Origin of the sequence: Streptomyces sp. NPDC101227 (genome assembly GCF_044767545.1) — a bacterium.
Taxonomy (GTDB): Bacteria; Actinomycetota; Actinomycetes; order Streptomycetales; family Streptomycetaceae; genus Streptomyces.
In genome coordinates this window covers 1-57,372 of sequence record NZ_JBIWOD010000017.1, presented here as the reverse complement: position 1 = coordinate 57,372, position 57,372 = coordinate 1, and the positions used below count along the sequence as shown (strand labels likewise).

Here is a 57,372-nt window from a genome sequence, read left to right as displayed (position 1 = left end):
GGTGGCGGAGTCGGGGGCCATCAGGAGGTGCAGGGTGTCGCCGTCGCGCAGGACGGTAGCGAGGGTGGCGAGGCGGCCGTTGACCCGGGCGCCGAGACAGCAGTGCGCCGCCTCGCCGTGCCGGGCGTAGGCGGCGTCCACACAGCTCGCGCCGGCGGGCAGGCGGAGGGAGCCGTCCGCGGGGCCGTTGGCCGGGCCGCCCGCGCAGAAGACCGTGATCTCCAGATCCTGTGCCAGGTCGTCGCGCAGCGAGCTCCAGAACGTGTCCGGGTCGGGTGTGGTGCGCTGCCACTCCAAGAGGCGCGAGAGCCACCCGGGGCGGGTGGGGTCGGCCCGCTCGCCGTCCGGGGCGTCCGGGCCGTCGGTCGCGGCGTACGGATTGCCCAGTGCGATCACCCCGGCCTCGGCGACCCGGTGCATCTGGTGCGTACGGATCAGCGTCTCGGCGATCTCCCCCGATTCGCCGGTGACGGCGGTGTGCAGCGACTGGTAGAGGTTGAACTTCGGCGCGGCGATGAAGTCCTGGAACTCGGAGACGACCGGGGTGAAGCAGGTGTGCAGCTCGCCGAGGACCGCGTAGCAGTCGGCGTCCTCGGCGACCAGGACCAGCAGCCGCCCCAGGTCCGCGCCGGTCATCTCGCCGCGGGCCATCCGGACGCGGTGCACGGAGACGAAGTGCCGCGGCCGCACCAGGACTTCGGCCTGGATCTTGGCCTCGTCCAGGGTCGTACGGACCCGCGCGGCGAGGACGGCGAGCGGGTCGGGGCGGCCGGCGTGTTCGCTGACCAGGCTGCGGGTGGCGGCGTACTCCTCCGGGTGCAGGATGGCGAAGACCAGGTCCTCCAGCTCGGTCTTCAGCGCCTGGACGCCGAGGCGTTCGGCGAGCGGGATCAGGACGTCGCGGGTGACCTTGGCGATCCGGGCCTGCTTCTCGGGGCGCATCACGCCGAGGGTGCGCATGTTGTGCAGCCGGTCGGCGAGCTTGATCGACATCACCCGGACGTCGTTGCCGGTGGCGACCAGCATCTTGCGGAAGGTCTCCGGCTCGGCGGCCGCGCCGTAGTCGACCTTTTCCAGCTTCGTCACCCCGTCGACCAGGTAGCAGACCTCGTCGCCGAACTGCGCCCGCACCTGATCGAGGGTCACCTCCGTGTCCTCGACGGTGTCGTGGAGGAGGGAGGCGGTCAGGGTCGTGGTCTCCGCGCCGAGCTCGGCGAGGATGAGGGTGACCGCCAGGGGGTGGGTGATGTACGGCTCGCCGCTCTTGCGCATCTGGCCGCGGTGCGAGGACTCGGCCAGCACATATGCCTTGCTCAGGATGTCCAGGCCGGCATCGGGGTGGTGGCGGCGGTGCACCTTGGCGACGTGTTCCAGGGCGTCGGGGAGGCCGTCGCGAGGGGCCGCGCCGAGCAGCGCGGCGCGCCCGATCCGCCGCAGTCCCTGGACATCGAGCCGGGGGCGGCCGCGCCTGCGGCCCACTGCCTCAGCGTTACCAGGGTTAGTGGCCTCTGCGCTCATGGGCACCTCCGGCAGCGTCGACCGGCAGTGGGCGCCCTTCCTCTGATCACTCGGATCACTCGGCACGCCCGGGCCGGTGCTTGATGCTACCGAGCCCATCACGCACCGCAGTCCGTCTCTCGCTCAGCGTGAAACGGACCACCCATTCGAGCGAATCCGGGGACGAAAGCGTGCCCGTCAGGCAAGCGCCGTGGTCAGCCAGGCCGGGTCGAAGGTGCCCTCGGCGACGATCACGGCCGGTCCGGTCATCTCGACGGTGCCGTCGGGCAGCTCGGTGATCGAGAGGCTGCCGCCGAGGACGTCGACGGTGTAGGTGACGGGCAGTCCGGTCTCGGCGGGGTCGGTGCCGTCCCGGCGGGCGGTGGCGACCGCGACCGCGCAGGCGCCGGTGCCGCAGGAGCGGGTCTCGCCCGAGCCGCGCTCGTGCACCCGCATCGCCACATGCCGCGGCCCGCGGTCGGCGACGAACTCGATGTTCACGCCGTCGGGATAAACCGCCGCTGGGCTGAACGGCGGTACGGCCCGCAGGTCCCCGGCATGCGCCAGGTCCTCGACGAAGGCGACCGCGTGCGGATTGCCCATGTTCACGTTACGGGCCGGCCAGCTGCGGCCGTCCAGGGTGACCGTGACGCTCTCCTCGGGGAGTTCGGCACGGCCCATGGAGGCCGTGACATCGCCGCTCTTGGCGACGTGGACGCGGCGCACTCCGGCGCGGGTGGCGATGGCGAGATCGCCCGCCTCGACGAGGCCGGCGTGCAGCAGATAGCGCGCGAAGACGCGCACGCCGTTGCCGCACATCTCGGCGATGGAGCCGTCGCCGTTGCGGTAGTCCATGAACCACTCGGCCTCGTCCGCCTGGTCGCGCGCCTCGGGGTGCGCGGCGGAGCGTACGACATGCAGCACGCCGTCGCCGCCGAGTCCGGCCCGCCGGTCGCAGATCCGGGCGACCGCGGTCGCGGACAGGTCGAGGCGGCCCTCGGGGTCGGGAACGATCACGAAGTCGTTCTCGGTGCCGTGGCCCTTGAGGAAGGCGATGCGCTGCGTGGTCACCCTTGAATCGTACGGGCGGACGGGGCGGGCGACGCGTACGGGGTGCGGACCGGGTGCCGGCGGGTCAGCGCAGCCGGGCCACTCGCCAGATGGCGAGCGCGGCCAGGACGGCCACCACCGCGGCGTAGCCGAGGACGACGTGCCAGCGGGCCCAGCGGCCCGATCCGCGCGGCGGCAGTCCCGGCCAGGTGTGACCGGCGCGGCGGGCGGCCATCATGCCCCAGCCCGCGGCGCAGCAGCACAGCAGCAGGCCGAGCATCGCTATCACCGCGCCACCGTCGCCGCCGAACTCGAAGGCGAGCGGGAAGCCGAACATCAGGGAGCCGACGGAGGCGAGCACCACGATCGGCGCGAGCTGCCACAGGCGCAGCCGGCGGGGCGGGCGCAGCTCCCGGAAGGACTCGCCGCCCTCGGCGGGAGCGTCGGTGCCGGCGTCCGGGCCGTCCGAGTCGTCCAGGGCGCCCGAGTCGTCCAGGGCGCCGGGCTCGGCGAGCCGGGCGTCAGCGGCGGCGGCGGCCAGGATGTCGTGCGCGTCCGGCCCGTCCTGGGCCAGCGGCAGGGTGTCGGGCGTCGCGTCGGCGTCGCCGTGGTCCGTTTCCTGGGCTCTGTTGCGAGGGCCGGCCTCCATTGCCACGCGCCCTCCCCACTGCAGACTGCACGCCTCGATCGAAGGTCGATGATGACACGCCCTCAAGGGCCCGGATGACGGCCGGAGCGTCCCGATGCCATGACGTGATCAGGCTGTGACCGGTCGTTCGAGCAAGGCCAGGGCGAGCCGCGGCAGCTCCGCGCGGCGGTCGGCGGCGCCGCTGAGCCAGTGGACCCGCGGGTCCCGGCGGAACCAGGAATCCTGACGGCGCGCGAAGCGCTTGGTGGCGCGCACCGTTTCCTCGCGCGCCTCCTGCTCGGTGCACTCCCCCGCCAGCTGGGCGAGCACCTGCTGATAGCCGAGCGCCCGGGAGGCCGTACGGCCCTCGCGCAGCCCCTCGCGCTCCAGGCCGCGCACCTCGTCCACCAGGCCGGCGTCCCACATCCGGTCGACCCGGCGCGCGATCCGCTCGTCGAGTTCGGGACGCTCGACGTCGACGCCGATCTGGAGGGTGTCGTAGACCGCTTCGTGGCCGGGGAGGTTGGCGGTGAAGGGGCGGCCGGTGATCTCGATGACCTCCAGGGCGCGCACGATGCGGCGGCCGTTGCTCGCCAGGATGGCGCGGCCGGCCTCCGGGTCGGCGGCGGCGAGCCGGGTGTGCAGGGCGCCGCTGCCGTGTTCGGCGAGCTCGGCCTCCAGGCGGGCGCGCACCTCGGGGTCCGTACCGGGGAAGTCCAGGGCGTCGATGGCGCCGCGTACGTACAGGCCGGAGCCGCCGACGAGCACCGGCGTGCGCCCCTCGGCGAGCAGCCGGTCGATCTCGGCGCGGGCCAGCCGCTGGTACTCGGCGACGCTGGCCGCGCGGGTGACGTCCCAGATGTCCAGGAGGCGGTGCGGGACGCCCTGCTGCTCCTCGGGCGTGAGTTTGGCGGTGCCGATGTCCATGCCGCGGTAGAGCTGCATGGAGTCGGCGTTGATGACCTCGCCGCCCAGGTGGCGGGCGAGCGCGACGCCCAGATCGGACTTTCCGGCCGCGGTGGGACCGACGACGGCGATGACCCGCGGAGCGGGAACGGCGGTGTTCACCCCGTCAGTCTCGCAAACATCACGCCCCGGTCCCGAATGAGCGACGTGACGGGTCACGCATGGCTTCGTTGCCTGTTCGAGGTCCCGAGAGCCGGCGCACAACCGGCGGTCGCGGGCGGCGCAACAGGGCGCTCCGAGCGAGGAGGGATTTCACCCATATGAGTACGGCATTGGCATGGTAGGAGCGGTTATGAGCCTGTTTTCGCGGTTTCGTCGGCGTCAAGGATCCTCGGAGCCCGAGGCGGCGGGATCGGCGGCCCCCTCCGTGGAGCGGGCGGAACCGGCCGCGGAGGCGGAGGTGAGCCAGGCGGCGGAGACCGGCACCGAGCGGGCGCCGGAGGAGCAGCCGGCCGGGTCGCCGGCCGACATCGCGGACGGCGCGCGGGCCCCGCAGGGGGATTCCGGCGCGGAAGCCGCCGAGGGCCCCGGGATCCCGCGTCAGCAGTCCACGGACGCGGCGGTCGACAGCGACGCCGCGGACGGTGCCCGCAAGTAGCGCGGCAGTCGGCGGCGGCGCAGGGGCCGGCCGGGCCGCCGAGCCGTGACACGGCGACGGCCGCGGGGCGGACACCCCGCGGCCGTCGCTCGCTGCGGTCGGGCTAGGACCAGCTCGCCACGAAGTAGCCGACGCCGTACGGCGCTTCCTCGCGGAGGAGTTCGCCCTGCAGGCCCGCGCCCTGGGCGGCGCCCGCCAGCACCTGCCAGCAGGCGCGGCCGGACGCCTGGAGGTCGAAGGCGAGCTCCTCGTCGAACTCGGTGAGCGCGGCGGTGTCGGCGGCGCCCAGGGCGCGGGCCGCAGCGGCGTCGAACGCCTCGGCCCGCTCGTCGAAGTACCCCGGCGCCTTCACCGTGCGGCGGGCGCTGCCGTCGCCCATCACCAGGAGGGCGACCCGGGGGGCGGAGGCGGCGATCTCGCGGCCCACCGGCAGGCAGCGGTCGCGGGTCAGCGGTTCTCCTATGCCCAGGCCTTCGACGGGGGCGTCGTCCCAGTCCGCGCGCGAGAGCAGCCAGGCGCCGACGGCCAGCGACGGCGGGAGTTCCCGGTCGACGGCGCCCTCGGCCGCGCCCAGCGGCACCTGGAAGTCCACCCCGAAGCCGCGGAACGAGCCGATGGCGCCCTGCGGGTGCGGGCCGCGCCCCGCCTGCTCGGCCGGGCCGAGGACGACCAGCCGGTCGGGGCGCGCGGCGGCCAGCACGCCGACCGCGTCGAGGCAGGCGGCCCGCAGCGCGTCCAGCTCGGGCGCGGCGCCGGCGGCGACCTCCGGTACGAGGAGCGGCGGGCAGGGGCAGATGGCGGCGGCTACGAGCATGCCACGCAGCGTAACGCCCCGGGTCCGGGGCGCCGCGCCGTGGCTGCCGATTCGGCGGGCCGCTCCGGAACCGCGGCTCAGTCGCAGCCGCAGCCCGCCGACGGAGCCGGTGCGGGCGCCGGGGCGCCGATCGTGGGCAGGCCGAGGAGAACGCCCTTGGGCTTCTCGGCCGGGGCGGCGTTGCGCTTCTCCCAGGCGTCGCCGGCGCGGGTGCGCCGTACCGTCCGGGTCGGCCCCTCGGCGAGGAGGTGGTGCGGGGCGGCGTAGGTGATGTCCACGGTCGCCATGTCGCCGGGGCGCAGAACGGGCCCGCCGTCGAGCGCGGTGCCGGGGCGGAGCGATTCGTCGGGGCGGGTGAAGTGGACCAGGCGGTTGTCGGGGGCGCGGCCGGAGAGCCGGTGCGTCGCGTCGTCCTTACGGCCCTCGCCCTCGGCGACCATCACCTCGAGCGTGCGCCCGACCTGCTTCTTGTTCTCCTCCCAGGAGATCTCTTCCTGGAGGGCGACCAGCCGCTCGTAGCGCTCCTGGACGACCGCCTTGGGGATCTGGTCCGCCATGTCGGCCGCGGGGGTGCCGGGGCGCTTGGAGTACTGGAAGGTGAAGGCCTGGGCGAAACGGGACTCGCGGACGGTGTGCAGGGTCTGCTCGAAGTCCTCCTCGGTCTCGCCGGGGAAGCCGACGATGATGTCCGTGGAGATCGCGGCGTCCGGCATCGCGGCGCGCACCTTCTCGATGATGCCGAGGAAGCGGTCCTGGCGGTACGAGCGGCGCATGGCCTTCAGGACGCGGTCGGAGCCGGACTGCAGCGGCATGTGCAGCTGCGGCATGACGTTGGGCGTCTCGGCCATGGCGGCGATGACGTCGTCGGTGAAGTCGCGCGGGTGCGGGGACGTGAACCGGACGCGCTCCAGCCCGTCGACCTTGCCGCAGGCCCGCAGCAGCTTGCTGAACGCCTCGCGGTCGCCGATGTCCGAGCCGTACGCGTTGACGTTCTGGCCGAGCAGGGTGATCTCGCTGACGCCCTCGGCGACCAGCGCCTCGACCTCGGCGAGGATGTCGCCCGGCCGGCGGTCCTTCTCCTTGCCGCGCAGCGCGGGCACGATGCAGAAGGTGCAGGTGTTGTTGCAGCCGACGGAGATCGAGACCCACGCGGCATACGCGCTCTCGCGGCGGGTCGGCAGCGTCGAGGGGAACGCCTCCAGCGACTCGGCGATCTCGACCTGCGCCTCCTCCTGGATACGGGCGCGCTCCAGGAGGACCGGCAGCTTGCCGATGTTGTGCGTGCCGAAGACCACATCGACCCAGGGGGCCTTCTTGACGATGGTGTCCCGGTCCTTCTGGGCCAGACACCCGCCGACCGCGATCTGCATGCCGGGGCGGGCGGCCTTCTGGGGAGCGAGCTGCCCCAGGTTGCCGTAGAGCCGGTTGTCGGCGTTCTCGCGCACCGCGCAGGTGTTGAAGACGACCACGTCGGCGCCGTCGGCGTCCTTGGGCGCCCGGACGTATCCGGCGCCCTCCAGGAGGCCGGACAACCGCTCGGAGTCATGGACGTTCATCTGGCACCCGTAGGTGCGGATCGAGTAGGTCTTGGGAGAACGCACGTCATGGCTCCGGTCGCTGCTGCTGGTCATCCCTCAAGGTTAAAGGGCCGCCGGGGAAGCACTCATCCCCCGGCGGCCGGGGCCCGGCCGCCGGGCCGGGCGATGCCCGCTGTGGGTCGTCCGGTCGTGGACGACCGCCCGCGTGCGCAACGTGCAGCCCCGGCGCAACTACTTCAGCGCGGTCCGCCGGCGAGCAGCGGGGTGAGGGCGCGTATGAGGTCATCGGCCGGGTGGTCGGACCGGGTGGCCGTCCGCCAGGCGACGAACTGATCGGGGCGCACCAGCAGTGCGCCGTCCTCGGTGAGGCCGGCGATCTCCGGCCAGCGTCCCTCCGGATCGGTCACGCCGGCCTCAGGAGCGATCTTGTGCGCGATGAGTTCCACTCCGAGGCGGCCCGCCGTCTCCCGTGCCGCCTCGATCCACGGGTCGCCACCGGAGCCGGTCAGGAGCGTGAACCGGGAGCGGATCAGGTCGAGCGTGGAGACCCTCCCTCCGCTACCGCTGGGAGGGGGCGTCCCCGGGCCGTTCTGCTCGACCCACAGGTGCGGGAGGCGGGAGCCGGGGGCCGTTGCGCCTGGAGCTCGGCCAGCTCCTGGGTGACCGTGCCGAAGACGTACGCCATGACCGTGTCGACGACGCCCAAGGCCAGGGTGATGTCCGGGGTGAGTGCGGCGGCCGCGGAGAGCGCGATGTCGTGCCGGCGCAGGGAGTTCGCGCCGAGCGCCGGACGGGCCGGGGTGGGTCCCTACATACGCGAGGTGGTCGAGAGCGGCCGGTACCCGCAGTTCGCCCGCCGGGTGGTCGAGGCCGAGGACCCCACCCCGGAGGAGCGGTTCGAGTTCGGCCTGGCATGCGCACTCGACGGGGTCGCCGCCAGATGCCTACCGGACCGGACGGCCGCTCACCGCACCGACGCCGCCGGCGGGCGTTCGCGTACGGCGCCATAGGCGAGGAAGTACGCCGGCACCCGGTTCAGCCATCGCGAGGTGGTGAGCCGTTCGGCCATCCGCTGCGCCCGCCGGGGGTGGCCGAAGGGGGCCTCGCCCGCCAGGACGGGTGCGATGACCTGGGCATGGGCGAACCGCTGCAATGCCTGGGTCAGGGCCGCGGTCGGCCACCGGCGGCGCTGGATGCCGCGGACGTCCCGCAGGCCGACGGCGCCCGTGCGCAGCGGCCCTACCAGATGCCGGGCGGCGGCCACCGCGTCCTCGACGGCGAGGTTGATGCCGATGCCGAAGACCGGCGACATCGCGTGTGCCGCGTCGCCGATGCACAGCAGCCCCGGCCGGTGCCAGCGCCGGAGGCGGTCGAGGCGTACGTCGAGCAGCTTGACCTCGTCCCAGGAGTGGAGGGCGTGCACCCGGTCACCGAGCCAGGGGGCGGCGGCCTGGACGTTGGCCCTGAACGGTTCGAGGCCGGCGGCGCGGCGCTCGGGGTCGGTGCCCTTGGGGATCAGCGCGGCGCACTGCCAGTAGTCGCCGCGGTCGATCATGGCGGCGAGGAGCCGGTCCCCGGCGCCTCCCACGAGCCCGCGCGGGTCGCCGTCGCGCCGCGGCAGCCGGAACCACCAGGCGTCCATCGGGCAGGTGAAGCTGCGCAGTCCGAGTTCGGGCAGCGACCTGGCGAGCGAGCCCCGGCCGTCGCAGGCCACCGTGAGGGTGGCCCGCAGTTCACCGCTACGGCCGTCGGCGGTGCGGTAGCGCACTCCCGTGACCCTCCCCGGAGCCCTCGGCTTTGCTCGGCCAGAGGGGACCCCCGTGCGCTCCACCAGGAAGGAGGTCGCCTCGGTGCTCATCCGCAGGGAGAAGGACGGCTCCCGCCGGGCCTCGTCCACCAGGAGGTCGAGGAGGTCCCACTGCGGCACCATCGCGATGTAGTTGAACGTGCCGCGCAGCGCGGCGATGTCCCCGACGGTGACCAGCGTCCCGTCCCTGCCGAGCGGCAGCTGGACGGCCGTCACCCGCCGCTGGGGCAGCCGGGCGAACCGCTCGGTCAGCCCCAGCTCGTCCAGCAGCGCCAGGGTGGAGGGGTGCACGGTGTCGCCGCGGAAATCGCGGAGGAAGTCCTTGTGCTTCTCCAGGACCGTGACCGCCACGCCCGCACGGGCCAGCAGCAGGGCGAGCACCATCCCGGCGGGCCCGCCGCCCACCACACAGCATGTGGTCCGCTCCATCGCAACCGCTCCCTTCGGCGACCTCCCGGGCCCTAGGTCGTGTCCGCATCCCGGTGAGCGGGACGCGGGGACCGGGAGCGAGGTGACGATGAGAGACGTTCCGCGGAAGCGGGGAGAAGAAACGGGGAGCGGAAGCGGGGCCGTCAGACGGCGACGAACCGGTCGCTGTGCTCGCCCCGCAGGCGGCCCGGTGGCAGCTTGCGGCCGAAGGTGACCAGCACCAGGTCCTGGGCGGTGCCGTGGACGGGTGTGCCGCTGCCGAAGGACCAGTCGAGGTCGTCCGCGTGCAGGGCGATGCCGGTGAGGTCGGCGCCGAAGAACTTGGCGGAGCGGGGGCCGGTCGCGTCCAGGACGGTGCGCAGGCGGTCGTCGGGGACGCGGCGGTCCAGGCCCAGGGCGACCGCGATGTCCAGGCCGTGGACCACGTCGTGCCCCAGCGCCGAGGTGAGGCCGCCGACCGGCGGCGTCCAGGGGTGGTGCGCGTTGTCGCGGAGGAAGGCGGCGAGCTCCGGTGGCGCGGCGGCGGCCGCGTCCTTGCGGGCGAGACGGTCGGTCATGCGGTTGAGGTTGCCGCGCGCCTTGAGCAGTTCGCGGGCCTGCCGGCCGAACGAGTGGCGAAAGCCCATCGACATATGGGCGGCGACCTCCCGTACCCGCCACCCGGCGCACAGCGTCGGCGCGTCCCAGGCGTCGGACGGCAGGGCGTCCAGCATGTCCGCCAGTTCCCGGCGTTCGGCCGCTATGGCGGCCTTGATGTCCATGGCGATGGCCATTGATCGATCTCCTCCCCGGGCCGTGGCCGGGCCCGGGATCACGGGTGTGACCGGGGCCTTGACCTGGCCGTCCTACCAGGCTGTCGGCAGGACGGCGACAAGTCCAAGAGATGGATCTGCTCGTCCCTAGAATTCGTGGTTATGGAGCTCCGCCAGTTGCAGTACTTCATCGCCGTCGTGGAAGAGGCACATTTCACCCGTGCCGCCGCGCGTCTGCATCTGGCGCAGCCCGGGGTGAGCGCGCAGATCCGGCAGCTGGAGCGGGAGCTGGGGCAGCCGCTGCTGGACCGGTCCGGCGGATCGGTGACGCCGACGGAGGTGGGCGCGGCCGTGCTGCCGTATGCGCGGGCGGCGCTGGCCGCGGTCGAGGGTGTGCGGGCGACGGTGGACGAGTTCACGGGGCTGCTGCGCGGCCGGGTCACGATCGGGATGGTCTCCGGGGCGGCCTCCGACAGGTTCGAGGTGGCCTCCCTGCTGGCCGATTTCCATGACGCCCACCCCGGTGTCGAGATGGCCCTCACCGAGGACAACTCGGAACGGATGCTGACGGCGCTGCGCGACGGTGAGCTGGACATCGCGCTGATCGGGCTGGCCGACGAGCCGCCGCCGGGCATCTCGGCGCAGGTCGTGCTCGACGTCCCTCTGGTCGCCGCCGTCGCGCCGGGCGACCCGCTGCTGGCGCACGCGGACCGTACGGGGATCGCGCCGGCCGCGCTCCGCGACCGCCCGCTGATCAGCCTGCCGCGCGGCACCGGTCTGCGCGGGGTGCTCGAACGTACCTGCGCGGCGGCCGGCTTCCGGCCCCGTATCGCCTTCGAGGCCGCCTCGCCGCATCTGCTGGCGCAGCTCGCCGCCCGGGGTCTGGGGGTGGCGGTGGTGCCCGCGCTGCCGGCCGAGGCGGCACGGACGTACGGGCTGCGGACGCTGCCGATCAATGGGCGGCCGGCGCCACGTGGCCGGATCGCGCTGGTCTGGCGGACGGACGGGCCCGCCACCCCCGCCGCCAGGGCCCTGCTGGAACGGCTGCGCGAGGCCCTGCAATAGCACGGTTGGGTATCTGCCCTCCCCTTGGCGGCCCGGTGCTGGCAGGATCCCGCCCATGGTCACAGCACTTCCCCGAATAAGCGGCCGCCGGGCACTCCAGGTGGCGACCGCCGCGCTGATCGCGCTCGCGCTGGTGGCGTGGGGGCTGCTGTCGATGCGCGGCGAGCGCGCGCCGGCCGGGCGGGTGACGCTGGCCACGGGGGTGCCGACGGGGGTGTATGCGCGCTACGGGGAGCTGCTGAAGCAGGATCTGGCGAACGACATGCCGGATGTGGATCTGCGGCTGTCGCGCAGCGAGGGGTCCATCGACAATCTGCGTCAGCTGGTCAGCGGGCGCGCGGAGTTCACCATCGCGACGGCGGACGCGGTCTCGACGTACCAGACCCGGGGCGAGGCGGGTGCGGACCGGCTGCGGGCCTGTGCGCGGCTGTACGACGACTACATGCAGCTGGTGGTGCCGAAGAAGTCCGCCGTCCGCTCCGCCAAGGGGCTGCGGCGGCTGCGGGTGGGGGTCGGGTCGGACAACTCCGGCGTCCAGCTGATCACCCGCCGGCTGCTGAAGGCGGCGGGGCTGGATTTCGACCGGGACATCGAGCCGGTACGGGTGGGCATCGACCGGATGCCGGGGCTGCTGGAGCGGGGGAAGCTGGATGCGTTCTTCTGGTCGGGCGGGCTGCCGACCACCGCGGTGCAGCACCTGGCGCAGCGGTTCCCGGTACGGCTGGTGCAGCTCGGTGACCTGAGCGAGGCGCTGCATGCGCAGGGCGAGCCCACTCGCTACTACCGGGCGGCGGTGATGCCCGCCGATGCGTATCCCAAGGTGCAGAACGGCCAGGCGGTGAGGACGATCGCGGTGGCGAATCTGCTGGTGACGACGGACCGGGAGGATCCTGCGCTGACGTTCGACATGACCCGGACCGTCATCAACAGCCGGGACCGCATCGGACGCCAGGTGCATGCCGCGCAGCGGGTGGACCTGCGGACGGCGGTGTTCACCGATCCGCTGGCCCTGCACCAGGGCGCCCGACGCTATTACCTGTCGGTCAAGCCCTAGGGGCGGTCACCCCCAGGTCACCCCTAGGTCCCCCCTCGGTCAGCCCCTGGGGGCGCCGGCGGTGCGGCGGGCGGGGCGTGCGCGGCGGGGGCGCCGGCGCCGGGCGCCGCCGCCGGGGGAAGCGGCCGCGGGGGCCGGGGTGGGCGCGGCGAGCGCCACCGCGACGCCGGAGGGGGTCCGGGCGCCGGTGATCCTTATCAGGTCGGCGTGGCCGGGGCGGACCGTGGCGGCGGACGGGGTGATCTTCGCCTGGCGCATCAGCCGGGTCATGTCGCGGCGCTGGGCGGGCGTGACGAGGGTGACGACGGTGCCGGACTCGCCGGCACGGGCGGTCCGGCCGCCGCGGTGCAGGTAGTCCTTGGCCTCGGTGGGCGGGTCGACGTTGACGACGAGGTCGAGGCCGTCGATGTGGATACCGCGGGCGGCGACATTGGTGGCGATCAGCGCCGAGGCGTGGCCGGTGCGGAACTGCTCGAGGGTGCGGGTGCGCTGCGGCTGGGACTTGCCGCCGTGCAGCGCCGCGGCGCGCACGCCCTGGGCGAGCAGGTGCTTGGTGAGCCGGTCGGCGCCGCGCTTGGTGTCCACGAACATGATCACCCGGCCGTCGCGGGCGGCGATCTCGGTGGCGGTGGCGCGCTTGTCGGCGTCGTCCACGTACAGGACGTGGTGGTCCATGGTGGTGACGGTCGCGGCCGAGGGGTCCACGGAGTGGGTGACCGGATCGGTCAGGAAACGGCGGACCAGCTTGTCGACATTGCGGTCGAGGGTGGCGGAGAACAGCATCCGCTGACCGTTCGCGTCGACCTTCTCCATCAGCCGGGTGACCTGCGGAAGGAAGCCCATGTCGGTCATCTGGTCGGCCTCGTCGAGGACGGTGATGGCGACATCGCCGAGGGCGCAGGCGCCGCGGTCCAGCAGATCGGCGAGACGGCCGGGGGTGGCGACGAGGACTTCGGCGCCGCGGCGCAGCGTGTCGACCTGGCGGTTGATCGAGGTGCCGCCGACGACGGTGGCGGTACGCAGGCCCAGGGCCTTGGCGTACGGCGCGAGCGCGTCGGTGACCTGCCCGGCGAGTTCGCGGGTGGGGACGAGCACCAGCGCCAGCGGGCGCTTGCTCACGGCCCGCTTCCCGGCCGTACGGCTGAGCAGCGCGAGGCCGAAGGCGAGGGTCTTGCCGGAGCCGGTGCGGCCGCGGCCGAGCACATCGCGGCCGGCGAGGGTCTCGGGCAGGGTCGCTGCCTGGATGGGGAACGGCGTGGTGACACCTTGCGCGCGCAGCGCGGTGAGGAGAGCCGGTGCCAGCGGCAGCTCGTCGAAGGAGCCGGCGGGCGGGGTGGAAGACGCCGCGGTGGACGGCTTCGGGGCGGCGCTCTGTCGCGGTGCGGACGCTCGGGTCACGGAATGCCCTTCAGGTGGAGGGGGGTGGGGATACCCGTAAGGGACAGTGGCTCCCGTACGGAAACGGGACGGGGCCCGCACCGGGGATGCCGGTGCGGGCCCTGTCCGCGCGACGCGAGGGCGTCAGGCGGCGACGATGTTCTCCGCCTGCGGGCCCTTGGGGCCCTGGGTCACGTCGAAGGTGACCTTCTGGCCCTCGAGGAGCTCACGGAAGCCCTGGGACTGGATGTTCGAGTAGTGGGCGAAGACGTCGGGGCCGCCGCCGTCCTGCTCGATGAAGCCGAAGCCCTTTTCCGAGTTGAACCACTTCACGGTGCCGGAAGCCATTTTTTTTCTCCTTCATGGGGCAAACCGGAGACCACACTGCGCGGCCTCCTTGTCGCCGAGATGATCGCCCCACACCGGAACACGTCCGGAAAAACAAGGAACGCCCGGGGCTACCAGCCACCGGGCGCGCACAAAGTTCATGGGTACCACAACTGCAACGTCGGAAAGACTAGCACAGACGTGCAGGCGGCCAGGTCACGGTGCGGTCCTCGGCACGGTGACGGTGACCTTCAGGCCGTGCGGCGGGTGCGGGCCGTAGGCGATGGCGGCGCCGCCCGCGGCCAGCAGCGCGCGGGTGATCGACAGTCCCAGGCCGGAGCCGGAGACGTTCTGGTGGCGGCCGCTGCGCCAGAAGCGGTCACCGATCCGGGCAAGTTCGTCGTCGGTCAGGCCGGGGCCGCGGTCGGCGACGGTGATCGTCACGCATTCGCCGTCGGCCGCGACGGCCACGGTGACCGGCTCGTCGGGCGGGGTGAACTTCAGGGCGTTGTCGACGACGGCGTCCAGGGCGCTGGAGAGCGCGATGGGGTCCGCCCAGCCGGTGACCGCGCTGTGGCCCTCGTAGGAGAGCCGAACGCCCCGGTCGTCGGCCAGCGGGCGCCAGGAGTCGACGCGTTCGGCGGCCAGCGCCGCGATGTCGGTGAGCTGGAGGTCGGCGGCGGTGTGCTCGGCCAGGGCGAGGTCCAGGAGGTCGTCCAGTACCCGGGCCAGCCGCTTGCCCTCGGTGCGGACCGAGGCGATCTCCTCGTTGCCGTCGGGCAGTTCGAGGGCCAGCAGCTCGATCCGCAGGAGCAGGGCGGACAGTGGGTTGCGCAGCTGGTGGGAGGCGTCGGCGACAAAGGCGCGCTGCTGCTCGAGGACGTCCTCGACATGGTCGGCCATCTCGTTGAACGAGCGGGCCAGCCGCCGTAGTTCGGGTGGCCCGGCGGTGGCGGCGACGCGGGCCTTCATCCGGCCGGTGGCGATGTCGTGGCTTGCCGTGTCCAGCACCCGGACGGGCCGCAGCACCCAGCCGGTGAGCCGGATGGCCGCGCCGACGGCGACGAGCATCGCCACGCATTCCCCCGCCGCGATCACCAGCCAGCCGCGCAGGGTGCGCGAACGCATCTGCCCGGTGGGCGAGTCGGTGAGGACGACGGCGACCACATCGCCGTCGCGGATGACCGGTGAGGCGACCGAGATCCGGCCGCTGTCGTCCCACGGCCAGATCTGCCGGGGGTCATGGCTGCGGCGCCCGGCCAGCGCCTCGCTGAAGGCCCGGGCGCCCTCGCCGTCGCCGGGCGCCCGCAGGTCTTTGGGGGCGGCGGCCATCGGGGTGTGGTCACGGTAGTAGACGCCGGCGCGGATGCCGTAGAGGTCGTAGTAGCGGGCCAGTTCGCTGCGGAGGGTGGCGCGCCGCTCGTCCTCCTCGGGGCTCTTGGTGCCATCGCCGGCGTCCGGGCGGGCGGTGACGAACTGGGCGAGTGCGGCGAACCGCGCGGCGTCGTCGATCCGGTCGACGACCACCTTCTGCTGCTCCACGCCCGCGGTGATCACGGCGAGCGGCACGCCGAGCGCGAGCAGCACACCGGCCATGAGGACGATGAGGAGCGGGAGGAGTCGGGTGCGCACGTGACCGGGGCGGCCTTCAGGACGCCGGAGAAGCGGGGGCCGCGGCCGGCGCCCCGGACGCGGGGACCACCAGCCGGTAGCCCACCCCCCGTACGGTCTCGATCAGCGCGGGCATCCGGAGCTTGGCGCGCAGCGAGGCGATGTGCACCTCCAGGGTCCGGCCGGTCCCCTCCCAGCTCGTGCGCCACACCTCGCTGATGATCTGCTCCCGGCGGAAGACCACCCCGGGGCGCTGGGCGAGCAGCGCCAGCAGATCGAACTCCTTGCGGGTGAGCGGCACCGCGGCGCCGTGCACCGACACCTGGCGGGTGGGGAGTTCGACGGTGACCGCGCCCAGGTGCAGCGCGTCCTCGGCGGTGGATTCCTCGGCCTGCGGCTCGCCGGTCCCGGTGGTGGTGCGCCGGCTCACCGCGTGGATACGGGCGAGCAGTTCGCCGGTGTCGTAGGGCTTGACGACATAGTCGTCGGCGCCGAGGTTGAGGCCGTGGATGCGCGAGCGGACGTCGGAGCGCGCGGTGACCATGATCACCGGGGTGGTGCTGATCTTGCGGATCCGGCCGCACACCTCGAAGCCGTCCTGATCCGGCAGCCCGAGGTCGAGCAGCACCACAGCGAAGGGCTCGGCGTCATCGGGCAGCAGGGCCTGGAGCGCCTCCTCGCCGCTGCGGGCGTGCCTGACCTCGAGGCCGTGCCGGGCCAGCACCGCGGACAGGGCCGCGGCTACATGATCGTCGTCCTCGACGAGCAGCAGTCTCATCCGGCCTCCTCCTTCGGTGCGTGCGGGCGTTCCGTACCTGCGGTCGTTCTCTGCACGGGGTGGTTCTGTACGTGCGGGCGGGCGCTGCCTGCGGACAGGCCACAGGGCATCTACGGCGATAGGAGGCATGCGCGTCAAGAGGAGGCCGCCCGTGCGCCACCATCCGTTACCCAGCCGGTACGCCCCGGGCCTCGCCGCCACCACGTCCCGTTCACGCGGAGTGTCCCAATGCGGCCGGATCGTTATGCTCAATTCTCCCTCAGATGTAATGACGCTGGTCGCGGGCCGTCATTACTGTCCTCCCAACCGAGGAGGACGGAGCTGTACGCCGATGAGCGAAGTATCGGTGACCAAGAACGCCGAGGGGCCCGCCCCGACGGGTGACCCGCTGGTCGTGCTGGACAACGTCAACAAGCACTTCGGCGCGCTGCACGTGCTCCAGGACATCGACCTGACGATCCACCGCGGCGAGGTCGTCGTGGTGATCGGACCCTCCGGGTCCGGCAAGTCGACGCTCTGCCGCACCATCAACCGCCTGGAGACCGTCGACACCGGCGGCATCACCATCGACGGCAAGCCGCTGCCGCAGGAGGGGCGGGAGCTTGCGCGGCTGCGCGCCGACGTGGGCATGGTCTTCCAGTCCTTCAACCTCTTCGCGCACAAGACGGTGCTCGAGAACGTGATGCTGGGCCAGGTCAAGGTCCGCAAGAAGGACAAGGACACCGCCGCCAAGAAGGCCCGCGAACTGCTCGACCGGGTCGGCGTGGGCACCCAGGCGGACAAGTACCCCGCACAGCTGTCCGGCGGTCAGCAGCAGCGCGTGGCGATCGCCCGTGCGCTGGCGATGGACCCGAAGGTCATGCTGTTCGACGAGCCGACCTCCGCGCTGGACCCGGAGATGATCAACGAGGTGCTGGAGGTCATGCAGCAGCTCGCCCGGGACGGCATGACGATGGTCGTGGTCACGCACGAAATGGGCTTCGCGCGCTCCGCGGCGAACCGCGTGGTCTTCATGGCGGACGGCCGGATCATCGAAGAGGCCGAGCCGAACCAGTTCTTCAACAACCCGCGCAGCGACCGCGCGAAGGACTTCCTGTCGAAGATCCTTCACCACTGAGGCCGCAGTTGGGCCACGATGATTGCCAACATTTGCTGAAACTGAGGAAGTTCACCATGAGGATGCGTAAGACGGCTGCGGTGGGTGTGGCGGTGCTCGCGCTGGCGGCGACGGCTACGGCGTGCGGCGGTAAGTCGGGCTCGGCGGGCGACAAGTCGGCCGCCACCGAGGTCTACAGCCACGACTACACCCCCGCCAAGGGCGTGAAGCTCAACTCGCAGGTCCTGAAGGACGCCCAGAAACGCGGGAAGATCACCATCGGCGTCAAGGCCGACCAGCCGTTCCTCGGCTTCCAGGACGTCTCGACCAAGAAGTACTCCGGTTTCGACATCGAGATCGCCAAGATGGTCGCGGCCGACCTGGGCTTCTCCACGAAGCAGATCGACTTCAAGACGGTCGACTCCAGTTCGCGTGAGGCCTTCATCAGCGATCACAAGGTCGACCTCTACGTCGGTACGTACACGATCAACAACGAGCGCAAGAAGCAGGTCGGCTTCGCGGGCCCTTACTACACGGCCGGCGCGGACCTCCTGGTGCGCAAGGGCGACAAGTCCATCACCGGCCCCGAGTCGCTCCAGGGCAAGACCGTCTGCTCGATCAAGGGCTCGACCCCGCTGCAGGAGATCAAGCGGCCGAAGTACGGCGCCAAGACCCTCGAGCTGCTGAAGTACTCGGACTGCGTGGAGAAGGTCCTCGACCGCACGGCCGACGCCCTCACCACCGACGACGCCATCCTCAAGGGTTACGCCGCCGAGCGTCCCGGCAAGCTCCGCCTGGTGAACAAGCCGTTCACCAAGGAGCCCTACGGCGTCGGCCTGGACAAGAACGACAAGGTCCTGCGCGAGGCGATCACCAAGGCGCTGGAGAACCACATCAAGAACGGCGACTACGAGAAGGCCTACAACGGCACGCTCGGCAAGTCGGGTTCGAAGTACGTCGCCCCGCAGCTGCCGCTGCCGACGTACTGAGGCACCCGCACTCCCTGACCGTGCCGCCCCGTACGCCCGCCGCGGCGGGCGTACGGGGCGCACCGTCTTCCGGCCACCGCGTCCCCGCACCCTCCCTTTCCGACGCCGACCCGACCGCTCCGCGGAGACTCCATGAACGTAGTCCTCGAATATCTGCCTGAACTCCGTGACGGGTTCCTGGGAACCCTGGCGATCACCGGGGCCAGCGCGGTGATCGCCTTGGTCCTCGGCGTCCTCATAGCCGGCTGCCGGGTCTCCCCGGTCCCGCCGTTGCGCGCCTTCGGGACGGCCTGGGTGACGCTGCTGCGCAACACGCCCCTGACACTGCTCTTCCTGATCGCGTTCTTCGTCCTGCCGAAGCTCCTGCTCGAGGGGGCCAGCCCGTTCGTGCTGGGCATGCTGGCACTGGGCTGCTACACCTCGGCGTTCATCTGCGAGGCGGTGCGCTCCGGCATCTCCACCGTGCCGATCGGCCAGGCCGAGGCGGCCCGCAGCCTGGGGCTGACGTTCACCCAGACGCTGCGCATGATCGTGCTGCCGCAGGCCACCCGCACGGTGCTGCCGCCGCTGAGCAGCATCCTGATCGCGCTGACCAAGAACTCAGCCATCGCGGGTGCGTTCAGCGTCACCGAGCTGTTCGGCTTCGCCAAGTTGCTGAGCGACCAGGGGTACGCCATCACCCTGATCTTCGCGGTCGTCGCGATCGCCTACCTCATCATCACCTTCGCCATCAGCGGCGTCTTCCGCGTGCTGGAGCGCCGCATGGGGGTCGCCCGATGAGCGGTTACGGCGAGACCAAGAGCAGGACGTCGGTGCCGCGCGCACGCGGGGCGGAATTCAGCGAGGTGTGGGCATGAGTGGCGCGAGCGTTCTGTACGACGTACCGGGGCCCAGAGCGAAGTCACGCAACCGCGTCTACACCGTCATCGGTGCGCTCGCGGTGCTGGGGCTGATCGCGTTCGTGGTGCTGCGGCTGAATGCCGAGGGCGAGTTCGACCCGGCGAAGTGGGACATCTTCAACTACTCGGGTATCCGTACCCGTCTCCGCGACGGCATTTTGGCCACGCTCCAGGTATTCGCGTTCGCCGCGGTGTTCTCCCTGGTCCTGGGCGTGCTGCTCGCGGTGGCGCGACTGTCGGACCACCGACCCGTCCGCTGGGTGGCGACAGGGTTCATCGAGCTCTTCCGCGCCGTCCCGCTGCTGATCACCATCTTCGCGATCTTCATTTTCTTCATCAGGAGCCGTGAGACCTTCGGCTTCAGCGATGACCAGCCGCAGTTCTGGGCGCTGGTCGTGGGCCTGACGCTCTACAACGGAACGGTGCAGGCCGAGGTCCTGCGGGCCGGCATCAACGCCGTACCGAAGGGGCAGAGCGAGGCGGCGTACGCCCTGGGGCTCACCAAGACGCAGGTCATGACGACCGTGCTGATCCCGCAGGCCGTCCGGGCGATGCTGCCCACGATCATCAGCCAGCTGGTGGTGACCCTCAAGGACACCTCCCTGGGCTACATCATCACGTACGAGGAGCTGCTCTACACGGCCCGCCTGATGAGCACCAACATCAAGGTGAACGGCGACGCCACCTACGTTCAGGTCATCGCGGTCAGCGGCGTCATCTATCTCGCGATGTGCCTGGCGCTCACCGCACTCGCCACCTGGATCGAGCGGCGCGGCGGCCGGCCGAAGAAGGCCGCCGGCAGCGCCGAGACCAGCGCGGCGGCGACGGCCCTGGTGGCGGCGACCCCCGGGGAAGCCGCCGCCGACAACGCGGACCGGCCGGTGAACTGACGCCCCGGCAGGCGTGATGAGGACGTCCTCGGGCGGCGGCACCCGTGCCGCCGCCTTCGTCACTTGACGCGGGCCCTCGCAATGGGTTGCATACGCTGTGTGATCACGCACCGGGCTCCCACCGCCAGTTCCCCTACACCCCGTCAGCACCGCAAGGCCCAGGGAGCCACGCCGTGGACCCGGTGATCGTCGTCGGGGCCGGCCCGGTGGGCCTCTGCCTCGCCCTCTCGCTCGCCCGCCGTGGCGTCCCCTCCGTCGTCCTGGACGAGACCGCCGGGCAGGACGACACCCGCCCGGCCCGCACGGCCGTGCTCCGTCAGGACACCGCGGCCTTCGTGGCCCGGCTCGGCTGTGCCGACACCCTCGAAAGTGAGGGCACCCGATGGACGGCCTGGCGCACGGTGCGCCGCCGGCGGCTGGTCGAGCGGGTCACCTTCGCCCCCCGGATCCCGGACGAGGCGGCGCCCGCCGCCCTCGCCTCCCCCGTCCATCTGCCCCAGCACGCCCTCACCCGCGCGCTGCGCGCCGCGCTCGCCCGGGAACATCTCGCGCAGATCGTCACCGGCAGCCGGCTGGCCGAGCTGGAGCAGGACGAGCGCGGCATCGGTGCGCAGACCAGAGGCGCCAACGGCACCTGGTGGCGCGGGAGTTACCTGGTCGGCTGCGACGGACCGCGCTCGACCGTCCGCAAGCTGCTGGAGATCCGCTTCCCGGGCCGTACGGCCGTCGAGCGGCATGCCGTCGCCGCGCTGCGCACCGAGCTGCCCTGGCCCGGCGAAGGGCTGCTGCACCGCTCGCCGGGCCGGCAGGGCGGCGCCGGAGGCGGCCCCGTCCTCGAGGTATCGGCCCGTCCGCTGCCCGACGGCGTCTGGCGGCTGGACTGGCTGCTGCCGCCCGGCCGCGAGCTGGTCACCCCGGACGCCCTGGTGGCCCGGATCCGCGACTCCCTGGCGGGCTGGGCGGCGGAGCCGGACGGCGACGGCGGGCGGGCCGCCGACCGGCCGGTCCCCCCGTACGAGCTCCTCGACACCGGCGTCCACACCGTCCACCACCGGCTGGCCCGGACCTGGCGGCAGGGCCGCGCGTTCCTCGCCGGGGACGCCGCGCATCTGCTGGGCGCGCTCGGCACACAGGGCCTGGACGAGGGACTGCGGGACGCCGAGAACCTCGGCTGGAAGCTGGCCCTGGCCTGGCACCAGGGCGCCTCCGAGACGCTGCTGGACAGCTATCAGGCGGAGCGGCGGGGTGCGGTGGCGGCCCGGCTGCGCGCCGCGGACCAGGCGCTGCCGCTGCTGCGGGACGGCGGTGCGGTGCGCTGGCGGACCGTACTGCCGGGCGCGGCGCGCGGGCAGAGTGCGCTGCTGACCGACGGTCATCTGGGCCGCGGTCCCCTGGGGGCGCCGCCCGCCTATCCCCGTTCCCCGCTCGCACCGGCCGCCGGGCAGACGGGCGCGGTGGCGGTCGACACCCGCCCCGGTTCGCCGGTCCTCGATGTTCCGGTGACCGCCGGCGACGGTTCGGTGGTGCGGCTGCGGGACCGTCTGGGGCACGGCCTCCTGGTCGTGCTGGTGGCGCCCGGCACCGGCGTCTGGGACCGGCGGCACTGGCAGTCGGCGGGCCTGATGCCGCAGCTGACCGGCGCCGTCGAGGCGCTGCCGATGCCCGCCGAGATCCTGGTCACCGAGGCCTATCCGGGCGCCGCCGCGCACACCGTCCTGGTCGTACGGCCGGACGGCCATCTGGTCACGGCGCTGCCCGGCGTCCGCCCGGCCGAGCTGACCGCGTGCGCGGATGCGGTACGGGGCGGGGCCGCCTACGGGCACGGGGGCGCGGCCGGGGAGCCGACGGCCGGTGCCACGGACGGGGAGAGGGGCCCGGATCCCACGGTTGACCCTGTGGGAGCGCCCGTGCTTCACTCCGAAGGTGACTGATCACGGCTCGCGATTCTGGCGGAGGGTCCATCTGGACCTGGTCCGCTGTGCGAGCTGCATGTGTCGTCCGTCCGTTTGATCCGCATCCCCTTCCCCGCGCGGCCCCGCGCTCCGTACCGGTGGCCGCGCCTCTTCGCGATCACTCAGGACGGTTTCCGTGCCCGACGTACACGCCCCTGCACGCCCGTATACCGGCAGCGACGCCGCAGACCACGGCCATGAGCCTGGCCGGGACCACGACGCTGGCCCTGGCCCTGGCCCTGGCCACGAACGTGACCGTGGGCCCGGCGCCGCGGAACTCCTCGGCTTCGCCCGCCGCACCGCCGCGAACGCCGAACTCATCGCCTCGCTCCCCCTCGACCCCGAAGGCCGCACCTGGATCCGGCTGGACGGGCCGGGCGGCAGCGAGGCCTGGCTGATCGGCTGGCCACCGGGCACCGGCACCGGCTGGCACGACCACGGCGGCTCGCGGGGCGCCTTCGCGACGGCCGCGGGCGAGCTGACGGAACAGTCGCTCGCCGCCCAGCTCCCCACCGAGGGCTGGAAAACCCTGGAACTCGCCGACGGCGTGGACCGCGAGCGCACGCTCCGCGACGGCCGCGGCCGGGCGTTCGGCCCGCACCATGTCCACCAGGTGCTCAATCTGTCCGAGGACACGCACGCCGTCTCGGTCCATGCCTACTACCCGCCGTTGCCTCTGATGCGGCGTTACAGCCGCAACGGGCCGGTGCTGCGGCTCGAAGAGGTCGAGCGTCCGGAGGAGTGGCAGTGAGCGCCGTCGACGAACTGCTCGCGCGGGCTCGCGGTGAACTGCGCCGGGTGGACCCCCGGGAGGCCGCCGCGGTCCAGGACGAGGGCGGTCTGCTGGTGGACATCCGGTACGCGGCCCTGCGGGACCGCGACGGCACCATCCCCGGTGCGCTGGTCGTGGAACGCAACGAGCTCGAATGGCGACTTGACCCGACCGGCGACCATCGCGCCGCCGAGGCGACCCATCACGGTCTGCCGGTCGTGGTGATCTGCAACGAGGGCTATGCGTCCAGCCTCGCGGCGGTCTCCCTGCGCCAACTGGGCCTGCACCACGCGACGGACCTGGTCGGCGGCTTCCAGGCCTGGCGGGCGGCGGGGCTGCCGGTTTCCCGCAGGGCCTGACCGCGCGACCCCGGCTCACCGGCCCGCCTGCGCCGCCTCATATCTCCGGCAGATGCTGCTCCAGCGCCTCCGGGTCCTCCCCCTCCTCTTCCAGGGCCCGGCGGACCACCCGTAGGGCGAGGCCCTCCGGATAGCCCTTGCGGGCCAGCATCCCGGCCAGGCGGCGCAGGCGCTTGTCGCGATCCAGGCCTCTGGTCGCCCGGAGTTTGCGGTCGACCAGCTCCCGGGCGGTGGACTCCTCCTGCTCGGAGTCGAGACGGCCGACGGCCTCGTCGATCAGGGCGGAGTCCACCCCCTTGGTGCGCAGCTCGCGGGCCAGGGCGCGGCGGGCCAGGCCGCGGCCGTGGTGACGGGACTCCACCCAGGCGCCGGCGAAGGCCGCGTCGTCGATCAGCCCGACCTCCTCGAAGCGGGAGAGCACCTCCTCCGCAACCTCCTCGGGGATGTCCCGCTGACGCAGGGCGTCCCCGAGCTGCTTGCGGGTACGCGGGCTCCCGGTGAGCAGGCGCAGGCATATCGCCCGCGCCTGCTCCTCGGGGGTACGCGGTGGTCCTGCCTCGGCCCTCGACGAGGCGGAACCACCGCTGTCCTTATGGCCCTTACGGCCCGAGCGGCCCGTGCCGCCATGACGGGTCTCGGCGTCGCCCGCAGCGCCGGCGGTGGCGTCCTCGCTGCTCGGCCATTCCGTTCGCCGTGTCATGACGGGTCAGCTCTTGGCCGCGGCGGCCTTGGCACCCTTGGCGGCCTTGGTCGCGGGTGCCGGAGCCGATGCGGGTGCCTCGGCCGCCACGCCCGCGGCGTCCGCGCCGGGCTCCGCCGCCGGGTCCTGCGGCTTCACGCCGATGCCGAGCTTCTCCTTGATCTTCTTCTCGATCTCATTGGCGAGATCCGGGTTGTCCTTGAGGAAGTTGCGGGCGTTCTCCTTGCCCTGGCCGAGCTGGTCGCCCTCGTAGGTGTACCAAGCGCCGGACTTGCGGATGAAGCCGTGCTCCACACCCATGTCGATCAGGCCGCCCTCGCGGCTGATGCCCTGGCCGTAGAGGATGTCGAACTCCGCCTGCTTGAAGGGCGGGGAGACCTTGTTCTTGACGACCTTGACGCGGGTGCGGTTGCCGACCGCGTCGGTGCCGTCCTTGAGGGTCTCGATACGGCGGATGTCCAGACGCACCGAGGCGTAGAACTTCAGCGCGCGGCCACCGGTCGTGGTCTCCGGCGAGCCGAACATCACGCCGATCTTCTCGCGGAGCTGGTTGATGAAGATCGCGGTGGTCTTGGACTGGTTCAGCGCGCTGGTGATCTTGCGCAGGGCCTGGCTCATCAGCCGGGCCTGGAGGCCGACGTGGGAGTCGCCCATCTCGCCCTCGATCTCGGCCCGCGGCACCAGGGCGGCGACGGAGTCGATCACGATGAGGTCGAGCGCGCCGGACCGCACCAGCATGTCCACGATTTCCAGGGCCTGCTCGCCGTTGTCCGGCTGGGACAGGATCAGGGCGTCGGTGTCCACGCCGAGCTTCTTGGCGTACTCCGGGTCGAGCGCGTGCTCGGCGTCGATGAACGCAACGGCGCCACCGGCCTTCTGCGCGTTCGCGACGGCGTGCAGGGTCAGGGTCGTCTTACCGGAGGACTCCGGGCCGTAGACCTCGACGACGCGGCCGCGCGGGATGCCGCCGACGCCGAGCGCGACGTCGAGCGCGGTCGACCCGGTGGGGATGACCTCGATGGGTTCGTTCGGGCGCTCCCCCATGCGCATCACGGCGCCCTTGCCGAATTGCCGTTCAATCTGTGCGAGCGCGGCGTCCAGCGCCTTCTCGCGGTCAGTGCCTGCCATGGGTTCCACCCGATTTGCTTGAGTCGATCGCTTCACGTCCATGACGCTAACGCCTGCCACTGACAATGCGCCTGGACCCGGCTCCAGCCTGTGGATAACTCCGCGGAAAGCCCCCAGAAGACAGGCTGGAGCCCCTATAAGAATGGATGTTCGATTTTAGTGTCAAGCGTGACCCACCGCACTGCTGGTGGCGGTCAGCGGCGCAGGCCGACGATGCCCCAGCCGCGGCGCTCCGCCTCCGTGACCACCTCTCCCCAGTCGGTGAGCAGGTCGGCGAACAATGCGAAGGTGGTGGTCCACCCGCCCGGCTCCGCGGCGTGCCGGGTGAACGGCTCACGCAGGGATTCCAGCCGGGGTGCCGCCTGCCGCCACCATCCGGCGATCGCCGGCACGTGATCGGCGGGCACCACAGCAGCAGGTCCGCGTCCCAGGTGCACGGCCGCTCCGGAAGCCCCGAACCGGCCCCGGTGGTGTCCTCCAGGCCATGCCAGAACAGCGCGTCGTTGAACCGGTCCAGTACCTCGCGCACCTTCGGCTCGACGAAGTCGCGCATGTGGTCCCAGCGGTGACCGGCCCAGAAGTGCGGCTTGTACGAGCCGAGCGTGTGGCGCAAGGCATACCTGGCGTACCGGTCCCCACCCGGCTGCCGCCTCCACCCGCGGCCAGTCCACGATCAGCGCCTCTGTCCCCACACCCGTCGAGCCGGCGTAGCGCAGCGGATCCCCACCCTGCGGGCCAACCGTGACGCTGTCACCGAAGGCCGGTGACCAGTAGGTTCGGGCCATCCAAGGACGAGCGAAGAACGACAGAGGGATTCCGAGGTGGCGGTGGAGGACCTGACGGATCCGCCCGCGGCGGCTGGCTTCGTCTTCATCAGCGATGAGTCCCCTGGTTGCCTGAGGGCGGCGACGGCCGGCATGAGGGTGACGCTGCCGGTGTTCACACCGCCGTGGATCGTGGTCGATCACGCGCTGGAACGCGTACCTGTCACCAACTGGCCGGGGCGGCTTTTCCGGGTGCGGGTGGCGCCTCCGACGACGGACGAGGAGCGTGCCGCGATGGCACGAGCCGCCGAGGGCCTGACGTCGCACGCCGGCTTCACCCGTGCCCTCGCCGTCGACGTTCTGGCGGAGCTCTCCCCCTCGGTACTCTTCGGCCCCCGTGGCGATGCCGTCCTGCGCGTCATCGAGGCCGCAAGCGCCCTGGATGAGAAACGCGCACGGGCGCTCGAGGCCGCCGGCCGTCCCACAGCCGGGGAGGAGTACGGTAAGGCATGGGACCGCTGGCTCGCCGAACAGCCGAACGGCGCGCCCTATCGGGACCAGGATCACGCAGGGACCCTGTCGATCCCCGGGGCCGGCCCACCGGGATCACCGATCGGGCGCGGTTTCTCCCTGATCTGGAGGATGGTCAGCGAAGCCGCCCGGGAGCGGGGCAGCACGGGGTCGGTCGCCCTCGACGAGGACGGCGATCAGATCCTGGCGGACCCGTGGGAGGCCGCCCTGGGCGCGCTGCTGGATGCCGCCATGGCCCTCGGCGCACCGCATCTGATGGACCGCGACGCCGGCACGGTGCTGACCGCGGCCTGGACCACGGTGTTCGGGCCCGGGAAACGCGCCGGCACCGGTGCACCGCCGGGGTAGGCGCGGCCGGTCCCCGTGCTTCCGCTTCCACAGCGCCCGGCCTCCGGCGGATTCCCCGCGGAGGCGCGGCTCACCCCTCGTCGGCCGCGCCCCGCCCGCCCGGAGCGCCGCCGGCACCGTCCCCGTCGCCGCCCCCCTCGCCGTCCCCGCTCGCCGCGCGTTCCTTGAGCGGTGCCTGCGGCGGCACGTCGTGGAGCGTCCGGCGCACGCGGGCGAGGGCCCTGGCGCCGCGCAGGCGGCGGCCTCTGCCCTGGACGCGGGGGTCGTCGGTGACCTCGTAGCGCTTGACGTAGGCGCCCAGGAAGGCCTGGAGCGTGGCGGTTGCCGGGATGGCGATCAGGGCGCCGACCGCGCCCATCAGGGCCGTGCCCGCGACGACCGAGCCGAAGGCGACGGCCGGGTGGATGTCCACGGTCTTGGCGGTGATCCGTGGCTGGAGGAGGTAGTTCTCGAACTGCTGGTAGACCACGACGAAGCCGAAGACCCAGACCGCGTACCAGGGGGCGACCGTGAACGCGATCAGGATGGGCAGGGCGCCCGCCAGATAGGTGCCGATGGTCGGTATGAACTGCGAGACCAGGCCGACCCACATGCCCAGCGCCGGGGCGTAGGGCACGCCCAGGATCTCCAGCAGGACGTAGTGCGCGATACCGGAGATCAGCGCCATCAGCCCGCGCGAGTAGAGATAGCCACCGGTCTTGGCGACCGCGATCTCCCAGGCACGCAGGACCTCAGCCTGCCGCCGCGGCGGCAGGACCGAGCACAGCGCGCGGCGCAGCCGGGGGCCGTCAGCGGCGAAGTAGAACGAGAACAGCGCCACCGACAGGAGGTTGAACAGGCTGCCCAGCACCTGCGCGGAGACGGCGAGGACGTTGTTGGCACTGTCCTGGACGTACTTCTGCAGCCAGTCGGACCGGAGCAGGTTGTTCTGCACCTCGACCCGCGAGAGGTGCGTGTGGAAGGTGCTGTTCGACCAGCTGATGACGGAGTCCAGATACTGCGGGAACTCCTCCACCATCTTGGCGATCTGGCCGGCGAGCATGGAGCCGAGCAGCGCGAAGAACCCGGCCGCGGCGACGAGGATGCCGAGGAAGACCGCGCCGGTGGCCACCCCGCGCCGTACGCCGCGGGCCGCCATCCAGTCGACGGCCGGCTCGACGGCCAGCGCGAGGAAGAACGCGATCAAGATGTTCAGCAGCAGCGTGATCAGCTGGTGGAAGCCCCATGTGGCGAGCTGGAAGCAGGCCACCAGGGCGAGCGCGAGCACCATGGCCCGCGGCAGCCAGCGCGGCATCCGCGCCTCGGGCCGGTCGTCGGGGCGTGGATCGTCGTTGCTGGTGATCTCATCTGTCGCGGACACCCAGCCAGTGTCGCGTACGGCTCCGACAATCCCGGCCCTGCCCCGGAAATCCCGCCGGCCATGATCGTCGGCCGCGCCCCGGGCGCCGCCGCCAGGGCTCACTGCTTGTCGTACGGGACATCCATCGTCGTGCAGACCACCCGCCATACCTCCTTGGCGCTCCACCCCGCGTCCAGCGCCTCATGGACGGTCCGGCCGCCGAGACCGGACATCACATGATCACGCGCGAAGGAGTCGGCATACGCCGCACCGAAGTGATCCGCCATCCGCTGCCAGAAGATCGTCAACCGCATTCGTTCCGCTCCACGCCCGCTCTGACCTGCATGTCTCTGCCCCCTCGCGTCCGCCACACCCCCGCACGGCGACTCGTGCGCCCGTATCGGCCATGACGGGTGTGCAGGAGTGTGTGTATGTACGCAGGGTAAGGCCGACCTCGGCACGTCCGGGCCGACGGGCATTCCGGGCCGACGGGTTCGAGCGAGGTTCCGCGGACCGCCGGCCCTCCGCCGCCGTGAACCGTCAACCGCGTGCCCATCGGTATCCCGCCCTGGGAGGGCGCCGGGCGCGAGCCGGTGCCACCGGGCAGTATCCGCCCTACGGTCGTCTCATGGCCGAAAATATGAGCCCGTCACCGACTCCCCTGGCGCGCGCCGAGCGCTTCATCTGGCTGACCGCCCGGGTGCTGGAGCAGCGGCTCTTCGAGTACCACTTCCTCGGCGGCGGGGCGGACGCGGTGCAGACCGCGCTCGACGCGTACCACAACGACGACGACGGCTACGGGCACGCGCTGGAGCCCGATCTGCGCGGCCCGGTCAGCCAGCCGCTGCACACCGCGCACGCCCTGAAGGTCCTGCACCGCATCGGGCGCTGCGACGGCCGCCAGGTGGAGCGGATCTGCCGCTATCTGACGCGGATCTCCACCCCCGAGGGCGCGCTGCCGGCGCTGCACCCCTCGCTGCGGGGGTATCCGGCGGCGCCCTGGATCCCGGTGGTCGACGATCCCCCGAGCGCCCTGCTGTCCACCGGCCCGGTGGTGGGCGTGCTGCACCGCAACGAGGTGTGGCACGCCTGGCTCTTCCGGGCCACGGACTACTGCTGGGCGGCGGCGGAGTCGCTGGAGGAGACCCATCCGTACGAGGTCGAGGCGGCGGTGGCCTTCCTGGACGGCGCCCCGGACCGCCCCCGGGCGGCGGCCGCGGCGCGGCGGCTGGGCAAGCTCGTACGGGACCGGGGCCTGGTGCTGCTGGACCCGGAGCGGGCGGCGGAGGTCCCGGTGGCGCCGGGGTACGCCCCCGGGGAGCACCACCTGGCGTACGACTTCGCGGCGACGCCCGGCTCGCTGGCCCGCCAGTGGTTCAGCGACACGGAGATGGACCGGGCGCTGGACCACCTCGCCTCGCTCCAGGAGGAGGACGGCGGCTGGCCGGTCAACTGGCGGGTGTGGGCACCGGGGACGGCCCTGGAGTGCCGCCCGATGGTGACCCTGGAGGCGCTGCTGACCCTGCGCGCCTACGGGCGGCCCGTCGGCTGAACGGGGCGCGCCCCTCGACGGCCCGCCCCGGGACGGTCAGCCGCCCAGGGCCCGCACCCCGGCGGCGACGACCACCGCGACGCCGACCACGAGGAGGAACGGCGCCCGCAGGACGAGCGCGACGGCCGCGGCGGCCACCCCCGCGGCCCTGGCGTCCAGCACGAGGTGCGGGCCGTCGGCGAAGGTCTGCTGGGCGGTGAGCGCGGCGAGCAGGGCCACCGGGAGCAGCGCGGCCAGCCGTTTGACGAGCGGGCGCTCCAGGATGCCGGCGGGCGCCAGCAGGCCGAGGTACTTGAGCAGGTAGCAGCCGGCGGCGGTGGCGCCGATCGCGATCCAGACGTTCATGACCGGTCCTCCCGGGGCTCGGTGTGCGGGGCGTCGGTTGTGGTGGCGCGCTCGCGTCGCCGCTGGACGAACAGGACGGCGGGGGCGGCGAGCGCCGACAGGAGCACCGGCACGTCGGCGGGCAGCACCGGCAGCGTCATCAGGAGCAGCACCACCGCGAGGCCCGCGGCGACCCGTTCGACGGTGGTCTTGAGCATCGGGGCGAGCAGTGCCAGGAAGACGGCGGGGCCGGCCGCGTCCAGGCCCCAGGTCCGGGTGTCGCCGAGCGCCTCGGCCCCCAGGGCGCCGCCGAGGGTGGTGAGGTTCCACAGGACGTACAGGCTCAGTCCGGTGACGGTGAAGCCGAGGCGGGCGCTGCGGCGGTCGGGCTGGGCCATGGTGACGGCCGCGGTCTCGTCGATGACCCAGTGGGCGGCGAACGGCTTGACGGCGGCCCGGTGGCCCAGGAGGGCGGACAGCCGCAGCCCGTAGAAGGCGTTGCGGGCGCCCAGGAAGAACGCGCCGGCGGCCGCGGTGAGCGGGTTGCCGCCCGCGGCGAGCGCGCCCACCAGGGCGAACTGTGAGGCCCCGGTGAACACCAGGAGGCTGAGCGCGCAGGTCTGCAGGACGGTGAGCCCGGCGCCTGCCGAGGTCACGCCGAAGGCGAAGCCGGAGAGGCCGACGGCGATGCCGACGCCCAGCGCGTCCCGGATGACGGCGGCGTCGGGTTTGGCGGGCCGGCCGGGCGCGGCCCCTTCCGGAGCGGGTATCTGTGTCTGTTCTGGCACGTCCTCGACGCTAGGAGGCGGCGCCCCCCGCGGTCTTGTACGTTCTTGCGCCGCCGGCCTGCGCCGCGCGCTCCCGCCGGTAGGCGCCGGGCGGCACCCCGACGATGCGGGTGAAGTGCCGGTTCAGATGCGGCTGGTCGGTGAACCCCACGGTGACCGCGGCCTCGGCGGGCGCGCTGCCCGCCTCCAGGAGACGGCGGGCGCGGCGCACCCGGGCGTCGGTGAGCCAGGTGTGCGGCGGCATCCCGTACGCGTCCTTGAAGGCCCGCAGGAGGGCGAACGGGCTGGTGCCGAGTTCCTGCGCGAGCTGTTCCAGGGAGGGCGGGGCGGCCATCCGCTCGCCGAGGAGGACCTTGGCGCGGGCGGCGGTGCGGGCGCCCGCCGTACGGGGTGTGCGGGCCGGGACCGGGCCTCCGCAGCGGCGCAGCAGCCGGGCGACGGCGAGCCGCAGCAGGGTGTCGGCGGCGAGGGCGCTGCCGGCCTCGGCCGCCCGGTGGACCTCGGTGATCATGCGGCCGAGGTGCGGGTCCTCGGTGACGGTCTCGGCGAATCCCGCGGTGCCGCGCAGGGTGGTGGTCTCCTTGGCAATCTCGGCGACGAGGGCGGCCGAGGGGTAGAGCGTGGCGTAGGCCCAGCCCTCGGGGGCACCGGCCCGTGCGGCGTGCGCGACCTCCGGGTTGATCATCATGACCTCGCCGGGCCCGGTGCGGACGGGGCCGTGCGCGAAGCCGACTTCCTCGATGCCGTCGGTGACCGCAGCGATGACGTACCCGTCGTGAGCATGCCTGGGGAAGGAGTGCCGGACGTAGCGGGCGCGCAGCAGGTCGAGGCCGGGCAGCCCGGGGTAGCGCCAGTGGCGGGCCCACTCGCCGCCGGCCCGCGGCGCGACGTCCGGGCCGGTCCCGTCGCCCGCGGCGGTGCCCGCCGTACCGTCCCCGCTCCCCGTGATCATGCTTCCATTCTGCGCGCCGGCGGGCGGCGGGCGGCCCGCGCGTCCGGCCCGTGGACGGCGGCACGGCGGCCGGCGCCGCGACGCCCGCGCGGCCGCGTTGTCAGTGGTCCGGTGCACGATGGAGGACATGGCAGACGTGGCGGATACAGAGGACACAGAGGACACAGCCGAGCCGGCGCTCGATTCGTTCTCGCCCGCGACCCGCAGCTGGTTCGCCGGGGCCTTCAGCGCACCCACCGCCGCGCAGGAGGGCGCCTGGCGGGCGATCGGCGCGGGCTCGGACGTCCTGGTGGTGGCGCCGACGGGATCCGGCAAGACCCTCGCCGCGTTCCTGGCCTCGCTGGACGCGCTGGCGTCCACGCCCCCGCCCGCCGAGCCGAAGAAGCGCTGCCGGGTGCTGTACGTCTCCCCGCTCAAGGCCCTCGCCGTCGATGTCGAGCGCAATCTGCGCAGCCCGCTGACGGGTATCCGCCAGGAGTCGGTGCGGCTCGGGCTGCCCGAGCCGGACATCACGGTGGGCATCCGCTCCGGTGACACCTCGCCCGCCGAGCGCCGCTCGATCGCCAACCGCCCGCCGGACATCCTCATCACCACCCCCGAGTCGCTGTTCCTGATGCTGACGTCCTCGGCCCGGGAGGCCCTGGCGGGCGTCGAGACGGTCATCCTGGACGAGGTGCATGCCGTCGCCGGGACGAAGCGGGGCGCGCATCTGGCGCTCTCCCTGGAGCGGCTGGACGAGCTGCGCGGCGCGGGCTCCGAGGGGCGTGCCCGCCCGGCCCGCCGGATCGGCCTGTCGGCGACGGTGCGTCCGGTGGAGGAGGTCGCCCGCTATCTGTCGCCGCAGCGTCGGGTGGAGATCGTCCAGCCGCCGTCCGGCAAGCGGTTCGACCTCTCGGTGGTCGTCCCGGTGGAGGACATGGGGGTCCTGGGCGGCTCCCCCGTGCAGGAAGGCGATACGGGCGAGAAGCCGTCCATCTGGCCGCAGGTCGAGGAGAAGATCGCCGATCTCGTCCAGGCGCACCGCTCCACGATCGTCTTCGCCAACTCCCGGCGCCTGGCGGAGCGGCTGTGCAACCGCCTCAACGAGATCGCGTACGAGCGCACCCACGGGGAGCCGCTGCCCGAGCACCACTCCCCCGCCGAGCTGATGGCGGAGGCCGGGGCCGCCAAGGGTGCGCCGCCGCTGCTGGCGCGCGCCCACCACGGTTCGGTCTCCAAGGAGCAACGCGCCCAGGTGGAGGAGGACCTGAAGGCGGGCCGGCTGCCCGCCGTGGTCGCCACCTCCAGCCTGGAGCTGGGCATCGACATGGGCGCGGTCGATCTGGTCGTCCAGGTGGAGTCGCCGCCGTCGGTCGCCTCCGGGCTGCAGCGGGTGGGCCGGGCCGGCCATCAGGTCGGCGCGGTGTCCCGGGGCATCGTCTTCCCCAAGTACCGCGGCGATCTGGTGCAGGCCGCGGTGGTCACCGAGCGGATGCGCTCCGGCGCCATCGAGGCGCTGCGGGTGCCCGCCAACCCCCTGGATGTGCTGGCCCAGCAGATCGTCGCGATGACGGCGATGGACACCTGGGACGTCGAGGAGCTGCTGGCGGTCATCCGGCGGGCGGCGCCCTTCGCCGCGCTCCCCGAGTCGGCGTTCACCGGTGTGCTGGACATGCTCGCCGGCCGCTATCCCTCCGACGCCTTCGCGGAGCTGCGGCCGCGCATCGTCTGGGACCGCATCGCCGGGACGGTGACGGGCCGCCCCGGGGCGCAGCGGCTGGCCGTCACCTCCGGTGGCACGATCCCCGACCGCGGGCTGTTCGGCGTCTTCCTGGCGGGCGGCGACTCCGGCAAGGGCGGCGGGGGGAGGCGGGTGGGCGAGCTCGATGAGGAGATGGTCTACGAGTCCCGGGTCGGCGATGTCTTCACGCTCGGCACGACGTCCTGGCGCATCGAGGACATCACCCGCGACCGGGTGCTGGTCACCCCCGCCCCCGGGGTGCCGGGCCGGCTGCCCTTCTGGAAGGGTGACCAGCTCGGCCGCCCCCTGGAGCTGGGGCGCGCGCTCGGCGCGTTCCTGCGCGAGCTCGGCTCGCTCGCCCCCGAGGACGCCCGCGCCCGGCTGTCCGCCGCGGGTCTCGACGACTGGGCGGTCGACAACGTCCTGGGCTATCTCGCCGAGCAGAAGCAGGCCTGCGGCCATGTCCCGGACGACCGCACGATCGTCGTCGAGCGGTTCCGCGACGAGCTCGGCGACTGGCGGGTGGTCGTCCATTCCCCCTTCGGCGCGCAGGTCCACGCCCCGTGGGCGCTGGCCCTCGGCGCCCGCCTCGCCGAGCGCTACGGCATGGACGCCCAGGTGATGCACGCCGACGACGGCATCGTGCTGCGACTGCCGGACGCGGACCTGATGGGTCTCGACCTCCTCGACGGCGACGCCTTCGCCCCGGCCGCCGACCCCGGCCTCGGCGCCCGGGGCGCGGAGTACGACCCTGAGCAGTCCCCGGTCGGGGCCGCCGATGTCGTCTTCGACCACGGCGACGTCGACCAGCTCGTCACCGACCAGGTGGGCGGCTCGGCCCTCTTCGCCTCCCGCTTCCGCGAATGCGCCGCCCGCGCCCTGCTGCTGCCCCGGCGCAGCCCCGGCAAGCGCACCCCGCTGTGGCAGCAGCGCCAGCGCGCCGCCCAGCTCCTCCAGGTGGCGAGCGAGTTCGGGTCGTTCCCGATCGTGCTGGAGGCGGTCCGCGAATGCCTCCAGGACGTCTTCGACGTACCGGGCCTGACGGAGCTGATGGGCGACATCGAGGCCCGCCGGGTCCGCCTGGTGGAGGTCACCACCCCCGAGCCGTCCCCGTTCGCCCGCTCGCTGCTGTTCGGCTATGTCGCCCAGTTCCTCTACGAGGGCGACTCTCCGCTCGCCGAGCGCCGCGCCGCCGCCCTGTCGCTGGATTCCCGGCTGCTGGCCGAGCTGCTCGGCCAGGCCGAACTGCGCGAGCTGCTGGACGCCGAGGTGCTGACGGAGCTGGAGCGCGAGCTGCAGTGGCGCACGGAGGACCGCCGGGTCAAGGACGTCGAGGGCGTCGCCGATGTGCTGCGGCTGCTGGGGCCGCTGACCGACGCGGAGCTGGCCGGGCGCGGCGCGGACCCGGCATGGGCCGGGGAGCTGGCCGCCGCCCGCCGCGCGATCACGGTGCGGATCGCCGGCGCCGACCACTGGGCGGCCGTCGAGGATGCCGGGCGGCTACGGGACGCGCTGGGCACGGCCCTGCCGGTAGGCGTCCCGGAATCATTCACCGAACCGGTCAAGGACCCGCTCGGCGACCTGCTCTCGCGGTACGCCCGCACCCACGGCCCGTTCACCTCCGAGCAGGCCGCCGCCCGGTTCGGCCTCGGTACGGCCGTCACCGACGGCGCCCTGCACCGCCTGGCCGCCGCCGGACGCGTGGTCCAGGGCGAGTTCCACCCCGCGGGCATCGGCCAGGAATGGTGCGACGCCCAGGTGCTGCGCAGGCTGCGCCGCCGCTCGCTCGCCGCGCTGCGCGAGGAGCTCGAGCCCGTGCCGCCCGCGGCCCTCGCCGCCTTCCTCCCCCAGTGGCAGCACGTCGGCGGCCCGGCCCCTGGGGCGGGACCGCGCGGCGGCTCGTCGTACGGCCTGCGCGGCCTCGACGGCCTGGTCCGCGTCGTCGAGCAGCTCCAGGGCGCCCCGGTCCCCGCCTCCGCGCTGGAAAAGCTCGTCCTGCCGTCCCGCGTCGGCGACTACACCCCCGCCCTCCTGGACGAACTCACCTCCACCGGCGAGGTGGTGTGGGCCGGCGCCGGCGCGCTGCCCGGCAAGGACGGCTGGCTCTCCCTGCATCTCGCCGACACCGCGCCCCTGCTGCTGCCGCCCCCGCTCCCGCTGGAGCCGACCGCGCTGCACGAATCCGTCCTGGCCGCCCTCGCCCCCGGTTACGGCCTGTTCTTCCGCCAGATCGCCGACCAGGTCCGCGCCACCACCCACCCCGACGCCACCGGCCCCCAACTCGCCGACGCCCTGTGGGACCTGGCCTGGTCCGGGCGGCTCACCAACGACACCCTGGCCCCGCTGCGTGCCCTCCTGGGCTCGGGCCGTACGGCCGGCTCCACCGCCCACCGGGCCCGGCGGTCGGTGCCCCGGGGGAGATACGGCTCGCTGACCGCCGCCGCCGGACGTACGGGCGGCCGCCCCACGGCATCCCGTAACGGCCCGCCCACGGTCGGCGGCCGCTGGTCCCTGCTCCCCGCCCCGGAGCCGGACGCCACCCATCGCGCGCACGCCCTGGCCCGTACGCTCCTGGACCGGCACGGCATCGTCACCCGCGGCGCGGTCGCCGCCGAGGGCGTCGAGGGCGGGTTCTCGGCGGCGTACCGCGTCCTGGCGGCGTTCGAGGAGTCCGGGCAGGCCCGCCGCGGCTATGTCGTGGAGGGGCTCGGCGCCGCCCAGTTCGCGATGGACGGCGCGGTCGACCGGCTGCGCGCGGTCAGCACCCAACGGGAGCGCACCGCCGACGGTCCCCCACCCGACGGCGGCCCCTCCGGGCCCCGTGGTGACGGCCCGCGGCGCGCCGTCGTCCTGGCGGCCGCCGACCCCGCCAACGCCTACGGCGCCGCCCTGCCCTGGCCCGATCCCCCCGAGGGCTCGACCCACAAACCGGGACGCAAGGCGGGCTCCGTGGTCGTCCTCGTCGACGGCGAGCTGGCGCTCTACATGGAGCGCGGCGGCAAGACCCTGCTTCTCTGGCCACTCGGCCGGGACGCCGCCGAGCGGGGCACCGACGCCCGCGCCCAGCCCGCCGTGACGGCGCTGTGCGAGGCCGCCCGCGCCGGCGCCCTCGGCACCATCACCACCGAACGCATCAACGGCACCGCCGCCCTCACCTCCCCCTACGGCCCCGTCCTCGAGTCCGCCGGCTTCCACCCGACGCCGCGCGGATTCCGGCTGCGGGGGTGACGGGGTGCCGGCGCCGGGCCGGGGGCGGCACCGGCCCGGCATGATGGACCCATGCCCGAAGGCGACACCGTCTGGCGTCTGGCCCAGCGTCTGCACGAGGCGCTGACCGGCACCTCGCTGACCCGCTGCGACCTGCGCGTCCCCCGCCTCGCCACGGTGGATCTGACCGGCCGCAGCGTGCTGGAGGTGGTCCCCCGCGGCAAGCATCTCCTCACCCGCGTCGAGGGCGCCCTGACCCTCCACTCCCATCTGCGGATGGACGGCGCCTGGCGGATCTACGCCCCGGCCGAGCGCTGGCGCGGCGGCCCCGCCCACCAGATCCGGGCGATCCTGGGCACCGCCGAGCACACCGCCGTCGGCTACCGCCTCCCCGTGCTCGACCTGCTGCGCACCGCCGACGAGTCCCGGGCCGTCGGCCACCTGGGCCCCGACCTCCTCGGCCCCGACTGGGACCCGGCCGAAGCCCTGCGCCGACTGCTCGCCGACCCCGGACGCCCGCTGGGCGAGGCCCTGCTGGACCAGCGGAATCTGGCCGGCATCGGCAATGTCTACAAGTGCGAACTGTGCTTCCTGCTCCGCGCCTCCCCCTGGCTCCCGGTAGGGCGGCTGACCGACCCGGAGCGCGCCCCGGCGCTCGCCAAAAAGCTGCTCGAGGCCAACAAGCACCGCCCCGCACGCATCACCACCCCCAGTGCGCGCCCCGACCGCCGCCTGTGGGTCTACGGCCGCGCCGGACGCCCCTGTCCGCGCTGCGGCACCCCCGTACGCGCCGCCGACCAGGGCCCGGCCCCCGAGGAACGCGTCACCTACTGGTGCCCCGCCTGCCAGCCCGCCCCGTAGCGCCGGACCGGCTTCCGGAACCCCTCCCCGCACACTAATTGACGCACCGTCAGATCCCTCCCTACCCTCACCCCATGGCCCTCACGGCGTACGACCTCAGCGGCCGCACCGCGCTCGTCACCGGAGCGGCAAGCGGGATCGGCCGCGCCACCGCCGTCCTCCTCGCCGAGGCGGGCGCCACCGTGCACTGCGCGGATCTCGACGGCCAGGGAGCATCGACGACCGCCGAGGCCATCACCGCGTCGGGCGGCGCCGCCCGTCCACACCCTCTCGACGTCACCCGGCGCGACCAGATGGCCGCCGTCGTCGACGCGGCCCGGCGCACCACCGGCCGTCTGGACGTGATGGCCAACATCGCCGGAATCATGCACTCCTCCCCCGTCCTGGAGACCACCGACGCGGACCTGGACCGGGTCTGGAACACCAACTTCAAGGGCGTGCTCCACGGCTGCCAGGAAGCCGCCCGCGCCATGATCGCCACCGGCACCCGGGGCAGCATCGTGACGATGGCCTCCGGCGCCATCGACACCGGCGCTCCCGGACTGCTCTGTTACGGCGCGGCCAAGGCCGCCGTCGTCCAGCTCACCAAGACGCTGGCCACCGAGGTCGGCCGGTACGGAATCCGCGTCAACGCCGTCGCCCCGGGCTGGATCCGTACGGCGATGACCGACCGCCACAGCGCCGAGGCCCAGCAGCAGGCCGAGGGGCCGATGATCCGGATGTCTCCTCTGGGGCGGGTGGGCGAGCCCGAGGACATCGCACACGCCGTGCTTCACCTGGCGTCGGACGCCTCGTCCTTCACCACCGGCCAGATCCTCCGCCCGAACGGCGGCGTCGCCATGCCCTGGTGACCGCCGCCCGGCACCCCCTCAGCGAGACCCCGCGCCCCGCCGCGCCCTTCCCCCGGCCCGCCCAGGGCACGCAGTGCACGGGCAACAGGCTCAGCCCCCAGCCCCCCAGGACGACCGCCCCCTCGACCGCCCCCGCCGCCCGCGGCTCCAGCGTCACCCGGAGCGCGGCCCACCACCACAAGGCCCCGATGAGGGCCCCGGCTATCGAGCGGCCGGGTACGGCCCGGGGACGCCGGGCGGACGGCGGGCTCCCCGCCGGCCGTCCATCCGACCCGCGGGCCCCGATGTCATCCCACGCCATGGCTTGCCTCCCTCGGCCGACGCTAGACGGGCCCGCAGCCGGGCGGGAGAGCGCACCGGGGTGCGTGCGGGGCGCGGTGGGATATGCCGCGCCCGTTCGCGGCCGGGGCGTCCCGCAGCGGACCGCGCGGCCGGTCACCGGTGCCCACCGTCAGGCCGTCCGGCATATCACTGGGACTCCGCCTGGAACATCCAGTGATGCTTTTCCAGGTCGGCGGTCAGACCGATGAGAATGTCCTGGCTGACCGGGTCGGGATCCGCGGTGTCGATGATCCGCTCCCGCATCCGCTCGATCACCGCCGCCAGCCCCTTCACCAGCGTCTGCACCACCTCGCCGTCCTTGATCCAGCCGTCCGGCACCTCGCCGATCCCGCTGGTCTTGGCGACCGTCGCGGCCCGTCCGTCCGGCGGCACCCCGATCGCCGACGCCCGCTCGGCAACGGTGTCCGCGTGCTTGCGCGCGGTGTCCACCACCTCGTCCAGCTGGAGGTGCACGGAGCGGAAGCGCGGGCCCACGACGTTCCAGTGCACCTGCTTGGAGATCAGGGAGAGATCCACCAGATCGACGAGGGCTCCCTGCAACGCGTTCCCGACGATGGCGCGGTCGCCGTCGGACAGCGGGCTGTTGACCACAGACATCCAGCTACTCCTGTTCGCGCGAGACTTCGGCATTGCGCGGATCTGCGATGGCGCGGACCTACGCGGATCTACGTAGGTCCCTGCGCATCTGTGCTGCTCGGCGCCTGTCCACGTAGCCCTACGGGGATTCACCCCATATTTCCGTTTCACCCATCGTATAAATGATCGGGTGCTTTGGGGCAGGTCAAGAGGGCCGGCCGAGGCTCCGCCCCAGGCCGCGCGGGCAGCACAAAGCCCCGGCCAACCGCTGCCGACCGGGGCTTTGTGAATGTACGAACAGGGGTGTCAGGCCGCGACGACATCCACGACGTCGGCCGGGGACTTGATCGTCACACGGTCCTCCGGCACACCGGCCAGAGATGTGACGGACACCGAATTGAGCTTCGGCCGCACCGGTGCCGGTACCGGGTCGCTCGCGGCCGCGGACGCTGCCAGCTCGGCGAGCGCCAGCTCATCGCTGACCTCCCGCATAAGCTCTGACATGCGCACGTCCAGTGCGTCACAGATCGCCGAGAGCAGTTCGGAGGACGCCTCCTTCTGCCCCCGCTCCACCTCGGACAAATAGCCGAGCGATACCCGGGCGGAGGAAGAGACCTCGCGCAGGGTTCGGCCCTGGCGCTGACGCTGTCGGCGCAGCACGTCACCCAGCAGGCGACGAAGCAGAATCATCGCTGGCTCCCTCCTCGGACCTCGGATCCGGATCCTTCTCGCCCCACCGTACCGCCTTGGGCCCTGGCCGTGCCGGGCGTGAGTTCGTGTTCACTCAGGGCTGCAAACATCCATTCCCCCCGTGTTGTTCCGTATCCTGTGGCGCACTTTTTTCTGTCAGTTCGCTCAACAACAGTGCGAGCACGGCATCGATGGTGTCCCGGCGGATCCGGTCGCGATCCCCGTCCAGCGCCAGCCGCCGCACCGATCCGGCGCCGTCCGGCCCCTCGACGGCCACGAAGACGGTCCCCACCGGCTGCCCGTCCTGCGGCTCGGGCCCGGCCACGCCGGTGGTCGAGATTCCCCAGTCGGCGCCGAGGACCCGCCGGGCACCGCTCGCCATCTGCCGGGCGACCTCGGCGTCGACGGCCCCGCGTGCGGCCAGCAGCGCACCGTCCACGCCCAGCACATCCCGCTTGACCTCGGTCGCATACGCCGTCACCGCGCCCCGTACCACCCGGGACGCCCCGGGTACGGCGGTCAGCGCGCCCGCCACCAGACCGCCGGTCAGCGATTCGGCCACCGCCAGGCTCTGCCCGCGCCCGGCGAGCGCCTCGAGCGCCCCGGCCGCCGCAGAACCCGGCCCGGTCACCGCGCGGCTTCCCGTTCGGCCCGCTCGCCGCGCTCCTTGGCCAGTCCGGCCCGGCGCAGCATGACGGCCTGGCGGACGTAGTCGAGTCCGGTGGCCACCGTCAGCACGACGGCCACGGCCATCACCCACCAGCGGAACGTGGCCAGCGGTCCGGTCAGCACGAGGACGTACATCCCGACCGCGGTGCCCTGCGCCAATGTCTTGATCTTGCCGCCACGACTGGCCGGAATCACGCCGTGCTTGATCACCCAGAACCGCATCAGCGTGATGCCGAGCTCCCGGAAGAGGATCAGGCCCGTCACCCACCAGGGCAGATCTCCCAGCACCGACAGACAGATCAGCGCCGCACCCATGATCGCCTTGTCCGCGATCGGGTCGGCGATCTTGCCGAAGTCGGTGACCAGGTTGTACGTGCGCGCCAGATGCCCGTCGAAGACATCGGTGATCATGGCGACGGCGAAGGCCGCCCAGGCGAACGCGCGCCAGGCCGGGTCCGTCCCGCCGTCGTGCATCAGCAGCAGCACGAAGGCCGGGACCAGCAGCAGCCGCAGCATCGTCAGGACGTTGGCGATGTTCCACAGCCCGGCCTGCCCGACGGCCGGCGCCGTGCGCGGCCCGCCGGCGGCGGAAGCCGGGACTCCGCTCATCTGTCCGCCTCCTCGGTACACGCGGTGCCGTCCACCGACAGCACCTCGGCCACGAGATCGACGCCCTCGCTCGCAACGACCTTTGCTTCGACCATACGACCGGGAACGAGGTCCTCGCCGTCCCGGCCGTTCCTCAGGATCGTGCAGCCGTCGGTCTCCGGCGCCTGGTGCGCGGCCCGCCCGACGACGCCGTCCTCCTCGTCGATCCGGTCCACCAGCACCCGTACGGTCTCGCCGACCCGCTCCTCCGCGCGCTGCGAGGTCAGTTCCTCGGCCAGCCAGGACACCCGCGCCAGCCGCTCGGCGACCACCTCGGGATCGACCTTGTCCTCGTAGGAGGCGGCTTCCGTGCCGTCCTCGTCCGAATAGCCGAAGACGCCGACGGCGTCCAGGCGCGCCTCCGTGAGGAAGCGCTCCAGCTCGGCCAGGTCGCTTTCGGTCTCGCCCGGGAAGCCGACGATGAAGTTGGAGCGGGCACCGGCCTGCGGCGCCTTCGAACGGATCTGCTCCAGCAGGCCGAGGAACCGCTCCGTGTCGCCGAAGCGCCGCATCGCGCGCAGCACCCCGGGCGCGGAGTGCTGGAAGGACAGGTCGAAGTAGGGCGCGACCTTGTCCGTACCGGTCAGCACGTCGACCAGCCCGGGACGCATCTCGGCGGGCTGGAGGTAGCTGACCCGGATCCGCTCGATGCCGTCGACCGCGGCCAGCTCGGGCAGCAGCGTCTCCAGCAGGCGGATGTCGCCGAGGTCCTTGCCGTAGGAGGTGTTGTTCTCGGAGACCAGCATGACCTCCTTGACGCCCTGCTCCGCCAGCCAGCGGGTCTCGCCCAGCACATCGGAGGGCCGGCGGGAGATGAACGAACCGCGGAAGGACGGGATCGCGCAGAACGAGCAGCGCCGGTCGCAGCCGGAGGCCAGTTTCACCGAGGCCACCGGGCTGCTGCCGAGTCTGCGGCGCAGCGGCGCCCGGGGCCCGGAGGCGGGCGCGATGCCCTCCGGGAGGTCCTCGGGGACGGATTCCTCGGGCGCTTCCGCCGGAGCCGGGACGTCGGAGCCGGTCTGGGCGTGGCCGGGCAGCGCGATCCCACCGGCGCCCTGACGCTCGGCCGGGCTGATCGGCAGCAGCTTGCGGCGGTCGCGCGGGGTGTGCGAGGCGTGGATGCCGCCGTTCAGAATGGTCTGGAGGCGGTCGGAGATATCGCTGTAGTCGTCGAAACCGAGCACGCCGTCGGCTTCGGGCAGCGCCTCGGCGAGCTCCTTGCCGTAGCGCTCGGCCATGCAGCCGACGGCGACGACGGCCTGGGTCTTGCCGTGATCCTTGAGATCATTGGCTTCCAGCAGGGCGTCGACGGAGTCCTTCTTGGCGGCCTCGACGAATCCACAGGTGTTGACGACGGCGACATCCGCGTCGGCGGCTTCCTCGACGAGCTCCCAGCCGTCCGCTGCCAAGCGGCCTGCGAGCTCCTCCGAGTCCACCTCGTTACGGGCGCAGCCAAGAGTGACAAGGGCGACGGTACGGCGTTCGGGCATGGGGCTCAGCCTACTTCGTCCCACCGACAGCCATGGCGCGCAGGTCTGTGCCACCGGTCCCGGGCGCCCCGGGCCCGGCGGCGGACGCGGCCGCGGGCCGCGCTCAGCCTGCCTGGGGGTCTCCCGGGGTGTAGCTCAGCCGCTCCACGGAACCCTCGTCGCCGACCCGCTTGACCTCCTTGCCATTGACGTACAGCTGTACGGCGCCGGCATTGCCCAGCACGAGATCGATCCGCTTCTTGTCCGTGAAGGTCTTGGACTGGCCCTTCTTGAGCAGGCCGTCCTGGAGCAGCTTGCCGTTGGCGTCCTTGGCCGAGACCCAGCTCTGACCGTCACGGGCGGTCACCTTGATCGTGACCTTGTCCTTGGGCAGCCCGGCGATCGCGCTCTCGGATGGGGCGGGGGCCCCCGTGGGCTTGACCGTCGGCCTGGTGGTGTTCGGCGCCGGCGCCGGCTTCTTCTCGGCGTTGGCCGTCCCGTCGGCCGAGACGGGGCCGTCGGCGCCCTTGCCGCCGCCGTTGAACAGCGTGAAGCCGACGAATCCGATGACGGCGACGATCGCCGCCACCATCGCGGCGGTCCAGTTGGGGCGGCGCGGCTCCGACCGGATCCGCTCGGCTTCGAACAGCGGAGCGGGGACGGTCGGCTCGGGACGCCCGCCGTGCTCGGCGTCGAACTGGGTGATCAGCGGTTCGGGGTCGAGGTCAACGGCTCGGGCGAGCGTCCGGATGTGTCCCCGCGCATAGACGTCGCCGCCACAGCGCGAGAAATCGTCCTGTTCGATCGCGTGCACGATCGGGATGCGCACCCGTGTGGTCGTACTGACCTCCTCAACGGTCAGTCCTGCTCCGATACGGGCCTGCTGGAGGGCTCGACCGACGGAAGGCCGGTCGGCTTCGGGGGAGTTGCCGATGGACACGGGGGCGCCTTTCGAGCGTGTAGCCACCTGCTGGAGGTTCAGTCTAGGGGTGGAGCGAAAGGGTCGGGCAAGCGGGAGAGCGGAGTTTGTACGCCATCAGAACGCCTACGCACGGTGCCGCGAACGCAATGATGAGCCGTCATTCCCGCACCTCCCTCAACTTGACGTATCAGCAGGAGAAACGGTTGCTTTCTCTCACGTACGAGTGACCCGGATGGATGTGCTACTCGGTAGCTTCCCCCCGGATGACCGAGAGCACTCCGTCCAATTCATCCGGCTTCACCATGACATCCCGTGCCTTGGAACCCTCGCTGGGCCCGACGATGTTGCGCGATTCCATCAGATCCATCAGCCGTCCGGCCTTGGCGAAGCCCACCCGCAGCTTGCGCTGGAGCATCGACGTCGACCCGAACTGGGTGGACACCACCAGCTCAGCGGCCTGGCAGAGCAGATCGAGGTCGTCGCCGATGTCCTCGTCGATCTCCTTCTTCTGCTTGCCGCCCACGGTGACGTCGTCACGGAAGACCGGCGCCATCTGGTCCTTGCAGTGCTGCACGACGGCCGCGACCTCGGCCTCGGTCACGAACGCGCCCTGCATCCGGACCGGCTTGTTGGCCCCCATCGGGAGGAAGAGCCCGTCACCCTTGCCGATCAGCTTCTCGGCGCCCGGCTGGTCGAGGATGACCCGGCTGTCGGCGAGCGAGGAGGTGGCGAACGCGAGCCGGGACGGCACATTGGCCTTGATCAGGCCGGTCACGACATCGACGGACGGGCGCTGGGTGGCCAGTACCAGGTGGATCCCGGCCGCGCGGGCCAGCTGCGTGATACGGACGATGGAGTCCTCCACATCGCGCGGCGCGACCATCATCAGGTCCGCCAGCTCATCCACGATGACCAGCAGATACGGGTACGGCGCCAGCTCCCGCTCGCTGCCCTCGGGCGAGCTGACCTTGCCCTCGCGCACCGCCTCGTTGAAGTCGTCGATGTGCCGGAAGCCGTACGCCGCGAGATCGTCGTAGCGCAGGTCCATCTCGCGCACCACCCACTGCAGCGCCTCGGCGGCCCGCTTGGGATTGGTGATGATCGGCGTGATCAGGTGCGGAATTCCCTCGTACGCCGTCAGCTCGACCCGCTTGGGGTCGACCAGCACCATCCGGACGTCCTCCGGGGTGGCGCGCAGCATGACCGAGGTGATCAGACAGTTGATGCAGGAGGACTTGCCGGAGCCGGTCGCGCCCGCCACCAGGACGTGCGGCATCTTCGTCATATTGGCCATGACATAGCCGCCCTCGACGTCCTTGCCGAGCGCCACCAGCATCGGGTGATCGTCGCCCGCGGCATCGGCCAGCCGCAGCACATCGCCGAGGTTGACCATCTCCCGGTCGGTGTTGGGGATCTCGATGCCGACCGCTGACTTGCCCGGGATCGGGCTGATGATCCGGACGTCGGGGCTGGCCACGGCGTAGGCGATGTTCTTGGCCAGCGCGGTGATCTTCTCCACCTTGACGGCCGGACCCAGCTCGACCTCGTAACGGGTGACCGTCGGGCCCCGGGTGAAGCCGGTGACCGCCGCATCGACCTTGAACTCCTGGAAGACGTTGCTCAGCGCGGCCACTATCGCGTCGTTCGCGGCGCTCCGGGTCTTGCCGGGACCGCCGCGCGCGAGCAGGTCGAGGGACGGCAGGGAATAGGTGATGTCGCCGGACAGCTGGAGCTGCTCGGCGCGCGGCGGCAGATCGCCGGACGGCTCGGGCGCGGCCTTGGTGAAGTCCGGTACGGCCCGCCCGGGCCCGTCCGCGGGCCGCTCCGCCTCACGGGCCGGCGGCACCGCGCCGCTGTCCCCCGTGCTGTTCTCGTAGTCCTGGCGCTCCCCGGAGACCGAGCTGCTGAGCCCGGCGACCAGCGGCGAGGGCTGGACGCCGTGCAGCACCGCGCCGTCCAGCGCGGCGGCGGCCGCGGCGGCGACATCCACCGCGTCCATCGGCCGGTCCAGCGCGGGCTGTGCGGAGGCCCGGCGCGGACGGCGGCGCCGCGACAGCGCCTCTTCCTCGTACGCCTCCGGATCCTCGGCGGGGCCGCGGCGCGCCGGGCGGGCGGGCCGCTCGCGCCAGTCCTCCGCGTACCGGCCGTCCTCCTCGAAGTCCGCCTCGGGCTCCTCGGGCGAGAACACCCCCAGCCGGATGCCCACCGCACGCAGCCGCTGCGGGATGGCGTTGACCGGCGTCGCGGTGACCACCAGCAGCCCGAAAATGGTCAGCAGCACCAGCAGCGCCACCGCCAGGGTCTGCCCGACCGTGAAGATCAGGGGCTTGGACGCCGCCCAGCCGACATAGCCGCCGCCGTCCTGTATCGCGGCGAGCCCGTCACCGCGGCCCGGCGACCCGCACGCCATCGCGACCTGCCCGAGGACCCCGACGACCAGCGCGGACAGCCCGATGACGATCCGGCCGTTGGCCTCGGGCTGCTCGGGGTGCCGCATCAGCCGTATGGCGATCACGCCCAGCAGTATCGGCACGACCAGGTCCAGCCGCCCGAAGGCACCGGTGATCAGCAGCTCGACGAGATCGCCGACCGGGCCGCTGAGGTTGGACCAGGTGCCGGCCGCGATCACCAGCGCCAGGCCGAGCAGCAGCAGCGCCAGGCCGTCCTTGCGGTGCGCCGGGTCGAGGTTCTTCGCGCCCCGGCCGAAATGGCGGAACGTCGCCCCGATGCCGTGCGCCGCCTCCAGCCAGCAGGCGCGGACGACGCGGTAGACGCCACCGGTCGGCGAGGGCGCCGGCTTCGGGGCGGCCTTTTTGGCCGGCGCCTTCTTCGCCGGAGCCTTCTTCGCGGCAGCGGTCTTCTTCACCGGAGGCTTCTTGGCGGGCGCCTTCTTCCCGGAAGACGGCTGCTTCGCGGCGGTCTTCTTCGCGGCGCCCGAGGACTGTCCGGCACGCTGCTTGGCGGGTCCCGCCTTGCTCTGGGTTCCCTTGCCGGACGTACGTGAGGCCATGGCGACGAGATTACAGGCGACGGCAAGCGTGTCACGAGCGCACGCCGCTTCACCCATTCGTGTCGCGCGTGCGCCTCATGAAAGACCGTCAGTCACCCGCCGCCGGGCGCCGCTCAGCCCGCCCCGCTGCCCGACCCCGGCTCCAGCGCGTCCAGCGCCCGGCGCAGCCCGGTCAGTTTGCGCTCAAGATGCGCGGCGGTGGCGACCGCGGCGGCCTCCGCCGTCTCGTCCAGCTGCTTGGACAGCGCCTCCGCCTGCTCCTCGACCGCGGCCAGCCGCGCCGACAGCTCGGCCAGCAGCCCCGCCGACTCCCTCGCCTCGGAGTTCGGCCGCCCGCCCTCCAGCTGGAGCCTCAGCAGCGAGGCCTGCTCACGCAGTTGGCAGTTCTTCATGTACAGCTCGACGAAGACCGAGACCTTCGCGCGCAGCACCCACGGGTCGAACGGCTTGGAGATGTAGTCGACCGCACCGGCCGCATAGCCGCGGAAGGTGTGGTGCGGGCCGTGATTGATGGCCGTGAGGAAGATGATCGGGATGTCGCGGGTACGTTCGCGCCGCTTGATGTGCGCGGCGGTCTCGAACCCATCCATCCCCGGCATCTGCACATCGAGCAGAATCACCGCGAAATCGTCCGTGAGCAGTGCTTTGAGCGCTTCCTCCCCGGACGATGCCCGCACCAGTGTCTGATCGAGCGCAGAGAGGATCGCCTCCAGCGCCAGCAGATTCTCCGGCCGGTCATCGACCAGGAGGATCTTGGCCTTCTGCACCATGGCCCGTCCTCCTCGCCCCGGCATGGAACCGGACGCCGCCCCAGGGGACGACTCCGTCACGTCGCCCGTTCTTGTGCCGGTCATGGTAGCTGCACCCCGCCTATCGCCACACCCTGTCACCGCGATGTCACTGTGCACGTAGCAGAAACGCAGCGAGAGACCAGAAGGTTCCCCGAATCCCGCGCTTCCACACGTCCGCGGCAACAGTGAGTCAGCACGCCGTGATCCTCTTTCGGCTCCATACTGGACGCCCCATCACCTTGCGCGCATCCATTGCTCCATGACCGACAACAGATGATCGGTATCCACCGGCTTGGTCACGTAGTCGGAGGCCCCGGAGTCGATGCTCTTCTCCCGGTCGCCCTTCATCGCCTTCGCGGTCAGCGCGATGATGGGCAGCCCGGCGAACTGCGGCATCCGACGGATCGCGGCCGTGGTCGCATAGCCGTCCATCTCCGGCATCATGATGTCCATCAGGACCAGGACGACATCGTCGTGCTGCTCCAGCACCTCGATGCCCTCCCGGCCGTTCTCCGCGTACAGCACCGAGAGCCCGTGCTGCTCCAGGACGCTGGTGAGCGCGAAGACGTTACGGATGTCGTCGTCGACGATCAGCACCTTTTCGCCATGGAAGCCGCCGCCCCCCATGCCCGGCTGCACCAGGTCCTGGCCGTTGCCGATCCAGGGCTCCTCGGCGGACTGCTGGGTCGTCGGCTCCGACGGCTGCTGCGGCGCCTGCTGGGGCGGGGTGGGCGCGGGCTGGCCGGGCAGCGCGAAGCGCCGCGCACCGCCCGAAATGGAGCGCCTGCGCCGCCTGTTGAGGCTGGACTCCTCCTCCGCCAGCGCCTCCAGCTCGGCCTGCCGCCCGGCCTCCGTCTCGCGCGCCTCCGCATCCATCGCCAGCCCGCCGGCCACCAGCTGCGGGTAGCCCTGCGGCGGCAGCCCGCCGGGGTTGTGCGGCAGGTAGAGCGTGAAGGTGGAGCCGCGGCTGGGCTCGCTCGCGGCGTGGATCTCGCCGCCCAGCAGCCGGGCGATCTCCCGGCTGATGGACAGGCCCAGGCCCGTACCGCCGTACTTGCGGCTGGTCGTGCCGTCCGCCTGCTTGAACGCCTCGAAGATGACCCGCATCTTGCTGGACGCGATGCCGATACCGGTGTCGGTCACCGAGAACGCGATCATGTCGGCGTCCGGATCACGCAGCGAGCCGTGCTCGAGCAGCTGCTCACGGATCGCCACCGGCACATCCGCGCCGGCCGGCCGGATGACCAGCTCGACGGCGCCGCTGTCGGTGAACTTCACCGCGTTGGAGAGCAGATTGCGCAGCACCTGCAGCAGCCGCTGTTCGTCGGTGTGCAGGGTGGCGGGCAGCTCCGGGGAGACCCGTACGGAGAAGTCGAGCCCCTTCTCCGCGGTCAGCGGCCGGAACGTCGCCTCGACGTAGTCGACGAGCTGGACCAGCGCGATCCGCGTCGGGCTGACGTCCATCTTGCCCGCCTCGACCTTCGACAGATCGAGGATGTCGTTGATCAGCTGGAGCAGATCGGAACCCGCCCCATGGATGGTCTCGGCGAATTCGACCTGCTTCGGGGAGAGATTCCCCTCGGCGTTGTCGGCCAGCAACTTGGCCAGAATCAGCAGGGAGTTCAGCGGCGTGCGCAGCTCGTGCGACATGTTCGCCAGGAACTCCGACTTGTACCGCATGGAGACCGCGAGCTGCTCGGCGCGCTCCTCCAGGACCTGCCGCGCCTCCTCGATCTCGGTGTTCTTCACCTCGATGTCGCGGTTCTGCGCCCGCAGCTGCTCGGCCTTCTCCTCCAGCTCGGAGTTGGACAGCTCCAGCGCCTTCTGCCGGCTCTCCAGCTCACCCGACCGCTCCTTGAGCTGCTCGGTCAGCTCCTGCGACTGCTTGAGCAGCACCTCGGTCTTGGTGTTGACCGAGATGGTGTTCACGCTGGTCGCGATCATCTCGGCGATCTGGCTGAGGAAGTCCTTCTGGATCTGCGTGAACGGCTGGAAGGACGCCAGCTCGATCACGCCGAGCACCTTGTCCTCGAAGAGCACCGGCAGCACGATCACATTGGCCGGCGGCGCCTCCCCCAGCCCGGAGGCGATCTTGAGGTAACCGGAGGGGACGTTCTCCACCAGGATGGTGCGCCCCTCCTCCGCCGCCGTGCCGATCAGCGTCTCACCGGGCTTGAAGGTCGTCGGCATGCCGCCCATGGCATAGCCGTACGAGCCCATCAGCCGCAGCTCGTACGCACCCGCCTCGCCGCCGTCCGCGCCGATCTCCTGGCTGTCGGGCTGGGCCGCGAGGAAGAACGCACCGTGCTGCGCGGAGACCGCGGGCGAGAGCTCGCTCATGATGAGCGTGGCGACGTCCTTGAGGTCGCGGCGGCCCTGCATCAGACCGGAGATCCGGGCCAGGTTGCCCTTGAGCCAGTCCTGTTCCTCGTTGGCGAGAGTGGTCTCGCGCAGCGTGGAGATCATGGTGTTGACGTTGTCCTGGAGCTCCAGGATCTCGCCGGCCGCGTCCACATCGATGCGGACGTTGTGGTCGCCGAGGGTCACCGCCGCGGCCACGGCGGCGATCGCCCGCACCTGCCGGGTCAGGTTCCCGGCCATCTCGTTGACGGACTCCGTCAGGTCCTTCCAGGTGCCGGCCACGCCCCGCACCTGCGCCTGACCGCCCAGCTGGCCTTCCGTACCCACCTCGCGGGCCACCCGCGTGACCTGCTCGGCGAACGACGACAGCTGGTCGACCATGGTGTTGATGGTGGTCTTCAGCGCGAGGATCTCGCCCCGCGCGTCCACGTCGATCTTCTTGGTCAGATCGCCCTTGGCGACGGCGGTGGTGACCATCGCGATGTTACGGACCTGGCCGGTCAGGTTGTTGGCCATGGAGTTCACGGACTCCGTGAGGTCCTTCCACGTACCGGCGACACCGGGGACGCGGGCCTGGCCGCCCAGGATGCCGTCGGTGCCTACCTCGCGGGCCACCCGCGTGACCTCGTCGGCGAACGACGACAGCGTCGTGACCATCGTGTTGACCGTGTCGGCCAGCTGCGCGACCTCGCCGCGCGCCTCGACCGTCACCTTCTTCGTCAGATCGCCGTTGGCGACCGCCGCCGAAACCTGCGAGATGTTGCGCACCTGGATGGTCAGGTTGTTGGCCATCAGGTTCACGTTGTCGGTGAGATCCAGCCAGATTCCCGTCGCGCCCGGCACCCGGGCCTGGCCGCCCAACTGGCCCTCGGTGCCCACCTCACGGGCCACCCGGGTCACCTGCTCCGCGAACGACGACAGCTGGTCCACCATCGTGTTGACGGTCGTCACCAGTTCGAGGATCTCGCCCTTGGCGTCAACAGTGATCTTCTTCGACAGATCACCGCGGGCCACCGCCGTCGTCACCTCGGCGATGTTGCGCACCTGCGACGTCAGGTTGTTCGCCATGAAGTTGACGGACTGGGTGAGGTCCTTCCACGTACCGCTGACGCCCTGTACCTCGGCCTGGCCGCCCAGAATGCCCTCGGTGCCCACCTCGCGGGCGACCCTCGTGACCTGCTCCGCGAACGACGACAGCTGGTCGACCATCGTGTTCAGGGTGTTCTTCAGCTCCAGGATCTCGCCCCGGGCGTCCGCGTCGATCTTCTGCGACAGGTCACCACGCGCGACCGCGGTGGCGACCTGCGCGATGTTGCGGACCTGAGCCGTCAGGTTGCCGGCCATGCCGTTCACGGAATCGGTCAGATCCCGCCAGACACCGGCGACGCCCGGCACCTGCGCCTGACCGCCCAGTCGTCCGTCGGTGCCGACCTCCCGGGAGACCCGGGTGACCTGCTCGGCGAACGCGGAGAGCTGGTCGACCATCGTGTTGATGGTGTTCTTCAGCTCCAGGATCTCGCCGCGCGCATCGACGTCGATCTTCTGCGACAGGTCACCGCGCGCGACCGCCGTCGTCACCTGGGCGATCTGCCGCACCTGCGAGGTGAGGTTCCCCGCCATGAAGTTGACGGAGTCGGTCAGTTCCTTCCAGGTGCCGCTGACACCGTCCACCCGGGCCTGACCGCCCAGCCGGCCCTCCGTACCCACGTCCCTGGCCATCCGCGTGACCTGGTCCGCGAACGAGGACAGCTGATCCACCATGGTGTTCACGGTGTTCTTCAGCTGGAGCATCTCACCGGAGACGTCGACGGTGACCTTCTGCGACAGATCACCGTTGGCGACCGCCGTCGTCACCTGCGCAATGTTGCGGACCTGGCCGGTCAGGTTGCGGAAGGCGGTGTTCACGGAGTCCGTGAGGTCCTTCCACGTCCCCGCCGCGCCCGGGACCGCCGCCTGGCCGCCCAGCTCACCCTCGACGCCGATCTCCCGCGCCACCCGCGTCACTTCGGCACCGAACGCCGAGAGCTGGTCCACCATCGTGTTGACGGTGTTCTTCAACTCCAGCATTTCACCGGCGACATCGACGGTGACCTTCTGCGACAGATCACCGTTGGCGACCGCCGTCGTCACCTGCGCAATGTCCCGCACCTGGCCGGTCAGGTTCCGGAACGCGTTGTTCACCGAGTCGGTGAGGTCCTTCCACGTCCCCGCCGCACCCGGCACCTGCGCCTGGCCGCCGAGCTGGCCCTCGGCCCCGACCTCGTTCGCCACCCGCGTCACTTCGTCCGCGAACGTCCGCAGCGTCTCGGTCATGGTGTTGATGGTGTCGGCGAGCTGCGCGACCTCACCGCGCGCACTGACCGTGACCTTCTGCGACAGATCGCCGTTCGCGACGGCGGTGGTGACCTGAGCGATCCCGCGCACCTGAGCGGTCAGGTTCCCGGCCATGAGATTGACCGAATCCGTCAGGTCCTTCCACACGCCGGCCACACCGGGCACCTGCGCCTGGCCGCCGAGCTCGCCCTCCGTGCCGACCTCCCGGGCCACCCGGGTCACCTCGGACGCGAACGAGGAGAGCTGGTCCACCATCGTGTTGACGGTGTTCTTCAGCTCCAGCATCTCGCCGGCGACATGCACGGTCACCTTGCGCGACAGATCACCCTTGGCGACCGCGGTGGTGACGAGAGCAATGTCACGCACCTGGGCGGTGAGCCGCGAGGCCATGGTGTTGACCGATTCCGTGAGGTCCTTCCACGAACCGGACATGCCGCGCACCCGCGCCTGGCCGCCGAGCTTGCCCTCCGTACCGACCTCGCTGGCCACCCTCGTGACCTCGTCGGTGAACGCGGAAAGCTGGTCCACCAGTCCGTTGACCGTACGGCCGACCTTCAGGAATTCGCCCCGCAGGGGATGCTCCGAAGAGCTGTCCGAACTGCGCGACCGAAGATCCATCCGCTGTTCCAGGTCGCCCTCGGACACCGCCGACAGCACCCGTCCCACTTCGGAAACAGGCCGTACGAGATCGTCCACCAGGGCGTTCGAGGCGTCGATGGCCGCCGCCCAGGAGCCCTCGGCGGCGCCGACCTCCAGCCGTTCCGTGAGCTTTCCCTCACGTCCGACGACCCGGCGCACCCGCGCCAGCTCGCCCGTCAGATGCAGATTACGGTCCGCGACCTCATTGAAGACGGCCGCAATCTCCGACATGACGCCTTCACCGGAAACCGTGAGCCGCTTGCGGAAGTTCCCGTCCCGCATGGCGACAAGAGCGACCAACAGCCGATTCAGGGCAGCCGTGTCCACCTCGGTCGTCCCGTTGTTCCGGGATCGTCCGCCTTTCGCGCGCGTGCTTACGCCCCGCGCCGCTGCGCCAGACTCCACCGTAGTCCCTCCCGCAGGGTCGACCGTTCTAGCCGGGCTTTCTCTAGGTACGTGCCCAGTGTTTCACCCCGTCGCACGGAAGCGGCAAGGAGTCGAAACGTAACCACACCGATGGAGATTCGTTGAAGGTGACGGGCAGGACTTGTCATTAGCCACTCCCGGCCGGTCTCAATCCGGCCGACGTCGACCGTATAAAAGTCGCTCATGCGCCGAAATGACCGAGCGGCGCGAGCCGAGAATCCCCCGCCTTCAGGAAGAGGGGAGTCACAACGGTTCGGCAGCATCCACACCCCAGGTGCAGCGCGATATCGGCCATGCCCGGCGGCCACACACATTCCTCACGGGGGACGAACATGGCCGCCGGAGGACGTCTGCGTCCCAGAACGCACGCCTTCGTTCCCACCGCCCGACCAGACCGTCTAGCCTGGCTTGCGCATCGACACCACGAGAAACGGGCACAGGACTCGGGGGAGCGACGAAAAACCAATGGGGAGTGCTGTGATCACCGCGCGGGCCGCCGCCACATTCGAGCCGGTCGGGCGTTCGGTCGCCACTGCCCGCGCGTTCGTCAGGGACACCCTCCAGGGCTGGGGCTTCGGCGACATCGTCGACGACGCCGTCGTCCTGACCAGCGAACTGGTCACCAACGCCGTGGTCCATGCCGGCACCGCCGCCGATGTGCTGTGCCTGCGGACGGACGGCGGCGTACGCATCTCCGTAGCCGACCGCTACCCCGAACGCGAGATTCCGCTCCAGAACGCCGGCCAGGCCATGGTCCACCCCGACCGCGAGGGCGGCCGCGGCCTGCTGCTGTGCGGCGCGCTGGCCGCCCGCTGGGGCGTGGAGTACACCGCCGCCCAGAAACATGTCTGGTTCCAGCTCGAGCTGCCCGACCGCCCGGCCGGCACCCGGTCCGCCGGGCCCGCGCTCCCGGTGGACGCCCTTCCGGCCACCGAAACCCGCGTCCGCGTCGCCGTCGTACAGATCGACCGCGCCGGCTGCATCAGCTCCTGGAACGACGACGCACAGGAGCTCTTCGCGTACGACCAGGAAAAGGTCATCGGCAAGCCGATCACCGACTTCGCCGCCTGGCCGCACACCCCCGGCACGGGCACCGGCATCGCCGAGGCGCTCGAGCTCTCGCGCTGGGAGGGCTCGTACGGCATAAGAGGAGCCGACGGCCGCGTCATCCCGGTCTACGCCTCCCACCTGCGCGTTCGCGACGCCGACGGCGAGGCCTCCACGGTCTGCCTCCTCGTGCGTGATCACGAGCGCGCCATCCTGCAGAGCCCCCAGCGCACCCCCGCCCCGGACGCCGCCACCCAGACGGCCCAGTCGGAGGGCCGCACCTCCGACCCGTTCGAGGTCTTCATCGGCTCCCCGGCCCCCGACGACCTCGACGGTCTGCTCCAGCGCACCGTCGAGCGCGCCCGCGACATGCTCGACGGCGACGCCGCCTACCTCCTGCTGGCCACCGACGACGAGACCGAGCTCGAGGTCCGCGCCTCCACGGGTCTGCCCTCCGCCCGCCAGCGCTTCGCCCGCGTCCCGGTGGAGGCCGGATCCGGACGCTACGGCTCCGCCCGGATGCCCGCCGTACACGAAGACCTCACCGCCGTTCCCGGCGCCGTACCCCTCCTCTCCGGTACGGGCATGCGCTCGGTCGTCACCGTCCCCCTCAAGGTCGAGGGCCGCCTCACCGGCTCCCTCGGCGTCGCCGCGGAGGGCCCCGGCCGCTACACGAACGAAGAGGCGCTCCGCCTCCAGTTCGCCGCCGACCGCATCGCCCTCGCCGTCGAACGCGCCCGCCTGACCGAGCTGGAAAAGCTGCGCCGCGGCTCCCTCTCCTTCCTCGTCGAGGCCTCCGACCTCCTGGCCGGCACCCTCGACCGCGACCAGACCCTGGCCCTGATGGCCCAGATGACGGTCCCCACCCTCGCCACCTGGTGCGCCGTCTACACCGTCGCCGACCAGAGCTCCGAGCCCGAGCTCTCCTACGTTCTGCACGAGGACGAGGACCGCATCGACGGCCTCAAGACCCTCCTCCTCAAGGTCGATCCGCCCGAGCCGGTCCCCACCCCCGGCGCCCGCGTCTGGACCGCCCCCAGCGACGCCGCCCACGACGCGGCGCTGCGCACGTCCATGCGCAGCCTGGGCCTGGGCAACTCCGCCCGCCCGTCCACCGGACCGGGCGCCACCCTGGCCACCGCCTCCGCCGTCGGCGGCGAGACGGTCGTCCTCCCGCTCGTCGCGCGGAACCGCGTCATCGGCATGCTGACCCTCGGCAAGCCCACCGAGGAACACTTCCGCCAGGAGATCCTCGAACTCGCCGAGGACCTCTCCCGCCGGGCCGCGCTCGCGCTGGACAACGCCCGCCTCTACTCCGAGCGCACGGCCATCAGCCAGTCCCTCCAGCGCAGCCTGCTCCCCCCGGAGCTGCCCGAGATCGCCGGCGTCGAGGTCGAGGTCATCTACCGCGCGGCCGGCGAGGGCAACGAAGTCGGCGGCGACTTCTACGACCTCTTCCCGATCCGCGACGGCGCCTACGGCTTCGCCATCGGCGACGTCTGCGGTACGGGCCCCGAAGCGGCGGCCGTCACGGGCCTGGCCCGGCACGCCCTCCGCCTCCTGGCCCGCGAGGGCTTCGGCGGCCCTGCCGTACTCGAACGCCTCAACGCCGCCATCCTCGACGAAGGCGCCCGCAGCCGCTTCCTGACGCTCCTTTACGGCGAGCTGTGGCCCCAGCCCGACGGCAGCGCCCTCCTCAAGGTCGTCTGCGCCGGCCATCCGCTGCCGCTCCGCCTGCGCCAGGACGGCACGGTCGAACCGGCCGCCGAACCCCAGCCCCTCCTCGGCGTCATGGATGACCTCGAGCTCTACGAGCAGACCGTGACCCTCGACCCCGGCGATGTCCTCCTGTGCGTCACGGACGGCGTCACGGAACGCCGCGAGGGCACCCGCATGCTCGGCGACGACGGCCTCACCGACGTCCTGACGACCTGTACGGGCCTGACCGCCGGTGCCGTCGCCGCCCGCGTCCTGCGCGCCGTGGAACGCTTCGCCGCCGAACCGGCCTCCGACGACATGGCCATCCTCGCCATGCGGGTCCCTGAAATTCCCGCCGACTGAACCCGGATACGACGAAGGCCCCCGCCAACCGGCGGGGGCCTTCGCTATCCAGAGCCCCAATACGGAATCGAACCGTAGACCTTCTCCTTACCATGGAGACGCTCTGCCGACTGAGCTATTGGGGCGCAGCGACAGAAGAAATACTACCTGATCTCCGCGACGCTCCGAGACACCGTGCCCGCCCACACATCTAAAAGGCCGGCTGCAGCAATCCTCCCAGCGCATTGCAGGCGCTCACCATCTTCTGCAACTCCCGCCGCGACACATCCACATGCAGAGGCAAAGCCAGCGTCTCGTCAACGGCCCGCTCGGTATGCGGCAGAAACACATCCCGCCGCAGCCCCGGCATCCGATACGCCGGGGCCTGCACCGGAACCTTGCACGCCACACCCTTGGCCCGCAGAGCCCGCGCAAAGGCATCCCGGTCCGGCCGCCCGTTCCCCGGCACCCGCACCACGTACTGCTCATACGTGTGCCCGGCCGCCGGCGCCGGCGTATCCACGCCGCTGAGCCTGCCGTCCAGATACGTCGCGAGCGCCTGTCGCCGCTCCGCACCGTCCGGCTCCGCTCCCGGCTCGTCCTCGACCAGCACCAACAGCCCGTGCCGCTGTCCCACTTCACGGATCCATCCGGCGTCGGCCCGGCGCCCGAAGCGATGTATCGCCACGACCGCCGCCGTCCGGGAGGTCACCACGTCCGCCACCGCGGCCGGGTCGAGGCAGTAACTGTCGGCGTCCACATCGGCGAACACCGGCACGGCGCCCAACTGCACCACAGCCCGCGCCACTTCGGCGTTGCCATAGGCCGGCACCACGACCTCGTCACCAGCACGCACACCGGCGGACTCGAGCATTCCTACTGTCCCCATGACGCGGATCCTGGCGACGCGAGGTGAACGTCAAGTTACGCCTCTCACCTGAAAATCAGAACAAAAAAGCTCCGGCTCCTGAACCAGAAGGTCCAGGAGCCGGAGCTGAAGATTTGTTCGGCGGCGTCCTACTCTCCCACAGGGTCCCCCCTGCAGTACCATCGGCGCTGAAAGGCTTAGCTTCCGGGTTCGGAATGTAACCGGGC

The 57,372-nt window shown here is 71.9% G+C and carries 47 protein-coding genes, 1 tRNA gene, 1 rRNA gene and 1 pseudogene (1 of these 50 only partly in view); 17 read left to right on the top strand and 33 right to left on the bottom strand.

Going from position 1 to position 57,372, the window contains the following annotated elements; all coding sequences use genetic code 11:
• The 4 genes from ACIRPT_RS31475 to miaA form a co-directional block, all read right to left on the bottom strand.
• Positions 1-1,518, bottom strand: partial view of a RelA/SpoT family protein gene (locus tag ACIRPT_RS31475; RefSeq protein WP_403833269.1) — the 5' portion only. The gene continues 660 nt to the left of window position 1, outside the view; the window shows 1,518 of its 2,178 coding nt (coding positions 1-1,518); it begins with the start codon at positions 1,516-1,518; the stop codon falls past the left edge of the window.
• 177 nt (positions 1,519-1,695) lie between these two features.
• Positions 1,696-2,568: a diaminopimelate epimerase gene (gene dapF / locus ACIRPT_RS31470; RefSeq protein ID WP_403833267.1), complete on the bottom strand. Its 873-nt coding sequence runs from the start codon at positions 2,566-2,568 to the stop codon at positions 1,696-1,698.
• Between the two features lie 64 nt (positions 2,569-2,632).
• Positions 2,633-3,196, bottom strand: a complete 564-nt coding sequence (locus ACIRPT_RS31465; RefSeq protein ID WP_403833494.1) for a hypothetical protein — start codon at positions 3,194-3,196, stop codon at positions 2,633-2,635.
• Positions 3,197-3,304: 108 nt separating this feature from the next.
• Positions 3,305-4,243, bottom strand: a complete 939-nt coding sequence (miaA, locus tag ACIRPT_RS31460) for a tRNA (adenosine(37)-N6)-dimethylallyltransferase MiaA (protein ID WP_403833265.1) — start codon at positions 4,241-4,243, stop codon at positions 3,305-3,307.
• A gap of 190 nt (positions 4,244-4,433) precedes the next feature.
• On the opposite strand from miaA, the gene ACIRPT_RS31455 reads away from it, so the two are divergent.
• Positions 4,434-4,739 carry a hypothetical protein gene (locus ACIRPT_RS31455; RefSeq protein WP_403833263.1) on the top strand — a complete coding sequence of 102 codons (306 nt, stop codon included), beginning with the start codon at positions 4,434-4,436 and terminating at the stop codon, positions 4,737-4,739.
• 103 nt (positions 4,740-4,842) lie between these two features.
• Here the strand turns inward: ACIRPT_RS31455 and ACIRPT_RS31450 are convergent, their stop codons facing one another.
• The 3 genes and pseudogenes from ACIRPT_RS31450 to ACIRPT_RS31440 all read right to left on the bottom strand — a co-directional run.
• Complete coding sequence (locus tag ACIRPT_RS31450; RefSeq protein ID WP_403833261.1) at positions 4,843-5,553, bottom strand: class III extradiol dioxygenase subunit B-like domain-containing protein; 711 nt, start codon at positions 5,551-5,553, stop codon at positions 4,843-4,845.
• A 77-nt stretch (positions 5,554-5,630) separates the two neighbouring features.
• Complete coding sequence (gene miaB / locus ACIRPT_RS31445; protein ID WP_403833259.1) at positions 5,631-7,184, bottom strand: tRNA (N6-isopentenyl adenosine(37)-C2)-methylthiotransferase MiaB; 1,554 nt, start codon at positions 7,182-7,184, stop codon at positions 5,631-5,633.
• A gap of 143 nt (positions 7,185-7,327) precedes the next feature.
• Positions 7,328-7,711: pseudogene (locus tag ACIRPT_RS31440) on the bottom strand (monooxygenase); the annotation flags it as partial.
• Positions 7,712-7,774: 63 nt separating this feature from the next.
• Here ACIRPT_RS31440 and ACIRPT_RS31435 point away from each other — a divergent pair.
• Positions 7,775-8,101: a TetR/AcrR family transcriptional regulator C-terminal domain-containing protein gene (locus ACIRPT_RS31435; RefSeq protein ID WP_403833256.1), complete on the top strand. Its 327-nt coding sequence runs from the start codon at positions 7,775-7,777 to the stop codon at positions 8,099-8,101.
• On the opposite strand, the gene ACIRPT_RS31430 is transcribed toward ACIRPT_RS31435, so the two are convergent.
• Positions 8,056-9,327, bottom strand: coding sequence for an FAD-dependent oxidoreductase (locus ACIRPT_RS31430; RefSeq protein ID WP_403833254.1), 1,272 nt, complete (start codon positions 9,325-9,327; stop codon positions 8,056-8,058). The two genes, ACIRPT_RS31435 and ACIRPT_RS31430, sit on opposite strands and share 46 nt — an antisense overlap.
• Before the next feature lie 143 nt (positions 9,328-9,470).
• On the bottom strand, positions 9,471-10,100 hold the full coding sequence (locus ACIRPT_RS31425; RefSeq protein WP_403833252.1) for a maleylpyruvate isomerase family mycothiol-dependent enzyme: 630 nt from the start codon (positions 10,098-10,100) through the stop codon (positions 9,471-9,473).
• A gap of 141 nt (positions 10,101-10,241) precedes the next feature.
• On the opposite strand from ACIRPT_RS31425, the gene ACIRPT_RS31420 reads away from it, so the two are divergent.
• Together ACIRPT_RS31420 and ACIRPT_RS31415 are read left to right on the top strand one after the other, a co-directional pair.
• Positions 10,242-11,144, top strand: coding sequence for a LysR family transcriptional regulator (locus ACIRPT_RS31420; protein ID WP_403833250.1), 903 nt, complete (start codon positions 10,242-10,244; stop codon positions 11,142-11,144).
• A 55-nt stretch (positions 11,145-11,199) separates the two neighbouring features.
• Positions 11,200-12,198, top strand: a complete 999-nt coding sequence (locus tag ACIRPT_RS31415; RefSeq protein WP_403833247.1) for a TAXI family TRAP transporter solute-binding subunit — start codon at positions 11,200-11,202, stop codon at positions 12,196-12,198.
• Between the two features lie 39 nt (positions 12,199-12,237).
• On the opposite strand, the gene ACIRPT_RS31410 is transcribed toward ACIRPT_RS31415, so the two are convergent.
• The 4 genes from ACIRPT_RS31410 to ACIRPT_RS31395 all read right to left on the bottom strand — a co-directional run bounded on the left by ACIRPT_RS31410 (position 12,238) and on the right by ACIRPT_RS31395 (position 16,291).
• The gene (locus ACIRPT_RS31410) at positions 12,238-13,596 is read right to left on the bottom strand and encodes a DEAD/DEAH box helicase (RefSeq protein WP_403833245.1); all 1,359 of its coding nucleotides are present in this window, start codon (positions 13,594-13,596) and stop codon (positions 12,238-12,240) included.
• A 123-nt stretch (positions 13,597-13,719) separates the two neighbouring features.
• The gene (locus ACIRPT_RS31405; protein ID WP_083107766.1) at positions 13,720-13,923 is read right to left on the bottom strand and encodes a cold-shock protein; all 204 of its coding nucleotides are present in this window, start codon (positions 13,921-13,923) and stop codon (positions 13,720-13,722) included.
• A 195-nt stretch (positions 13,924-14,118) separates the two neighbouring features.
• Complete coding sequence (locus ACIRPT_RS31400; RefSeq protein ID WP_403833242.1) at positions 14,119-15,534, bottom strand: ATP-binding protein; 1,416 nt, start codon at positions 15,532-15,534, stop codon at positions 14,119-14,121.
• Between the two features lie 16 nt (positions 15,535-15,550).
• Positions 15,551-16,291 (bottom strand): response regulator transcription factor, encoded by a 741-nt coding sequence (locus ACIRPT_RS31395; protein WP_403511696.1) that lies wholly within the window; start codon positions 16,289-16,291, stop codon positions 15,551-15,553.
• Positions 16,292-16,622: 331 nt separating this feature from the next.
• On the opposite strand from ACIRPT_RS31395, the gene ACIRPT_RS31390 reads away from it, so the two are divergent.
• From ACIRPT_RS31390 to ACIRPT_RS31360, 7 genes are all read left to right on the top strand, one after another.
• Positions 16,623-17,408: an amino acid ABC transporter ATP-binding protein gene (locus tag ACIRPT_RS31390; protein ID WP_403511699.1), complete on the top strand. Its 786-nt coding sequence runs from the start codon at positions 16,623-16,625 to the stop codon at positions 17,406-17,408.
• 56 nt (positions 17,409-17,464) lie between these two features.
• Complete coding sequence (locus tag ACIRPT_RS31385; protein WP_403833239.1) at positions 17,465-18,376, top strand: glutamate ABC transporter substrate-binding protein; 912 nt, start codon at positions 17,465-17,467, stop codon at positions 18,374-18,376.
• A 132-nt stretch (positions 18,377-18,508) separates the two neighbouring features.
• Positions 18,509-19,156, top strand: coding sequence for an amino acid ABC transporter permease (locus tag ACIRPT_RS31380; protein WP_403833237.1), 648 nt, complete (start codon positions 18,509-18,511; stop codon positions 19,154-19,156).
• Positions 19,157-19,229: 73 nt separating this feature from the next.
• Positions 19,230-20,165: an amino acid ABC transporter permease gene (locus ACIRPT_RS31375; RefSeq protein ID WP_403833235.1), complete on the top strand. Its 936-nt coding sequence runs from the start codon at positions 19,230-19,232 to the stop codon at positions 20,163-20,165.
• A gap of 173 nt (positions 20,166-20,338) precedes the next feature.
• Positions 20,339-22,096: an FAD-dependent monooxygenase gene (locus tag ACIRPT_RS31370; protein ID WP_403833233.1), complete on the top strand. Its 1,758-nt coding sequence runs from the start codon at positions 20,339-20,341 to the stop codon at positions 22,094-22,096.
• Between the two features lie 157 nt (positions 22,097-22,253).
• Positions 22,254-22,868, top strand: coding sequence for a cysteine dioxygenase (locus tag ACIRPT_RS31365; protein ID WP_403833231.1), 615 nt, complete (start codon positions 22,254-22,256; stop codon positions 22,866-22,868).
• Positions 22,865-23,248, top strand: coding sequence for a rhodanese-like domain-containing protein (locus tag ACIRPT_RS31360; RefSeq protein ID WP_403833229.1), 384 nt, complete (start codon positions 22,865-22,867; stop codon positions 23,246-23,248). Before ACIRPT_RS31365 ends, ACIRPT_RS31360 begins: the two co-directional genes overlap by 4 nt.
• Before the next feature lie 37 nt (positions 23,249-23,285).
• On the opposite strand, the gene recX is transcribed toward ACIRPT_RS31360, so the two are convergent.
• The 3 genes from recX to ACIRPT_RS31345 all read right to left on the bottom strand — a co-directional run bounded on the left by recX (position 23,286) and on the right by ACIRPT_RS31345 (position 25,483).
• Positions 23,286-23,948: a recombination regulator RecX gene (gene recX, locus ACIRPT_RS31355; protein ID WP_403833227.1), complete on the bottom strand. Its 663-nt coding sequence runs from the start codon at positions 23,946-23,948 to the stop codon at positions 23,286-23,288.
• Positions 23,949-23,954: 6 nt separating this feature from the next.
• Positions 23,955-25,076 (bottom strand): recombinase RecA, encoded by a 1,122-nt coding sequence (gene recA, locus ACIRPT_RS31350; protein WP_403833225.1) that lies wholly within the window; start codon positions 25,074-25,076, stop codon positions 23,955-23,957.
• A 194-nt stretch (positions 25,077-25,270) separates the two neighbouring features.
• Entirely contained in the window at positions 25,271-25,483 is a 213-nt protein-coding gene (locus ACIRPT_RS31345) for a hypothetical protein (RefSeq protein WP_403833223.1), read from the bottom strand.
• 414 nt (positions 25,484-25,897) lie between these two features.
• Between ACIRPT_RS31345 and ACIRPT_RS31340 the strand changes: the two genes are divergently transcribed.
• Entirely contained in the window at positions 25,898-26,719 is an 822-nt protein-coding gene (locus tag ACIRPT_RS31340) for a hypothetical protein (protein ID WP_403833221.1), read from the top strand.
• Positions 26,720-26,789: 70 nt separating this feature from the next.
• On the opposite strand, the gene ACIRPT_RS31335 is transcribed toward ACIRPT_RS31340, so the two are convergent.
• Complete coding sequence (locus ACIRPT_RS31335; RefSeq protein ID WP_403833219.1) at positions 26,790-28,079, bottom strand: AI-2E family transporter; 1,290 nt, start codon at positions 28,077-28,079, stop codon at positions 26,790-26,792.
• 98 nt (positions 28,080-28,177) lie between these two features.
• A complete protein-coding gene (locus tag ACIRPT_RS31330; protein ID WP_403833217.1) occupies positions 28,178-28,372 on the bottom strand; it encodes a DUF3046 domain-containing protein in 195 nt (64 codons plus the stop codon).
• A 314-nt stretch (positions 28,373-28,686) separates the two neighbouring features.
• Here ACIRPT_RS31330 and ACIRPT_RS31325 point away from each other — a divergent pair, with 314 nt between their 5' ends.
• A complete protein-coding gene (locus ACIRPT_RS31325) occupies positions 28,687-29,610 on the top strand; it encodes a hypothetical protein (RefSeq protein ID WP_403833215.1) in 924 nt (307 codons plus the stop codon).
• 36 nt (positions 29,611-29,646) lie between these two features.
• Here the strand turns inward: ACIRPT_RS31325 and ACIRPT_RS31320 are convergent, their stop codons facing one another.
• From ACIRPT_RS31320 to ACIRPT_RS31310, 3 genes are read right to left on the bottom strand one after another with little or no spacing between them, the layout of a single operon-like run.
• Complete coding sequence (locus tag ACIRPT_RS31320) at positions 29,647-29,955, bottom strand: AzlD domain-containing protein (protein WP_403833211.1); 309 nt, start codon at positions 29,953-29,955, stop codon at positions 29,647-29,649.
• On the bottom strand, positions 29,952-30,722 hold the full coding sequence (locus ACIRPT_RS31315; protein WP_403833209.1) for an AzlC family ABC transporter permease: 771 nt from the start codon (positions 30,720-30,722) through the stop codon (positions 29,952-29,954). The genes ACIRPT_RS31320 and ACIRPT_RS31315 overlap by 4 nt, the downstream gene beginning before the upstream one ends.
• 10 nt (positions 30,723-30,732) lie before the next feature.
• Complete coding sequence (locus tag ACIRPT_RS31310; RefSeq protein ID WP_403833207.1) at positions 30,733-31,674, bottom strand: AraC family transcriptional regulator; 942 nt, start codon at positions 31,672-31,674, stop codon at positions 30,733-30,735.
• Positions 31,675-31,801: 127 nt separating this feature from the next.
• Between ACIRPT_RS31310 and ACIRPT_RS31305 the strand changes: the two genes are divergently transcribed.
• The 3 genes from ACIRPT_RS31305 to ACIRPT_RS31295 all read left to right on the top strand — a co-directional run bounded on the left by ACIRPT_RS31305 (position 31,802) and on the right by ACIRPT_RS31295 (position 38,313).
• Positions 31,802-36,622 (top strand): DEAD/DEAH box helicase, encoded by a 4,821-nt coding sequence (locus ACIRPT_RS31305; RefSeq protein WP_403833205.1) that lies wholly within the window; start codon positions 31,802-31,804, stop codon positions 36,620-36,622.
• Positions 36,623-36,673: 51 nt separating this feature from the next.
• Positions 36,674-37,462, top strand: a complete 789-nt coding sequence (locus ACIRPT_RS31300; RefSeq protein ID WP_403833203.1) for an Fpg/Nei family DNA glycosylase — start codon at positions 36,674-36,676, stop codon at positions 37,460-37,462.
• Between the two features lie 74 nt (positions 37,463-37,536).
• Complete coding sequence (locus tag ACIRPT_RS31295; protein WP_403833201.1) at positions 37,537-38,313, top strand: SDR family NAD(P)-dependent oxidoreductase; 777 nt, start codon at positions 37,537-37,539, stop codon at positions 38,311-38,313.
• A gap of 468 nt (positions 38,314-38,781) precedes the next feature.
• On the opposite strand, the gene ACIRPT_RS31290 is transcribed toward ACIRPT_RS31295, so the two are convergent.
• The 9 genes from ACIRPT_RS31290 to ACIRPT_RS31250 form a co-directional block, all read right to left on the bottom strand.
• Positions 38,782-39,252, bottom strand: coding sequence for a Dps family protein (locus ACIRPT_RS31290; protein WP_403833199.1), 471 nt, complete (start codon positions 39,250-39,252; stop codon positions 38,782-38,784).
• Between the two features lie 285 nt (positions 39,253-39,537).
• The gene (locus ACIRPT_RS31285) at positions 39,538-39,921 is read right to left on the bottom strand and encodes a helix-turn-helix domain-containing protein (protein WP_046925688.1); all 384 of its coding nucleotides are present in this window, start codon (positions 39,919-39,921) and stop codon (positions 39,538-39,540) included.
• A gap of 94 nt (positions 39,922-40,015) precedes the next feature.
• The gene (locus ACIRPT_RS31280) at positions 40,016-40,552 is read right to left on the bottom strand and encodes a CinA family protein (protein WP_403833197.1); all 537 of its coding nucleotides are present in this window, start codon (positions 40,550-40,552) and stop codon (positions 40,016-40,018) included.
• Positions 40,549-41,199, bottom strand: coding sequence for a CDP-diacylglycerol--glycerol-3-phosphate 3-phosphatidyltransferase (pgsA, locus tag ACIRPT_RS31275; protein WP_403833195.1), 651 nt, complete (start codon positions 41,197-41,199; stop codon positions 40,549-40,551). Before pgsA ends, ACIRPT_RS31280 begins: the two co-directional genes overlap by 4 nt.
• Positions 41,196-42,728: a 30S ribosomal protein S12 methylthiotransferase RimO gene (gene rimO / locus ACIRPT_RS31270; protein ID WP_403511760.1), complete on the bottom strand. Its 1,533-nt coding sequence runs from the start codon at positions 42,726-42,728 to the stop codon at positions 41,196-41,198. The genes pgsA and rimO overlap by 4 nt, the downstream gene beginning before the upstream one ends.
• Positions 42,729-42,831: 103 nt before the next feature.
• The gene (locus ACIRPT_RS31265; RefSeq protein ID WP_403511763.1) at positions 42,832-43,647 is read right to left on the bottom strand and encodes a helix-turn-helix domain-containing protein; all 816 of its coding nucleotides are present in this window, start codon (positions 43,645-43,647) and stop codon (positions 42,832-42,834) included.
• Between the two features lie 223 nt (positions 43,648-43,870).
• Complete coding sequence (locus ACIRPT_RS31260) at positions 43,871-46,639, bottom strand: DNA translocase FtsK (protein WP_403833191.1); 2,769 nt, start codon at positions 46,637-46,639, stop codon at positions 43,871-43,873.
• A 113-nt stretch (positions 46,640-46,752) separates the two neighbouring features.
• Entirely contained in the window at positions 46,753-47,409 is a 657-nt protein-coding gene (locus ACIRPT_RS31255; protein WP_403511769.1) for a two-component system response regulator, read from the bottom strand.
• A 255-nt stretch (positions 47,410-47,664) separates the two neighbouring features.
• Positions 47,665-53,169 carry a HAMP domain-containing protein gene (locus tag ACIRPT_RS31250; protein ID WP_403833187.1) on the bottom strand — a complete coding sequence of 1,835 codons (5,505 nt, stop codon included), beginning with the start codon at positions 53,167-53,169 and terminating at the stop codon, positions 47,665-47,667.
• 498 nt (positions 53,170-53,667) lie between these two features.
• On the opposite strand from ACIRPT_RS31250, the gene ACIRPT_RS31245 reads away from it, so the two are divergent.
• A complete protein-coding gene (locus ACIRPT_RS31245; protein WP_403833491.1) occupies positions 53,668-56,298 on the top strand; it encodes a SpoIIE family protein phosphatase in 2,631 nt (876 codons plus the stop codon).
• Positions 56,299-56,350: 52 nt separating this feature from the next.
• Here ACIRPT_RS31245 and ACIRPT_RS31240 read toward each other — a convergent pair.
• The 3 genes from ACIRPT_RS31240 to rrf form a co-directional block, all read right to left on the bottom strand.
• A tRNA-Thr gene (locus tag ACIRPT_RS31240) sits at positions 56,351-56,423 on the bottom strand.
• A gap of 65 nt (positions 56,424-56,488) precedes the next feature.
• Positions 56,489-57,151, bottom strand: coding sequence for a DegT/DnrJ/EryC1/StrS family aminotransferase (locus ACIRPT_RS31235; protein WP_403833185.1), 663 nt, complete (start codon positions 57,149-57,151; stop codon positions 56,489-56,491).
• A 130-nt stretch (positions 57,152-57,281) separates the two neighbouring features.
• Positions 57,282-57,372, bottom strand: a 5S ribosomal RNA gene (rrf, locus tag ACIRPT_RS31230); the annotation flags it as partial.

Excerpts from the sequence above, each read along its gene's own strand:
- ACIRPT_RS31465 (WP_403833494.1), bottom strand. The coding sequence starts at position 3,196 with ATGGAGGCCGGCCCTCGCAACAGAGCCCAGGAAACGGACCACGGCGAC.
- ACIRPT_RS31455 (WP_403833263.1), top strand. The coding sequence starts at position 4,434 with ATGAGCCTGTTTTCGCGGTTTCGTCGGCGTCAAGGATCCTCGGAGCCC.
- ACIRPT_RS31450 (WP_403833261.1), bottom strand. The coding sequence starts at position 5,553 with ATGCTCGTAGCCGCCGCCATCTGCCCCTGCCCGCCGCTCCTCGTACCG.
- miaB (WP_403833259.1), bottom strand. The coding sequence starts at position 7,184 with ATGACCAGCAGCAGCGACCGGAGCCATGACGTGCGTTCTCCCAAGACC.
- ACIRPT_RS31435 (WP_403833256.1), top strand. The coding sequence starts at position 7,775 with ATGACCGTGTCGACGACGCCCAAGGCCAGGGTGATGTCCGGGGTGAGT.
- ACIRPT_RS31430 (WP_403833254.1), bottom strand. The coding sequence starts at position 9,327 with ATGGAGCGGACCACATGCTGTGTGGTGGGCGGCGGGCCCGCCGGGATG.
- ACIRPT_RS31425 (WP_403833252.1), bottom strand. The coding sequence starts at position 10,100 with ATGGCCATCGCCATGGACATCAAGGCCGCCATAGCGGCCGAACGCCGG.
- ACIRPT_RS31420 (WP_403833250.1), top strand. The coding sequence starts at position 10,242 with ATGGAGCTCCGCCAGTTGCAGTACTTCATCGCCGTCGTGGAAGAGGCA.
- ACIRPT_RS31415 (WP_403833247.1), top strand. The coding sequence starts at position 11,200 with ATGGTCACAGCACTTCCCCGAATAAGCGGCCGCCGGGCACTCCAGGTG.
- ACIRPT_RS31405 (WP_083107766.1), bottom strand. The coding sequence starts at position 13,923 with ATGGCTTCCGGCACCGTGAAGTGGTTCAACTCGGAAAAGGGCTTCGGC.
- ACIRPT_RS31395 (WP_403511696.1), bottom strand. The coding sequence starts at position 16,291 with ATGAGACTGCTGCTCGTCGAGGACGACGATCATGTAGCCGCGGCCCTG.
- ACIRPT_RS31390 (WP_403511699.1), top strand. The coding sequence starts at position 16,623 with ATGAGCGAAGTATCGGTGACCAAGAACGCCGAGGGGCCCGCCCCGACG.
- ACIRPT_RS31385 (WP_403833239.1), top strand. The coding sequence starts at position 17,465 with ATGAGGATGCGTAAGACGGCTGCGGTGGGTGTGGCGGTGCTCGCGCTG.
- ACIRPT_RS31380 (WP_403833237.1), top strand. The coding sequence starts at position 18,509 with ATGAACGTAGTCCTCGAATATCTGCCTGAACTCCGTGACGGGTTCCTG.
- ACIRPT_RS31375 (WP_403833235.1), top strand. The coding sequence starts at position 19,230 with ATGAGTGGCGCGAGCGTTCTGTACGACGTACCGGGGCCCAGAGCGAAG.
- recX (WP_403833227.1), bottom strand. The coding sequence starts at position 23,948 with ATGACACGGCGAACGGAATGGCCGAGCAGCGAGGACGCCACCGCCGGC.
- recA (WP_403833225.1), bottom strand. The coding sequence starts at position 25,076 with ATGGCAGGCACTGACCGCGAGAAGGCGCTGGACGCCGCGCTCGCACAG.
- ACIRPT_RS31330 (WP_403833217.1), bottom strand. The coding sequence starts at position 28,372 with ATGCGGTTGACGATCTTCTGGCAGCGGATGGCGGATCACTTCGGTGCG.
- ACIRPT_RS31325 (WP_403833215.1), top strand. The coding sequence starts at position 28,687 with ATGGCCGAAAATATGAGCCCGTCACCGACTCCCCTGGCGCGCGCCGAG.
- ACIRPT_RS31320 (WP_403833211.1), bottom strand. The coding sequence starts at position 29,955 with ATGAACGTCTGGATCGCGATCGGCGCCACCGCCGCCGGCTGCTACCTG.
- ACIRPT_RS31310 (WP_403833207.1), bottom strand. The coding sequence starts at position 31,674 with ATGATCACGGGGAGCGGGGACGGTACGGCGGGCACCGCCGCGGGCGAC.
- ACIRPT_RS31305 (WP_403833205.1), top strand. The coding sequence starts at position 31,802 with ATGGCAGACGTGGCGGATACAGAGGACACAGAGGACACAGCCGAGCCG.
- ACIRPT_RS31300 (WP_403833203.1), top strand. The coding sequence starts at position 36,674 with ATGCCCGAAGGCGACACCGTCTGGCGTCTGGCCCAGCGTCTGCACGAG.
- ACIRPT_RS31295 (WP_403833201.1), top strand. The coding sequence starts at position 37,537 with ATGGCCCTCACGGCGTACGACCTCAGCGGCCGCACCGCGCTCGTCACC.
- ACIRPT_RS31290 (WP_403833199.1), bottom strand. The coding sequence starts at position 39,252 with ATGTCTGTGGTCAACAGCCCGCTGTCCGACGGCGACCGCGCCATCGTC.
- ACIRPT_RS31285 (WP_046925688.1), bottom strand. The coding sequence starts at position 39,921 with ATGATTCTGCTTCGTCGCCTGCTGGGTGACGTGCTGCGCCGACAGCGT.
- pgsA (WP_403833195.1), bottom strand. The coding sequence starts at position 41,199 with ATGAGCGGAGTCCCGGCTTCCGCCGCCGGCGGGCCGCGCACGGCGCCG.
- rimO (WP_403511760.1), bottom strand. The coding sequence starts at position 42,728 with ATGCCCGAACGCCGTACCGTCGCCCTTGTCACTCTTGGCTGCGCCCGT.
- ACIRPT_RS31260 (WP_403833191.1), bottom strand. The coding sequence starts at position 46,639 with ATGGCCTCACGTACGTCCGGCAAGGGAACCCAGAGCAAGGCGGGACCC.
- ACIRPT_RS31255 (WP_403511769.1), bottom strand. The coding sequence starts at position 47,409 with ATGGTGCAGAAGGCCAAGATCCTCCTGGTCGATGACCGGCCGGAGAAT.
- ACIRPT_RS31235 (WP_403833185.1), bottom strand. The coding sequence starts at position 57,151 with ATGCTCGAGTCCGCCGGTGTGCGTGCTGGTGACGAGGTCGTGGTGCCG.